This is a genomic window from Kitasatospora sp. NPDC001095, from assembly GCF_053598615.1.
The window spans coordinates 56,538-110,726 of the sequence record NZ_JBSFKQ010000022.1 but is presented as its reverse complement, the minus strand read 5'-3'; the positions used below and the strand labels follow the sequence as shown (position 1 = coordinate 110,726).

General features: G+C 75.0%; 30 protein-coding genes. 22 read left to right on the top strand and 8 right to left on the bottom strand.

Translation table 11 applies throughout. The annotated features are described in order from the left end of the window. The 19 genes from ACWDBB_RS20015 to ACWDBB_RS19925 all read left to right on the top strand — a co-directional run. Nucleotides 1-4,215, top strand: a 4,215-nt coding sequence (locus tag ACWDBB_RS20015; RefSeq protein ID WP_449790873.1) for an SDR family NAD(P)-dependent oxidoreductase, incomplete at its 5' end; no start/stop codon positions are given. A 73-nt stretch (nucleotides 4,216-4,288) separates the two neighbouring features. After that, complete coding sequence (locus ACWDBB_RS20010; RefSeq protein WP_449790872.1) at nucleotides 4,289-13,930, top strand: SDR family NAD(P)-dependent oxidoreductase; 9,642 nt, start codon at nucleotides 4,289-4,291, stop codon at nucleotides 13,928-13,930. Continuing rightward, nucleotides 13,930-25,251, top strand: coding sequence for an SDR family NAD(P)-dependent oxidoreductase (locus ACWDBB_RS20005; RefSeq protein ID WP_449790871.1), 11,322 nt, complete (start codon nucleotides 13,930-13,932; stop codon nucleotides 25,249-25,251). Before ACWDBB_RS20010 ends, ACWDBB_RS20005 begins: the two co-directional genes overlap by 1 nt. Then, nucleotides 25,248-25,703, top strand: coding sequence for a nuclear transport factor 2 family protein (locus ACWDBB_RS20000; RefSeq protein ID WP_392882948.1), 456 nt, complete (start codon nucleotides 25,248-25,250; stop codon nucleotides 25,701-25,703). Before ACWDBB_RS20005 ends, ACWDBB_RS20000 begins: the two co-directional genes overlap by 4 nt. Nucleotides 25,704-26,621: 918 nt before the next feature. Next, nucleotides 26,622-27,977: a helix-turn-helix transcriptional regulator gene (locus ACWDBB_RS19995; RefSeq protein WP_449790870.1), complete on the top strand. Its 1,356-nt coding sequence runs from the start codon at nucleotides 26,622-26,624 to the stop codon at nucleotides 27,975-27,977. Between the two features lie 343 nt (nucleotides 27,978-28,320). Beyond that, complete coding sequence (locus tag ACWDBB_RS19990) at nucleotides 28,321-28,746, top strand: MarR family winged helix-turn-helix transcriptional regulator (RefSeq protein ID WP_449790869.1); 426 nt, start codon at nucleotides 28,321-28,323, stop codon at nucleotides 28,744-28,746. Nucleotides 28,747-28,808: 62 nt separating this feature from the next. Beyond that, nucleotides 28,809-30,284 (top strand): FAD-dependent monooxygenase, encoded by a 1,476-nt coding sequence (locus tag ACWDBB_RS19985; protein ID WP_449790868.1) that lies wholly within the window; start codon nucleotides 28,809-28,811, stop codon nucleotides 30,282-30,284. 8 nt (nucleotides 30,285-30,292) lie between these two features. After that, entirely contained in the window at nucleotides 30,293-30,616 is a 324-nt protein-coding gene (locus tag ACWDBB_RS19980; protein WP_449790867.1) for a TcmI family type II polyketide cyclase, read from the top strand. Continuing rightward, nucleotides 30,616-31,899 (top strand): beta-ketoacyl-[acyl-carrier-protein] synthase family protein, encoded by a 1,284-nt coding sequence (locus tag ACWDBB_RS19975; protein WP_449790866.1) that lies wholly within the window; start codon nucleotides 30,616-30,618, stop codon nucleotides 31,897-31,899. Before ACWDBB_RS19980 ends, ACWDBB_RS19975 begins: the two co-directional genes overlap by 1 nt. Then, nucleotides 31,896-33,116, top strand: coding sequence for a ketosynthase chain-length factor (locus ACWDBB_RS19970; protein ID WP_449790865.1), 1,221 nt, complete (start codon nucleotides 31,896-31,898; stop codon nucleotides 33,114-33,116). The genes ACWDBB_RS19975 and ACWDBB_RS19970 overlap by 4 nt, the downstream gene beginning before the upstream one ends. 17 nt (nucleotides 33,117-33,133) lie before the next feature. Further along, nucleotides 33,134-33,403 carry an acyl carrier protein gene (locus tag ACWDBB_RS19965; protein ID WP_392882932.1) on the top strand — a complete coding sequence of 90 codons (270 nt, stop codon included), beginning with the start codon at nucleotides 33,134-33,136 and terminating at the stop codon, nucleotides 33,401-33,403. Nucleotides 33,404-33,416: 13 nt separating this feature from the next. Next, a complete protein-coding gene (fabG, locus tag ACWDBB_RS19960; protein WP_449790864.1) occupies nucleotides 33,417-34,205 on the top strand; it encodes a 3-oxoacyl-ACP reductase FabG in 789 nt (262 codons plus the stop codon). Nucleotides 34,206-34,236: 31 nt separating this feature from the next. Then, nucleotides 34,237-35,175, top strand: coding sequence for an aromatase/cyclase (locus ACWDBB_RS19955; protein ID WP_449790863.1), 939 nt, complete (start codon nucleotides 34,237-34,239; stop codon nucleotides 35,173-35,175). A 3-nt stretch (nucleotides 35,176-35,178) separates the two neighbouring features. Beyond that, nucleotides 35,179-37,185: an SDR family oxidoreductase gene (locus ACWDBB_RS19950; RefSeq protein ID WP_449790862.1), complete on the top strand. Its 2,007-nt coding sequence runs from the start codon at nucleotides 35,179-35,181 to the stop codon at nucleotides 37,183-37,185. 20 nt (nucleotides 37,186-37,205) lie between these two features. Continuing rightward, the gene (locus tag ACWDBB_RS19945) at nucleotides 37,206-38,780 is read left to right on the top strand and encodes an acyl-CoA carboxylase subunit beta (protein WP_449790861.1); all 1,575 of its coding nucleotides are present in this window, start codon (nucleotides 37,206-37,208) and stop codon (nucleotides 38,778-38,780) included. Beyond that, the gene (locus ACWDBB_RS19940; RefSeq protein WP_449790860.1) at nucleotides 38,777-39,001 is read left to right on the top strand and encodes an acyl-CoA carboxylase subunit epsilon; all 225 of its coding nucleotides are present in this window, start codon (nucleotides 38,777-38,779) and stop codon (nucleotides 38,999-39,001) included. The genes ACWDBB_RS19945 and ACWDBB_RS19940 overlap by 4 nt, the downstream gene beginning before the upstream one ends. Before the next feature lie 32 nt (nucleotides 39,002-39,033). Beyond that, the gene (locus ACWDBB_RS19935) at nucleotides 39,034-40,077 is read left to right on the top strand and encodes an LLM class flavin-dependent oxidoreductase (protein WP_449790859.1); all 1,044 of its coding nucleotides are present in this window, start codon (nucleotides 39,034-39,036) and stop codon (nucleotides 40,075-40,077) included. Next, a complete protein-coding gene (locus tag ACWDBB_RS19930; protein WP_449790858.1) occupies nucleotides 40,070-41,344 on the top strand; it encodes an MFS transporter in 1,275 nt (424 codons plus the stop codon). The genes ACWDBB_RS19935 and ACWDBB_RS19930 overlap by 8 nt, the downstream gene beginning before the upstream one ends. Beyond that, nucleotides 41,341-41,565, top strand: coding sequence for a ferredoxin (locus ACWDBB_RS19925; RefSeq protein ID WP_449790857.1), 225 nt, complete (start codon nucleotides 41,341-41,343; stop codon nucleotides 41,563-41,565). The genes ACWDBB_RS19930 and ACWDBB_RS19925 overlap by 4 nt, the downstream gene beginning before the upstream one ends. Before the next feature lie 109 nt (nucleotides 41,566-41,674). On the opposite strand, the gene ACWDBB_RS19920 is transcribed toward ACWDBB_RS19925, so the two are convergent. From ACWDBB_RS19920 to ACWDBB_RS19890, 7 genes are all read right to left on the bottom strand, one after another. Beyond that, nucleotides 41,675-42,871, bottom strand: coding sequence for a cytochrome P450 (locus tag ACWDBB_RS19920; RefSeq protein WP_449790856.1), 1,197 nt, complete (start codon nucleotides 42,869-42,871; stop codon nucleotides 41,675-41,677). 70 nt (nucleotides 42,872-42,941) lie between these two features. Further along, the gene (locus ACWDBB_RS19915; protein ID WP_449790855.1) at nucleotides 42,942-43,781 is read right to left on the bottom strand and encodes an SDR family NAD(P)-dependent oxidoreductase; all 840 of its coding nucleotides are present in this window, start codon (nucleotides 43,779-43,781) and stop codon (nucleotides 42,942-42,944) included. Nucleotides 43,782-43,927: 146 nt separating this feature from the next. Continuing rightward, nucleotides 43,928-44,506, bottom strand: coding sequence for a TetR/AcrR family transcriptional regulator (locus ACWDBB_RS19910; RefSeq protein ID WP_449790854.1), 579 nt, complete (start codon nucleotides 44,504-44,506; stop codon nucleotides 43,928-43,930). A gap of 140 nt (nucleotides 44,507-44,646) precedes the next feature. Further along, on the bottom strand, nucleotides 44,647-45,390 hold the full coding sequence (locus tag ACWDBB_RS19905; protein WP_449790853.1) for a class I SAM-dependent methyltransferase: 744 nt from the start codon (nucleotides 45,388-45,390) through the stop codon (nucleotides 44,647-44,649). An 80-nt stretch (nucleotides 45,391-45,470) separates the two neighbouring features. Beyond that, nucleotides 45,471-46,961, bottom strand: a complete 1,491-nt coding sequence (locus tag ACWDBB_RS19900; RefSeq protein WP_449790852.1) for an MFS transporter — start codon at nucleotides 46,959-46,961, stop codon at nucleotides 45,471-45,473. A 126-nt stretch (nucleotides 46,962-47,087) separates the two neighbouring features. Then, a complete protein-coding gene (locus ACWDBB_RS19895) occupies nucleotides 47,088-47,534 on the bottom strand; it encodes an RrF2 family transcriptional regulator (protein WP_449790851.1) in 447 nt (148 codons plus the stop codon). Nucleotides 47,535-47,631: 97 nt separating this feature from the next. Next, nucleotides 47,632-48,138: a nuclear transport factor 2 family protein gene (locus tag ACWDBB_RS19890; protein ID WP_449790850.1), complete on the bottom strand. Its 507-nt coding sequence runs from the start codon at nucleotides 48,136-48,138 to the stop codon at nucleotides 47,632-47,634. Between the two features lie 187 nt (nucleotides 48,139-48,325). Between ACWDBB_RS19890 and ACWDBB_RS19885 the strand changes: the two genes are divergently transcribed. Beyond that, a complete protein-coding gene (locus ACWDBB_RS19885; protein ID WP_449790849.1) occupies nucleotides 48,326-49,111 on the top strand; it encodes an SDR family oxidoreductase in 786 nt (261 codons plus the stop codon). Nucleotides 49,112-49,202: 91 nt separating this feature from the next. On the opposite strand, the gene ACWDBB_RS19880 is transcribed toward ACWDBB_RS19885, so the two are convergent. After that, nucleotides 49,203-49,991 (bottom strand): SDR family oxidoreductase, encoded by a 789-nt coding sequence (locus ACWDBB_RS19880; protein ID WP_449790848.1) that lies wholly within the window; start codon nucleotides 49,989-49,991, stop codon nucleotides 49,203-49,205. Between the two features lie 623 nt (nucleotides 49,992-50,614). Between ACWDBB_RS19880 and ACWDBB_RS19875 the strand changes: the two genes are divergently transcribed. After that, nucleotides 50,615-51,847, top strand: coding sequence for a helix-turn-helix transcriptional regulator (locus ACWDBB_RS19875; protein WP_449790847.1), 1,233 nt, complete (start codon nucleotides 50,615-50,617; stop codon nucleotides 51,845-51,847). A gap of 310 nt (nucleotides 51,848-52,157) precedes the next feature. Continuing rightward, on the top strand, nucleotides 52,158-53,753 hold the full coding sequence (locus ACWDBB_RS19870; RefSeq protein WP_449790846.1) for an alpha/beta hydrolase: 1,596 nt from the start codon (nucleotides 52,158-52,160) through the stop codon (nucleotides 53,751-53,753). The last annotated feature ends 436 nt before the right edge of the window (nucleotides 53,754-54,189 follow it).

Sequence of the window (54,189 nt, the reverse complement as noted above, 5' to 3'; positions counted from 1 at the left end):
CTCACCGAGAACACCCCCTGGCCCGCCACCGGCCGCCCCCGCCGAGCCGGCGTCTCCTCCTTCGGCATCAGCGGCACCAACGCCCACGTCATCCTGGAACAGGCCCCGGTGGAGCGCGTGGCGGCCCGGGCCGCCACGCCGCCGCGCCGCACCGACGACTCGGCCGTCCCGTGGCTGCTGTCCGCCCGCAGCGCCGACGGGCTGCGCGCCCAGGCCGTCCGGCTGCGCGAACGCCTCGACGAACGCCCGGACCTGCGCCCGCTCGACCTCGGCTACTCGCTGGCCACCGGACGGACGGCCTTCGAGCACCGGGCCGCGCTGGTGTCCACGACCCGCGCGGACTTCCTGGAGCGGCTGGACGAGCTGATCGCCGACCCGGCGCCGCCCGGGCGGCGCACCGGCGGGCGGCTGGCCTTCCTGTTCGCCGGCCAGGGCAGCCAGCGGCTCGGCATGGGCCGCGGCCTCCACACGCGTTACCCGGTGTTCGCCGCGGCCTTCGACGAGGTCTGCGCCGAGCTGGACCGGCACCTGCCGCGCCCGCTGCGGGAGGTGCTCGACGCCGCACCGGACTCCGAGGCGGCCGGGCTGCTGGACCGCACCGAGTACACCCAACCCGCCCTGTTCGCGGTCGAGGTGGCGCTGTTCCGGCTGCTGGAGTCCTGGGGCGTACGGCCGGACGTGCTGGCCGGCCACTCCGTGGGGGAACTCGCCGCCGTGCACGTCGCCGGGGTTCTGGACCTGGCCGACGCGGCCGTGCTGGTGACCGCCCGGGCGCGGCTGATGCAGGCCCTTCCGCCGGGCGGGGCGATGGTGGCGGTGGCCGCCGCCGAGGCCGAGGTGTCGCCGCTGCTGACCGAGGGCGCGGCCCTCGCCGCCGTCAACGGGCCGTCCGCCGTGGTCCTCTCCGGCCGGACGGACGCGGTGCTGGCGATCGCCGAGCAGCTGGCCGGGCGCGGCCGGCGGACCACGAGGCTGCGGGTCAGCCATGCCTTCCACTCCCCCGCCATGGACCCGATGCTGGAGGAACTCCGCGCGTTCGCAGCCTCGCTGACGTACCATCAGTTTCGGATCCCGGTCGTCTCCACGGTGACCGGACGCCCGGCGACGGCGGAGGAGCTCGGCTCGCCGGACTACTGGGCGGAGCAGGTCCGCCGGCCCGTCCGGTTCCACGACGCGGTACGGCAGCTGGCCGAGGACGGCGTGACCACCCTGCTGGACGTCGGCCCGGACGGCTCGCTCGCCCCCCTCGCCGCCGGCGAGGAGGCCGGCCGGGCGGTCGCCGCACTGCGCCGCGACCGGCCCGAACCGGACGCGCTGGCCGACGCGTTGGGCCGGCTGCACGTGCGCGGCACGGCCGTCGACTGGGCGGCGTACTTCGCCGGCTCCGGCGCGCGGCGGGTCGACCTGCCGACCTACGCCTTCCAGCCGGAGCACTACTGGCTGCCCGCCTCGCCCGACCCGGACCCGGACGGCCCCGGCCCGGCGAGCGCCGGCCTCGACGCCTCCGGCCACCCGCTGCTCGGCGCGTTCGTCGAACTGCCCGACAGCGACGAGCTGGTGTGCACCGGACGGCTCTCGCTCGCCACCCACCCCTGGCTGGCCGACCACGCCGTGCGCGGCGAGGTCCTGCTGCCCGGCGCCGCCTTCGTGGAACTCGCGCTGGAGGCGGGCGCCCGCCTGGGCTGCGACCGACTGGCCGAACTCACCCTGCGCAGCCCGCTGGTGCTGCCCGAGCGGGAGCAGGACGGCGTCCGACTGCGCATCCGGGTCGCCGAGCCCACCGCCGACGGGCGCCGCCCGCTGTCGGTGTACGCCCGCCCCGACCGGGCCGCCCCGGGCGCGCTCTGGACGCTGCACGCCACCGGTGTCCTCGCCGAGGGGACACCCCCCGGAGCGGAGCTGGCCGAGTGGCCGCCGCCCGGCGCCGTCCCCGTCGAGGTCGACGGCCTGTACGAGCGGACGGCGGCCACCGGGGTGGGGTACGGCCCGGCCTTCCGGGGCCTGGGCGCGGCCTGGATCCACGACGGCCGGGTCCTCGCCGAGGTGGCGCTGCCCGAGCAGGCCGCCGCCGGGGCCGGCCGGTACGGGCTGCACCCCGCCCTGCTCGACGCCGCCCTGCACGCCGCCGTGCTGCTCGGTCCGGACGCGGACGCGGACGCGCCCGCCGCCGTACCGCGGCTGCCGTTCACCTGGTCCGAGGTGGCGCTGCACGCCACCGGCGCGGACCGGCTGCGGGTGCGGACCACCGTCGACGGCGACACCCTGGCGCTCGACGTCGCGGACGCCACCGGGGCGCCCGTCGCGACCGTCGGCTCGCTGCTGCTGCGCCCCGCCGGCCCCGGCACCGCCGACCGCCCGCTGTACGAGCTGCGCTGGCGCCCCGCGCCCGCCGACCCGGCGCCCGCCGAGGAGAGCTGGGCCGCGATCGGCCCGGACGCCCCGGCCGGACCGCCCGGCACCAGGACCGTCCGGTACGCCGACGTCGACGCGCTGTTCGCCGCCGTCGAGCACGGCACCCCGGCGCCGGACGCGGTGTCCGTCCGGGCCGCCGCCGGTACCGGCGGCAGCGTTCCTGAGCGCACCCGGACGGCGGTCAACCACACCACCGCGCTGCTCCGCTGCTGGACGTCCGACCAGCGCCTGGACGCCACCCGGCTGGTCCTGGCGACCCGCGACGCGGTGGCCGCCACGCCCGAGGACCCGGTGGTCGATCCGGCCGCGGCCGCGGTGTGGGGCCTGGTGCGGTCCGTCCAGAGCGAGCACCCCGGCCGGGTCGTGCTGGTCGACACCCGCCTCGGCGCCGACGCGGCCCTGCCCGCGGCCGTCGGCTCCGGTGAGCCCCAGTTCGCCGTGCGGGCCGGCGCCGCCCTGGTGCCCCGGCTCACCGCGGCGCCCGGCCCGTCCGGCCCGCCCGCCGCACCGGTGTTCGGGCCCGAGGGCACCGTGCTGGTCACCGGCGGCACCGGCGGCCTGGGCGCGCTGCTCGCCCGGCACCTGGTCACCGGGCACGGCGTCCGCTCCCTGCTGCTGGTCGGCCGACGCGGCCCGGACACGCCCGGCGCCGACCGGCTGGCCGCCGAACTCGGCGAACTGGGCGCCCGGGTGCGGATCGCCGCCTGCGACGTGTCCGACCGCACCGCCCTCGCGCGGCTCCTCGACACCCTGCCCACCGACCGGCCGCTCGCCGCCGTGGTGCACTGCGCCGGGGCGCTCGACGACGGTGTGCTCGAGTCGCTCACGCCCGGAAGCCTCGACCGGGTGCTGCGCCCCAAGGCCGACGCGGCCTGGCACCTGCACGAACTGACCACGGAGCTGAAGCCCGCCGCGTTCGTGCTGTACTCCTCCGTCGCCGGCATGCTCGGCTCCGCCGGGCAGGGCAACTACGCGGCCGCCAACGCCTTCCTGGACGGCCTCGCCGCGCACCGCCGCGCCCTCGGACTGCCCGCCACCGCGCTCGGCTGGGGCTGGTGGGGCGGCGGGGCGGGCATGGCCGGCGCCTTCGACGAGGCCGACCGGGCCCGGCTGGCCCGGGCCGGCATCGCCGCCCTGGAACCGCCGGAGGCACTGGCCCTGTTCGACGCCGCACTCGGCCTGGAGGCGGCGGCGCTCGCACCGGTCCGGCTCGACCCCGCCGTGCTGCGGGCCCGCGCCGACCAGGGCGTGCTCTCGCCGGTCCTGAAGGAACTGGCCACCGGCGGCGCCCGCCCGCTCCACCGCCGCGCCGCCGCCGCCCGCCCGGCTCCCGCCCCCGCGTGGCGGGAGCGGCTGCGGGACACCGCGGCGGGGCAGCGCGAGCACCTGCTGGTCGACCTGGTGCGCCGCGAGGTGGCCAAGGTCCTCGGCCGGCCCTCGCACGCCGCCGTGGCGGCCCACGACCGGCTGCTCGACCTGGGCTTCGACTCCCTCACGGCGGTGGAACTGCGCAACCGGATCGGCGAGTCGTGCGGCCTCCAGCTGCCGACCACGCTGGTCTTCGACCATCCCACCCCCGCGCGCCTGGCCGCCCACCTGCTGGAGCGGCTCGACGACGGCCCGGCCGGGACCGCGGCCACCGCCGCCACGGGGCCCGCACCCGCCGCCCCACCCGCCGCCCCCGCAGCCGAAGAGGCACCCGACCACCCGGCGGCCGGCCCCGCCCTCGCCGACCCCGCCCTCGCCGGTCTCGGCCGGGACGAACTGCTCGCCTTCATCGACGAGAACCTCAGAAGGCCCTGACCACCACCCACGACCACCCCCGGGCCGGCACGCCCGACCCGTTCCCCGCGACATGACGACGAGTGAGGTTCCGATGGCCGACGACGAGAAGGACGAGAAGCTCGTCGACTACCTCCGATGGATGGCCGGCGACCTGCAGCAGACCCGCCGGCGCCTGGACGAGATCGAGGAGGCGGCCCACGAGCCGATCGCCGTCGTGGCGATGAGCTGCAGACTGCCGGGCGGCGTCCACTCGCCCGAGGAGCTGTGGCGACTGGTGGCCGACGGCACCGACGCCGTCTCCGGCTTCCCCACCGACCGGGGCTGGGACCTCGACGCGCTCTACCACCCGGATCCGGACCACGCCGGCACCTCCACCACCCGGCACGGCGGATTCGTCGACGGCTACGCCGACTTCGACCCCGCCTTCTTCGGGATCAGCCCGCGCGAGGCCCTGGCCATGGACCCCCAGCAGCGCCTGCTGCTGGAGGTCGCCTGGGAGGCCTTCGAGCGGGCCGGGCTGCCCGCCGAGCGGCTGAGCGGCAGCCGGACCGGCGTCTTCGCCGGGGTGATGTACAACGACTACGGCAGCCGCGTCCGCCGGCCGGACGAGGACACCGAGGGGTACCTCGGCACCGGCAGCGCGGGCAGCGTCGCCTCCGGCCGGGTCGCGTACACCTTCGGCTTGGAGGGCCCGGCCGTCACCGTCGACACCGCCTGCTCCTCCTCCCTGGTCGCCCTGCACCTGGCCACCCAGGCGCTGCGCCAGGGCGACTGCGACCTCGCCCTGGCCGGCGGGGTGTCGCTGATGGCGACGCCGGCCACCTTCGTCGGCTTCAGCCGCCAGCGCGGCCTGGCACCGGACGGCCGCTGCAAGGCCTTCGGCGCGGACGCGGACGGCACCGGCTGGTCGGAGGGCGCCGCGCTGCTGCTGCTCGAACGGCTGTCCGTCGCCCGTGCCAACGGCCACCCCGTGCTCGCCCTGGTCCGCGGCAGCGCCGTCAACCAGGACGGCGCCAGCGGCGCGCTGACCGCGCCCAACGGGCCCGCCCAGCAGCGCGTCATCCGCCAGGCGCTGGACAACGCCCGGCTGCTGCCCGCCCAGATCGACGCCGTCGAGGCGCACGGCACCGGCACCACCCTCGGCGACCCGATCGAGGCCCAGGCGCTGCAGGCGGTGTTCCGGGAGGGCCGGGCCGCCGACCGGCCGCTCTGGCTGGGCTCGCTCAAGTCCAACCTGGGCCACACCCAGGCCGCGGCGGGCGTCGCCGGGGTGATCAAGACGGTGATGGCGATGCGCCACGGCGTCCTGCCGCGCACCCTGCACGCCGACCGGCCGTCGCCGCACGTGGACTGGTCGGACGGCCCGCTCGAACTGCTCACCGAGGCCCGCCCCTGGCCCGACTCCGGTGAGCCGCGCCGGGCGGGCGTCTCCGCCTTCGGCATCAGCGGCACCAACGCGCACGTCCTGCTCGAACAGGCCCCGGACGCCCCCGCCGAGGAGGCCGCTCCCGAGCAGCCGCCCGTACCCGCCGCCGAACCCTCCGGCCTTCCGCCGCTGTGGCTGCTGTCCGCCCGCAGCGCCGAGGCCCTGCCCGCCCAGGCCGAGCGGCTGGCCGCCCACCTGCGCGCCGAACCGGAGCTGGACCCCGCCGGCGTCGGCTGGTCGCTGCTGCGCACCCGGACGGCCTTCCCCCACCGGGCCGCCGTGACCGGCCGGGACCGCGCCGAACTCCTCGCCGGACTGGACGCGTTGGCGACCGGCACGGCCCCGGGCACGACCACCGCCAGGGTCGCCCGGTCACTCGCCGGCTCCGGCCGGGCCGCCCTGGTCTTCCCCGGCGCCGGCAGCCAGTGGGCCGGCATGGCCGCCGAACTGCTCGACTCATCCCCCGCGTTCGCCCGCCGCCTGGCGGAGTGCGCCGAGGCGCTTCGCCCGCACGTGGACTGGTCGCTGACCGACGTCCTGCGCGGCGCACCGGGCGCGCCGCGGCCTGAGCGCACCGACGTCGCCCAACCCGCGCTCTGGGCGGTGACGGTGTCGCTGGCCGCGCTCTGGGAGTCCTGCGGCGTCGAGGTGTCCGGGGTGCTGGGCCACTCCCAGGGCGAGATCGCTGCCGCCGCCGTCAGCGGCGCGCTGTCGCTGCCGGACGCGGCCCGGGTGGTGGCGCTGCGCGCCCGGGCCCTGGTGTCGCTCGGCCGGCTCGACGGCGGGATGCTCGCGGTGTCCGCCACGCCCGCCCGGATCCGCGAGCAACTGGCCGAATGGCAGGGCGAGTTGACCGTCGCGGCGGTCAACGGCCCGCGCTCGGTGGTGGTCGCGGGCCCGAACCGGGCGGTGGAGGAGCTGCGGGCGCGCTGCGAGGCGGAGGGCGTCTGGGCCCGGCGGATCCCGCTGGACTACGCCTCACACACCCCGCAGGTGGAGTCGGTCCGGGACGAACTGACCACCCTGCTCGGGACGGTGACGGCACATCAGCCGCGGCTTCCGATGTACTCGCCGGCCACCGGCGGGCTGCTCGAACCGGGCGCTCAGGACGCCGGGTTCTGGTACCGAAGCCTGCGGCAGCCGGTGGAGTTCGAGCGGGCCACCCGCGCCATGCTGGCGGACGGCTTCGACCTGTTCATCGAGTGCGGTCCGCACCCCGTGCTCACCCAGGCCCTTCAGGAGACCGTCGAGGAGGCCGGCACCGAGGCCGTCGTCGTCGGCTCGCTGCACCGCGGCCACGGGACCGAGGACCGGTTCGCCGACGCGGTCGCCGAGGCGGTGGCGGGCGGCGCCCGGCTGGACGCCGACCGCTACTTCGGCCCGGCCCGGCGCGTCGGCCTGCCCACCTACGCCTTCCGGCGCAGCCGCTACTGGCTGGCCGCCGACGAGCCCACCCCGGCCGACGGACCCACCCCGGCCGACGAGTCGTCCGGTACCCGGGCGCCCGGCGGGCCCGGGGCGGCCTGGCGGCTCGCCGTCACCGAGCCCGGCGACCTCGCCACCCTCGCCCCGGTGCCGTCCGCCGAGGCGGACCGCCCGCTCGGACCTGGCGAGGTCAGGGTCGCCGTCCGCGCCGTCGGCCTGCACTTCGGGGACGTCCTGGTCGGCCTCGGCCTGGCCCTGCACGGCGACACCGGCGGCGGGCTGGGGCTGGAGGCGGCGGGCGTGGTCCTGGAGGTCGGCGCCGAGGTCGGCGGGCTGGCCCCGGGCGACCGGGTGATGGGCCTGTTCCCGGACGGAGCGGCCGGCCCGGTCGCGGTCACCGACCACCGGCTGTCCTGCGCCCTCCCGGCCGGCTGGACCTTCGAGCAGGGCGCCGCCGCGCCGCTCGCCCACCTGACCGCGCACCACGCCCTGATCGGTCTCGCCGGGCTCCGGCCCGGCGAGACCGTCCTGGTGCACGCCGCGAGCGGCGGCGCCGGACTGGCCGCCGTCCACCTGGCCCGCCACCTGGGGGCGAACGTCCTCGCCACCGACCTTCCCGAGCACCGGGAGGCACTGTTGGCGCTGGGCCTGCCCCGGGAGCACCTCGCCTCCTCGGCCGATCCCGGCTTCGCGCCGGAGCTGCTCGCCGCCACCGGCGGACGCGGCGCCGACGTCGTGCTGAACTGCCTCGCCGGGGAGTCCACCGACGCCTCGCTGCGGCTGCTGCCGCACGGCGGCCGCTTCGTGGAGACCGGACGCACCGACCGGCGCGACGCCGGGCGGGTCGCCGCCGACCACCCGGGCGTGCGGTACCTGGTCGCCGACCTCGCGGACGCCGGTCCGGACCGCCTGCGGGCCGTCCTCGGCGAGCTGGCCGCCCTGTTCGCGGACGGCACGCTGCCCCCGCCGGCCGTCCCCGACTGGGACGTCGAGCGGGCCGCCGAAGCGTTCGAGCACCTGGGCCGGGCGCGGCACGCGGGCCAGGCGGTGCTCACGCTGCGGTCCTCCTCGCGGCCCGACCGTCCCGTCCCCGCCCCGGCCCCCGGGACCGCGCTCGGGGCCCTGGAGCCCGCCGCCCGCCGGGAGTTCCTGCTCGACCTCGTCCGCACCGAGATCGCCGCCGTGCTCGGCCACGCCGACGCCCGGTCGATCGGCACCGACCAGCGCTTCCAGGAGCTCGGGCTCGACTCGCTCACCGCCGTCCAGCTGCGCAACCGGCTCGGCGCGGCGACCGGCCTGCGGCTCACCGCGACCCTGGTGTTCGACCACCCCACCCCCCGGGCCGTCGTCGACCACGTCCTCGCGCTCACCGGCGCACGGGACGACGAGGACGCCGACACCCCGCCGAGGCCCGCCGACGACCCCGCCGAACCGCTCGCGATCGTCGCGATGGCCTGCCGCTTCCCCGGCGACGTCCGCTCCCCGGAACAGCTCTGGGAGGTCCTGGACACCGGCGCGGACGTCATCGGCGACTTCCCCACCGACCGCGGCTGGGACTTCGCCGGCCTCTACCACCCCGACCCCGACCGGCCCGGCACCACCTACGCCCGCCAGGGCGGCTTCATCGACACCGTCGCCGACTTCGACGCGGCCTTCTTCGGGATCTCCCCGCGCGAGGCCCTCGCCATGGACCCGCAGCAGCGCCTGCTGCTGGAGACCTCCTGGGAGGCGTTCGAACGCGGCGGCATCGACCCGGTGGCGACGGCCGCCGAAGGGCCGGTCGGCGTCTTCGTCGGCACCAACGGCCAGGACTACCCCCGGGTGCTGGCCACCGGCAAGGACGACCTGGAGGGGTACATCGGGACGGGCAACACCGCCAGCGTGCTGTCCGGCCGGCTGGCGTACGCCTTCGGGTTCGGCGGACCGGCGGTCACCGTCGACACCGCCTGCTCCTCCTCCCTGGTGGCACTGCACTGGGCCGGCCAGGCCCTGCGGCGCGGCGACTGCGACCTGGCGCTGGTGGGCGGCGTCACCCTGATGACCAGTCCGCTGCTGTTCACCGAGTTCAACCGGCAGCGGGTGCTCTCCCCGAGCGGCCGCTGCCGCTCCTTCTCCGCCGACGCGGACGGCACCAGCTGGAGCGAGGGCGTGGCCGTCCTGGTGGTGGAGCGGCTGTCCGACGCCCGGCGCAAGGGCCACCGGGTGCTCGCGGTGGTGCGCGGCTCCGCCATCAACTCCGACGGCGCCAGCAACGGCCTGACCGCGCCCAACGGCCCGGCCCAGGAGCGGGTGATCCGCCGTGCCCTCGCCGACGCCGGGCTGACCCCCGACGACGTGGACGCGGTGGAGGCGCACGGCACCGGCACCAAGCTCGGCGACCCGATCGAGGCCCAGGCGCTGCTCGCCACCTACGGCGCGCGGCGGGCCGCCGACCGGCCGCTGCTGCTGGGCTCGCTGAAGTCCAACCTCGGCCACACCCAGGCCGCTTCGGGCCTCGCGGGCATCATCAAGCTGGTCGAGGCGCTGCGCCACGAGCGGCTGCCGAAGACCCTGCACCTGACCGAGCCGACCCCGCACGTCGACTGGTCGAGCGGGGCGGTGCGGCTGCTCGACGAGGCCCGGGCGTGGCCGCGCACCGGCCGCCCCCGGCGCGGCGGGGTGTCGTCCTTCGGGATCAGCGGCACCAACGCGCACGTCGTCATCGAGGAGCCGCCGGCCGTCGAGCCGCAGACCCCGCCCGCCGCCCCGGACGACCGGGTGGTGCCCTGGACGCTGTCCGCCCGGAGCCCCGAGGCGCTGCGCGGCCAGGCGCTGCGGCTGGCCGAGCACCTGGCGGCCCGCCCGGACGCCCGCCCGCTGGACGTGGCCTGGTCGCTCGCCACCACCCGCGCCGCCCTGCGGCACCGCGCCGTCGTCCTGGCCGAGGACGGTCCGCGGGCGCTGGCCGCGCTCACCGCGCTGCACGAGGGCCGGGACGCCGCCGGGGTGGTGCTCGGGCAGGCCGGGGAGGGGCGCCGGACGGCGTTCCTGTTCTCCGGGCAGGGCAGCCAGGCCGCCGGCATGGGGCGCGAACTGCACCGCGGGTACCCGGTCTTCGCCGACGCCTTCGACGCCGCGTGCGCCGCCCTCGAACCGCACCTGGAGGCCCGGGCCGAGCGCCCGCTGCGCGAGCTCGTCCTGGCCGAGCCGGGGAACGCGCGGGCCGAGGAGCTGATCGACCGGACGGAGTACGCCCAGCCCGCGCTGTTCGCCTTCGAGGTGGCGCTGTTCCGGCTGCTGGAGTCCTGGGGCGTCGTCCCGGACCTGCTGGCCGGGCACTCGGTCGGGGAGCTCGCGGCCGCGCACGTGGCGGGCGTCCTCTCGCTCGCCGACGCGGCCGAACTGGTCGCCGCGCGGGGCCGGTTGATGCAGGCGCTGCCGGACGGCGGCGCGATGGCCGCGGTCGAGGCGGCGCCGGCCGAGCTCGCCGACCTGCTCGCCGGCCGGGCGGGCGTGGTCGCGGTCGCGGCGGTCAACGGCCCCCGGGCGAGCGTCCTGTCCGGCGAGCGCACGGCGGTCGCCGAGGTGGTCGACGAGCTGCGCGGACGCGGGCGCCGGGTGTCCTGGCTGCGGGTCAGCCACGCCTTCCACTCCCCGATGATGGACCCGATGCTCGCCGAGTTCGAGCGGGTCGCGCGGAAGCTGACGTACCACGCCCCGCGCGTCGCGCTGGTCTCCGCCCTCACCGGGCGGCCGGTGACCGCCGAGGAACCGGCCGCCGCCGAGCACTGGGTCCGCCACGTGCGGGACGCGGTGCTCTTCCACGACGCCGTGCGCGGCCTGGCCGGGGCGGGCGCCGAACTGTTCGTCGAGGTGGGGCCGCAGGGCGCGCTCAGCTCGATGGCCGCCGACAGCCTGGCCGGGCAGGGCGTCGTCGTCGCGGCGCAGCGCCGCAACCGGCCGCCGGAGGCCGCGCTGCTGCTCGCCGCCGCCGAACTGCACGTCCAGGGCGTCCCGGTGGACTGGCGGGCGGTGTTCGCCGGGCGCGGGGCGCGCGCGGTGGAGCTGCCCACCTACGCCTTCCAGCGCAGCCGCTACTGGCCGCAGCGCGGCTTCACCTCCCGGCGCGGTCCGGGCGGCGGCGGGCACCCGGTGCTCGACGCCCTGGTGCCGCTGGGCGACAGCGACCGCCTGGTGGGCACCGGCCGGCTCTCCCCCGAGACCGCGCCCTGGCTCGCCGAGCACCGGCTGTTCGACGCCACCGTCGTGCCCGGCACCCTGTACGTCGAGCTGGCCGCGCAGGCCGCCGAGGCCGCGGGCCGCACCCGGGTACGGGAGCTGACCCTGCACGCGCCGCTCGTCCTCGGGCCGGAGGAGGAGGCCGAACTCCAGCTGCTGGTCGAGGAGTCCGACCCCTCCGACAGCGCCGGAAGCCGCGCCCTGCGGCTCTACGCACGCCCGCGGGACACCACCGGCGCGGCGCCGTGGACCCTGCACGCGAGTGGCGTCCTGGCCGACGACGAGCCGGCCCCGGCGGGCCACGACCTGCGCGCCTGGCCGCCCGCCGGAGCCGAGCCCGTCCCCGTGGACGGCCTCTACGAGGCCTTCGCCGCCCAGGGGGTGGCGTACGGCCCGCTGTTCCGGGGCGTCCGCGCCGCCTGGCGCGACGGCGACACCCTGTTCGCCGAGGCGGCGCTGCCGGACGGCGCCGACCCGCAGTCCTTCGCCCTGCACCCCGCGCTGTGGGACGCCGCCCAGCACCCGGCCGCGATGGACGGCCTGGGCTCCGCCTCGGGGGCGGCGGTGCCGTTCTCCTGGTCGGGCGTGCGGGTGCACTCCACGGGCTCCAGCCGGCTGCGGGTGCGGATCGCGCCGGCCGGTCCTGGGGCCGTCACCATGGCGATCGCCGACGACCGGGGCGAGCCGGTGGTGGACGTCGAACGGCTGGCCGCCCGGCGGGCGGAGGCGCGGGACCTCGACGCCCGGCAGGCCGAGGCGGCGGGGGCGCTGTACCGGATCGACTGGGTGCCGGGCGCTTCCGTCGCGGCGGAGCCGGTCGCGCTCCGCTGGCTCGGCGACGGCCCCGCGCCGGCGCCGCTCGCCGCGCTCCCCGCCGGCGGGGACGCCGAGGTCGCCCTCGTCCCGGTCACGGTCGACGCGGCCGCCGGCCCGGCCGCCACGCTGGCGGCGGTGGAGCGGGCGCTCGCCGTGGTCCGCTCCTGGCTGGCCGACGGCGGTTCCGCCCGGGGCCGGCTGGCCCTGCTCACCCGCAACGCCGCCGACTGCGCCCCGGCCGGGGCGCCGGCCGCACCGCCGCGGCCCGTCGATCCGGCGCAGTCCGCCGTCTGGGGTCTGGCCCGCGCCGCCCAGGCGGAGTACCCGGGCCGGATCGTGCTGGCGGACCTCGACGACGAGGACGCCTCCTGGCACGCCCTGCCCGCCGCCCTCGCCGGCGGCGAGCCCCAACTGGCCCTGCGGGACGGCGCCTTGCTGCTCCCCCGGCTCGCCAGGACGGACGCCCACAGCGAGCCCGCCGGGCTGGATCCGCAGGGCACCGTCCTGATCACCGGCGGCACCGGCTCACTCGGCGCCCTGCTCGCCCGCCACCTGGTCACCACCCACGGCGTCCGCCACCTCCTGCTCACCAGCCGCAGCGGCCCCACCGCCCCCGGCACCGAACAACTCGCCGACGACCTGCGCGCCACCGGCGCCCACGTCACCATCACCGCCTGCGACACCGCCGACCGCGAAACCCTCACCACCCTCCTCCACACCATCCCCACCGACCACCCCCTGACCGCCGTCATCCACGCCGCCGGCGTCCTCGACGACGCCACCCTCACCACCCTCACCCCCGAACACCTCCACCACACCCTCCGCCCCAAGGCCGACGGCGCCTGGCACCTCCACGAACTCACCCGGCACCACGACCTCACCGCCTTCGTCCTGTTCTCCTCCGCGTCGGGGGTCCTCGGCTCCGCCGGCCAGGGCGCCTACGCCGCCGCCAACGGCTTCCTGGACGGCCTCGCCCAGCACCGGGCCGCCGCCGGGCTGCCCGCCGTGTCCCTCGCCTGGGGCCTGTGGGACCAGACCGACGACGGCATGGCGGGCGGCCTGACCGAGGCCGAACGCGGCCGCATCGTCCGCTCCGGGTTCGGGGCGATCGCCTCCGCCACCGGCCTGGCGCTGTTCGACGCCGCCCTCGGCCGGCCCGAACCCCTGCTCGTCCCGGCCCGGTTCGACCTGCCGCTGCTCCAGACCCGCGGCGGTGACCCGGCCTTCCCGCCGGTCCTGCGCGGCCTGGTGCGCCCCGCCCGCGCCCGTACCGCCCCCTCCGGCGCCCCCGCCCGGCAGGACGCCGCCTCGCTCGCCGAGCGACTGCTCCCGCTGGACGACGCCGAGCGCGAGAGCCTGCTGCTCGACCTCGTGCTCACCCAGACCGCGACGGTGCTCGGCCACAGCTCGCCCCGCGCCGTCGCCCCGGACCGGCCGTTCACCGAATCCGGGCTGGACTCGCTCGCCGCCGTGGAGATCCGCGGCCGGCTCGACGCCGCCACCGGCGTGCGCCTGCCCGCCACCGCGGTCTTCGACCACCCGACGCCCGCCGGGCTCGCCGCGCACCTCAGGGACGTCCTCGTCCCCGCCGCACCGAGCCCCGCCGACGCCGCCCTCGCGGACCTCGACCGGCTGCGCGAGTCCGTCCCGGACCTCGCCGGGGACCCGGAGAACGCCGAGCAGGTCCGGCTGCGGCTCAAGGCCCTGCTCACCGCCCTGGAGCAGGCCACCGCCGACCGGGCCACCACCGGACCCGGCGGGGACCCCGACGGCGACGGGGACGACCTCGACGCCGCCGGCATCGACGAACTGCTCGCCATCATCGACGACGAACTGGGGGACGCCTGATGACGGGCACCGACGAGAAGGTCCTGGACTCGCTCAAGCGGCTCACCGCCGAGCTGCGGCAGACCCGCAGGCGGCTGCGCGAGAACGAGGAGGCGGCCCACGAGCCGATCGCGATCGTCGGCATGGCCTGCCGCTACCCGGGCGGCGTCCGCACGCCCGAGGAGCTCTGGCAGCTCGTCGCCGGGGGCCGGGACGTCGTCTCCGCCTTCCCGACCGACCGCGACTGGGACCTCGACGCCCTGCGCGGACCGGACGACGCGGCCGGCACCAGCACCGCGCACGCGGGCGGATTCCTCTATGACGTCGCCGACTTCGACCCCGCCCCGTTCGGCATCAGCCCGCGCGAGGCGACCGCGATGGACCCGCAGCAGCGGCTGTTGCTGGAGACCTCCTGGGAGGCCTTCGAGCACGCGGGCATCGACCCGGCCACCCTGCGCGGCAGCCGCACCGGCGTCTACGCCGGGATCATGTACCACGACTACGCGGCCCGGCTCCGCGAGCTGCCCGAGGACGTCATGGGCTACCTCGGCACCGGCACCTCGGGCAGCATCGCCTCCGGCCGGATCGCGTACACCTTCGGCCTGGAGGGCCCGGCCGTCACCATCGACACCGCCTGCTCCTCCTCCCTGGTCGCCCTCCACCTGGCCGCCCAGGCCCTGCGCGGCGGCGAGTGCACGCTCGCGCTGGCCGGCGGCGCCACCGTGATGGCCTCGCCCCTGCCGTTCGTCGACTTCAGCCGCCAGGAGGGCCTGTCCTCGGACGGCCGCTGCAAGTCCTTCGCCGCCGCGGCCGACGGCACCGGCTGGGCCGAGGGCGTCGGCATGCTCCTGCTGGAGAAGCTGTCGGACGCCCGCCGCAACGGGCACCCCGTGCTCGCCGTGGTGCGTGGCACCGCCGTCAACCAGGACGGCGCCAGCAACGGCCTCACCGCCCCCAACGGCCCGTCCCAGCAGCGCGTGATCCGCCAGGCGCTCGCCGACGCCGGCCTCGCCCCCTCCGACGTCGACGCGGTCGAGGCGCACGGCACCGGCACCCGGCTCGGCGACCCGATCGAGGCTCAGGCCCTGCTCGCCGTCTACGGCCAGGGCCGCCCCGCCGACCGCCCGCTGCGGCTCGGCTCGCTCAAGTCCAACCTCGGCCACACCCAGGCCGCGGCCGGCGTCGGCGGGATCATGAAGATGGTCCTCGCCCTGCACCACGGCGAACTCCCCCGCACCCTGCACGTCGACGAACCCACCCCGCACGTCGACTGGTCCGCGGGCGCCGTGGAACTGCTCACCGAGCCGCAGCCGTGGCCCCGCCGGGAGACCCCGCGCCGCGCCGGGGTCTCCTCCTTCGGGTTCAGCGGCACCAACGCGCACGCCGTCATCGAGGAACCGCCCGCGCCCGCAGCCGACCTCCCCGCGGACGGTCGCCCCGCCCCCGACGGCACCGCCGCCGGGGCGAGCGCCGCGCCCGCCGCGCTGTGGACGCTGAGCGCCGCCACCGAACCCGCGCTGCGCGCCCAGGCCGGCCGACTCGCCGCCCACCTGCGCCGCGGTCCCGCGCCGGACCCGGCCGACGTCGGCCACGCCCTGCTCACCACCCGCACCGCGCTGGAGCACCGCGCCGTCCTGGTCGGCCGCGATCGGGAATCCCTGCTGCCCGAGCTGGACGCCTTCGCCGCCGGGCGTCCCACCGCCGGTGTGCTGCACGAACGCGCCGGCACCGGCGGCCTGGCCGTCATGTTCACCGGCGGTGGGAGCCAACGCCCCGGCATGGGGCGGGAGTTGTACGCCGCCTTCCCGGCCTTCGCGGACGCCTTCGACGCCGTCTGCGCCGAGCTGGACCGGCACCTGCCGTCCCCCCTGCGCCCCGCCGTCTTCGGCTCTTCGACCGGCGGCTCTTCGACCGGCGGCACCCCGCCGCTCACCGGCCAGGCGTACGCCCAACCCGCGCTGTTCGCCGTCGAGGTGGCGCTGTTCCGGCTGTTCGCCTCCTGGGGCGTACGACCCGACCACGTCCTCGGCCACTCGGGCGGCGAACTCGCGGCCGCCCACGTCGCGGGCGTCCTCGACCTGCCGGACGCGGCCGCCCTGGTCGCCGCCCGCGGCCGGCTCACCCAGGCGCTGGCCCCGGGCGGGGCGATGGTCGCGGTCGCCGCCGCCGAGGCGGAGGTCCGCCCGCTGCTGACCGCCGGCGCCGAGATCGCCGCGATCAACAGCCCGGACGCGGTGGTCCTCTCCGGCGACGAACAGCCCGTCCTGGCGCTCGCCGCGCACTTCGCCGCCCTCGGCCGCAAGACCCGCCGACTGAACGTCAGTTACGCCTCCCACTCGGCCCGGGTGGACCCGATGCTGGCCGAGTTCCGGCAGATCGCCGCAGGCCTGGAGCTGCGGCCGCCCCGGATCGGCTTCGTCTCCACCGTCACGGGCGAACCCGCCGGGGACGAACTGCGGACCGCCGAGTACTGGGTGCGCAACGCGCGCCAGGCCGTCCGGTTCGCCGACGCCGTCCGGCACCTGGAGGCCCAGGGCACCCGTACCTTCCTGGAACTCGGCCCGGAGGCCGCCCTCACGCCCATGGCCGAGGCCTGCTTCACCGAGGCCGGCTCCGCCGCCGTCGCCGCCCAGCGCGCGGACCGCGACCAGGCCGCCGAGGCCGCCACCGCCCTCGGCCGCCTGCACGCGCGCGGCACCGCCATCGACCGGGCGGCCTACCACGGGAGCAGCGGCGGCCGCCGGGTCGAGCTGCCGACCTACGCCTTCCAGCGGCAGCGGCACTGGCTGGAGGCCCCGGCCGGGAGCCGGCTCGACGTCACCCCGGCCGGGCTCGGCTTCCCCGACCACCCGCTGCTCGGCGCCAGCATCGTCGTCGCCGACTCCGAGGAGTTCCTGTTCACCGGACGGCTGGACCTGCGGGCCCAGCCGTGGCTGGCCGACCACCGCGTCGGTGACGCCGTGCTGCTGCCCGGCACCGCCTTCGTCGAACTCGCCCTGCGGGCCGGCGAACAGGCGGACTGCGACCACCTCGACGAACTCACCCTCACCGCACCGCTGGTCGTCCCGGCGCGGGGCGCGGTGACCCTGCAGATCCGCCTCGGCGCGCCCGACGGCGCCGGCCACCGCGCGGTCGAGGTGTACGCCCGCGAGGAGGACGCCCCGCCCGGGCGGCCCTGGACCAGGCACGCCTCCGGGTCGCTGTCGGCCGGTTCCCCGTCCACCCGCCCCCCGCTCACCGCCTGGCCCCCGGCCGGCGCCGAAGCCCTCGACCCGGACGGCCTGTACGAGCGCCTCGCCGCCGAGGGCCTGCACTACGGACCGGCCTTCCAGGGGCTGCGGTCCGCCTGGCGGGGCGAGGGGGAGCTGTTCGCCGAGGTCGCCCTGGACCCCGAACAGGACGGCGCGGCCGGCGCGTTCGGGCTGCACCCCGCCCTCCTGGACGCCGCGCTGCACGCCCTGGGCCTCGGCGCGCTCCCCGGCGCCCCCGAGAGCGCGAGCCTGCCCTTCGACTGGCACGGCGTCGCCCTGCACGGCGTCGGCGCCACCGCCCTGCGGGTCCGGCTCGCCCCCGCCGGGCCGGGTGCGGTCGCCCTGGAGGCCACCGACACCTCCGGCCGCCCCGTCCTCACCGTGGAATCGCTGCTGCTGCGGCCCGCCGGCCGGCTCGCCACCACCGGCAGCACCGCCCGCGAGCCGCTGCTCCACCTGATCTGGACCGATCCGCGGGCACCGCACGCCCTCGCGGCGCCGGGCCGCACCGGACTGCTCACCGACGCCCTCGGCTCCGCCGCGGCGCCGCCCGACACCCTGGTGCTCCCGCTCCTCGACGCCCCGACCGCGCCGCGCCCCGACCGCGCGGCCGCCGAGTCCACCGCGCGGACCCTCGGCCTCGTCCAGGCCTGGCTCGCCGACGACCGGTTCGCCGCCACCCGCCTCGCCGTCGTCACCAGCGGCGCCGTGGCCGTCGGTCCCGACGAGGACGTCCGCGACCTGCCGCGCGCCGCCGACCGGGGCCTGCTGCGCTCCGCCCAGTCGGAGCACCCAGGCCGGATCGTCCTCGTGGACACCGACGCACCGGACGACTGGCCCGCGGAGCTCCCCCGGGCGCTCGGTCCGGAGGAGCCGAGCGTCGCCCTGCGCCGGGGCCGCCTGCTGATCCCCCGGCTGGTCCCCGCCCCCGCCGCCGACCGACCCGCCACCGGGCTGGATCCGCAGGGCACCGTCCTGATCACCGGCGGCACCGGCTCACTCGGCGCCCTGCTCGCCCGCCACCTGGTCACCACCCACGGCGTCCGCCACCTCCTGCTCACCAGCCGCAGCGGCCCCACCGCCCCCGGCGCCGAACAACTCGCCGACGACCTGCGCGCCACCGGCGCCCACGTCACCATCACCGCCTGCGACACCGCCGACCGCGAAGCCCTCACCACCCTCCTCCACACCATCCCCACCGACCACCCCCTCACCGCCGTCATCCACGCCGCCGGCGTCCTCGACGACGCCACCCTCACCACCCTCACCCCCGAACACCTCCACCACACCCTCCGCCCCAAGGCCGACGGCGCCTGGCACCTCCACGACCTCACCCGGCACCACGACCTCACCGCCTTCGTCCTGTTCTCCTCCGCCGCCGGCCTCCTCGGCGCCCCCGGACAGGCCAACTACGCCGCCGCCAACGGCTTCCTGGACGCCCTCGCCCAGCACCGGGCCGCCACCGGGCTGCCCGCCCTGTCCCTCGCCTGGGGCCTGTGGGAGGGCGACTCCGGCATGGCCACGGGCGTCGACGACGCCTCCCGGCGCCGGCTCGCCGCCCTCGGCATGCGGCCCATCCCCACCGCCGAGGGCCTGGCCCTGTTCGACGCCGCCCTCGCCGGCACCGAGCCGCTGGCCGCACCGCTCCACCTGGACCCGCAAGGCCTCGACGCCGACACGGCGCCCGCCCTGCTGCGCGCCCTGGCCCGGCCCCGGCGCCGGGCGGCCGCCGCGGCGCGCCCCGTCCGCACCGGCCTCGCCCAGCGGCTCGCCGCCCTGCCCGCGGCCGAGCGGCTGCGCGAACTGACCGAGCTGGTCCGCGCCGAGACCGCCGCCGTCCTCGGCTACCGGAACCCGCAGGACGTCCCCGGCGACCGCGCGTTCTCCGAGCTCGGCTTCGACTCGCTCGCCGCCGTCGACCTGCGCAACCGCCTGGGCGCCGCCACCGACCTCCGGCTGCCGGCCACCACCGTGTTCGACCACCCCACCCCCGGCGCCCTCGCCGTACGGCTGCGGGACCTGCTCCTCGGCGCCGCCGACCGGGCCGCCCCCGAGCCCGCCGCGAACGCCGCCCGGCACGACGACGAGCCGATCGCGATCGTCGGCATGGCCTGCCGCTACCCCGGCGGGGTGGCCTCCCCCGAGGAGCTGTGGGAACTCGTCCTGGCCGGCCGGGACGCCACCGGTGACATGCCCCGCGACCGCGGCTGGGACATCGACGGGCTCTACCACCCCGAGCCCGGCCGCCGCGGCTCCTTCTACACCCGCCGCGGCGGCTTCCTGGCCGACGCCGCCGGGTTCGACGCCGGGTTCTTCGGCATCAGCCCGCGCGAGGCCCTCGCCATGGACCCGCAGCAGCGGCTGCTGCTGGAGGTCTCCTGGGAGGTGTTCGAGCGCGCCGGCCTGGACCCGCTGGCGATGCGCGGCAGCGACACCGGGGTCTTCACCGGCGTGATGTACCACGACTACGGCTCCTGGGCGCGGCGCACCCCCGAGGACGTCGAGGGCTACCTCGGCGCCGGGACGGCCGGCAGCGTCGCCTCCGGCCGGGTCGCCTACACGCTGGGCCTCGAAGGACCCGCGGTGACCGTGGACACCGCCTGCTCCTCCTCCCTGGTCGCCCTGCACCTGGCCGCCCAGGCGCTGCGGGCCGGCGAGTGCTCGCTCGCGCTGGCCGGCGGCGCCACCGTGATGGCGACTCCCGGCCCGTTCGTCGAGTTCAGCCGCCAGCGCGGGCTCGCCCCGGACGGGCGGTGCAAGTCCTTCGCCGCCGGCGCCGACGGCACCGGCTGGGCCGAGGGCGTCGCCGTGCTGCTGGTCGAGCGGCTCACCGACGCCCGCCGCAACGGCCACCCCGTGCTCGCCGTGGTGCGCGGCACCGCCGTCAACCAGGACGGCGCCAGCAACGGCCTCACCGCCCCCAGCGGCCCCGCCCAGCAGCGGGTGATCCGCCGGGCCCTCGCCGTCGCCGGACTGACGGCGGGCCAGGTCGACGCGGTCGAGGCGCACGGCACCGGCACCGTCCTGGGCGACCCGATCGAGGCCCAGGCGCTGCTCGACACCTACGGCCGCGAGCACACCGAGGAGCGGCCGCTGTGGCTCGGCTCGCTCAAGTCCAACCTCGGCCACACCCAGGCCGCGGCCGGGGTCGGCGGCGTGATCAAGATGGTCCAGGCGATGCGGCACGGCGTCCTGCCCCGCACCCTGCACGTCGACGAACCCACCCCGCACGTCGACTGGTCCGCCGGCGGGATGCGGCTGCTGACCGAGCCGACCGCCTGGCCCGCCACCGGAGAGCCCCGCCGGGCCGGGGTCTCCTCCTTCGGCATCAGCGGCACCAACGCCCACGCCGTGCTGGAGCAGGCCCCGGACGACGCCCAGGACGCCGCCCGGAACGCCGCCCCGGACGCCGCGCCGGCCGTCACCCCCGTGTCCGCGCCGTGGCTGCTGTCCGGCCGCACCCCACAGGCCCTGCGCGGCCAGGCCGGGCGCCTGCTGGAGCACCTCCGTACGCGCCCCGACACCCCCGACGCCGACCTCGCCCTCAGCCTGGCCACCACCCGGGCCGCCCTGCCGCACCGCGCGGCCGTCCTCGGCGCCGACCGGGACACCCGCCTGGCGGCCCTGGCGCGGCTCGCCGACGACGGCGCCGCGACCGGCACCCCGACCGGGCGCGCCGACGGCGGCCGGGTGGCCTTCCTGTTCAGCGGCCAGGGCAGCCAGCGCCCCGCCATGGGCCGTGAACTCGCCGCCGCCGACGCCGAGTTCGCCGGCATCCTGGACGAGGTCTGCGCGGTCTTCGGCCCGCTGCTCGACCGGCCGCTGCGCGAGGTCCTCGCCGCCGAGCCCGGCAGTGCGGCCGCCGACCTCCTGGACCGGACGCAGTACACCCAGCCCGCCCTGTTCGCCGTCCAGGTGGCCCTGCTGCGCCGCCTCGCCGCCTGGGGCGTACGGCCGGACGTGCTGGCCGGCCACTCCGTCGGCGAACTCGCGGCCGCCCACGCGGCGGGCGTCCTCGACCTGCCCGACGCTGCCGCCCTGGTCGCCGCCCGCGGCCGGCTGATGCAGGCACTGCCGGACGGCGGGGCCATGGCCGCGGTCGACGCCCCGGAGGAGGAGGTCCTGCCGCTGCTCACCGACCGGATCGCCCTCGCCGCCGTCAACGGCCCGTCCTCGGTGGTGCTGTCCGGCGACGCCGACGCCTTGGAGGAACTGCTCGCCCGGCTGGCCGCCGCCGGCCGCCGCACCCGGCGGCTGCGGGTGAGCCACGCGTTCCACTCCCCGCGGATGGACGGCATGCTCGACGAGTTCCGGCGGGTCGCCGAGGGCCTCACCTTCCGGGAGCCCGCGCTGCCCGTCGTCTCCACCGTGACCGGCCGGAGCGCCACCGCCGCCGAGCTGTGCTCGCCCGAGTACTGGGTGCGCCAACTCCGGCAGCCGGTCCGGTTCCGGGACGCCGTCCACCGCCTGGAGACCGACGGTGTGACCACCTTCGTCGAGCTCGGCCCCGGCGCCACGCTCACCGCCCTGGTCCGGGACTGCCTGACCGACCGGGAGCGCGCCTCCGTCCCGCTGCTGCGCCCCGGCACGCCGGAGCCGCGGGCGCTCACCACGGCCGTCGCCGAACTGCACGTGCGGGGCGTCGCCGTCGACTGGGCGGCCGTCCACGCCGGTTCGGGCGCCCGCCCGGTGCCGCTGCCGACGTACGCCTTCCAGCGCCTCCGGTACTGGCTGCCGGCCGGCCCGGCGCAGGGCGACGACCGGCACCACCCGCTGCTCTCCGCCGCCATCGCCGCACCCGGCCTCGACGGCACGGTGTTCACCGGCACGCTGGACGCCCACGACCTGCCGTGGCTGGCCGAGCACCGGATCGGCGGCACGGCGGTCCTGCCCGGCGCCGCCTTCGTCGAGCTGGCCCTGCACGCGGGCGGCGAACTCGGCTGCCCCGCCGTCGAGGAGCTGGTGGTCCAGGCGCCGCTTCCGGTGCCGGACCGCGCCGCGGTGCCGCTGCGGCTGTCCGTCCGGCCGCCGGACGAGACCGGCCGACGCGCCTTCGGCCTCTTCGCCCGCACCGCCGACGACGCCGACAACGCCGACAACGCCGGCGACGGGGCCGCCGAGGACCGGTGGACCCGGCACGCCACCGGCACCCTGGCCCCCGCCGGCCCGCCGGCCCCGGCCGACCGGGACGCGCCCTGGCCGCCCGCCGGGGCGGAGCCCGTCGACCCCGCCGACCTCGCCGACCTGTACCGGCGCCCCGCCGAGGCCGGCCTGTCGTACGGTCCGAGCTTCCAGGGCCTGCGCACCGCCTGGCGCCGCGGCGAGGAGCTCTACGCCGAGGTCGCGCTGCCCGACGACGGCTCCGGCCCGTACGCCCTCCACCCGGCCCTGCACGACGCGGCCCTGCACGCCCTCGGCCTGCCCCGGGACGGCGCGGCCGCACCGGCCGTCCTGCCCTTCTCCTGGCGCGGCGTCCGGCTGCACCGCACCGGCGCACGGGCGCTGCGGGTCCGGCTGACCCCGGACGGCGACACGGTGGCCGTGGAACTGAGCGACCCGACCGGCGCCCCGGTCGCCTCGGTCGAGGCCCTGACCCTCCGTCCGGTCTCCGTCCCCCGCGCCGTCCCCGACAGCGCCCTGCGGCGCCTCGTCTGGGAGCCGCTCACCGCCGTCCCCGGCGCCCCGGCGCCGGACACCTGGACGGTCCTCGGCTCGGGCGCCACCCCGCCCGGGGCCTACCGGCGCGCCCACGCCCTGGACTCCGTGCCCGACGACGCCGAGGGCGTCGTGCTGGTCCCGTTCCTCGACGCGCACCGGCCTGACGACCCGGCCCCGGTCTCCCGGGCGCTGGACCTGGTCCGGGCCTGGCTGTCCGGCTCCCGGTGGAAGAACTCCCGGCTGGTCGTGCTCACCCGACGCGCCGTCGCCGCCTCACCCGCCGAGGACGTCCCCGACCTCACCCACGCCCCGCTCTGGGGACTGCTGCGCTCGGCCGCCTCCGAACACCCGGGCCGCTTCGCCCTGGTGGACGTGGACGGCACCGAGGCGTCCTGGCAGGCGCTGCCGACGGCCGTCGCGGCCGAGGCCGCCCAGGTGGCGATCCGGGACGGCGCACCACGCGCCCCCCGGCTCACGCCCCTCGACCCGCCCGCCGCCGTCGACGGTCCCGCCGACACCGGCACCCCGGGGTTCGCCCCCGACGGCACCGTGCTGATCACCGGCGCGGCCGGCGCCCTCGGCGGACTGGTCGCCCGGCACCTGGCCTCCGCCCACGGCGTACGGCACCTGCTGCTCCTCGGCCGCCGCGCGGACGACGCCCGGCTGACCGCCCTCACCGCGGAGCTGGAGCGGACCGGCGCCACCGTCACCGCCACCGGCTGCGACGCCGGCGACCGCGCCGACCTGGCGCGCGCACTCGCCACCGTCCCGGCCGGGCACCCGCTCACCGCGGTCGTCCACTGCGCGGGCGTCCTGGACGACGGCGTGGTCGCCTCCCTCACCCCGGACCGGCTCGTCCGCACCCTGCACGCCAAGGCCCGGTCGGCCTGGCACCTGCACGACCTGACGCTGCGCGACGACCTCGCCGCCTTCGTCCTGTTCTCCTCCGCCGCCGGCGTGCTCGGCGCCCCCGGACAGGCCAACTACGCCGCCGCCAACACCTTCCTGGACGCCCTCGCCCACCACCGGCGCCACCTCGGGCTGCCCGCCCACTCCCTCGCCTGGGGCCCCTGGGACCAGGACGGCGGCGGCATGGCGGGCGCCGGGGAGCTGGAGCGCCTCAGCCGGGGTGGCGTCGAGGCCTTCACCCCCGCCCAGGGCCTCGCCCTGTTCGACACCGCCCTCACCGGCGCGAGCGCGGACCCGCTCCTCGTCCCGCTGCGCACCGACCCCGCGCACCGCCGCCCCGACACCGGCCCCGGACGCCCGCGGCAGCCCCGCGGCGTCCCGGCCCCGGCGACGGCGGCGGACCTGCCGGCCGTGGTGCGCACCGAGGTCGCGACCGTCCTGGGCTTCCCGTCCCCCGAGGTCGTCGACGAGCACAGCACGCTGCCCGAACTCGGCCTCGACTCGCTCACCGCCGTCGAACTGCGCAACCGCCTCGACGCGGCCACCGGGCTGCACCTGGCCGCCACCGTGGCCTTCGACCACCCCACCCTCCCGGCCCTGGTCGAGCACCTGCGCAGCCGACTGGCCACCCGTACCGCCGACGCCCCCGCCGACGCCCCCGCCCCGGCTGCCACCGACGCCACCGACGCGACCGCCGCCCTCGCGGCCCTCTTCCACCAGGCCCGCGGCGCCGGCCACACCCTGGAGGGGATCGGCCTCCTGCGCACGGCCTCCCGCTTCCTGCCCGCCTTCCGCACCCCCGCCGAGTTGCCCGCCCCGCCCCGGCCCGTCCGGCTGGCGGCCGGCCCGGCCGAGCCCGTGCTGGTCTGCCTGCCCGCCGTCGTCGCCCACTCGGGGCCGCACCAGTTCGCCCGGTTCGCCGGGGCCCTGCGCGGCCTGCGCGAGGTGGTGGCGCTGCCGCAGCCCGGATTCCTGCCCGGCGAACCGCTGCCGGCGGACCTCGACGCGGTCGTCGCCGCCCAGGCCGAGGCCGTCCTGCGGTACGCCGACGGCGCCCCGGTCGCGCTGCTCGGCTACTCCTCCGGCGGCTGGGTCGCCCACGCGGTGGCGGCCCGGCTCGAAGCGTCCGGCCATGGGCCGCGGGCCCTCGTCCTGCTCGACACCTATCTGCAGGGCGACACCGACGACGCCCTCGCGACCGCCTTCACCGACGGCCTGTTCGCCCGCCGCGGGGAGGCCGACGCGACCGCCGACCCGCACTCCCTCACCGCCATGGGCGCCTACTTCCGGGTGTTCGAGAACTGGATCCCCGGCGACGTCGCCGCCCCCGCCCTCTTCCTGCGCGCCACCGACGCCCTGCCCGGCACCACGCCCCCGGCGACGTCCTGGGCCGGCGCCGCCACCGTGCGGGAGACCCCCGGCGACCACTTCTCGCTCCTCGAGGAGCAGGCCGCCCCCACCGCCCGTGCCGTACACAGCTGGCTCACCCGCCCGCTGACCGACGAACAGGAGCCGACCCCATGACCGACGTGACCCCCGAGCTGGTCGAGAAGGCCTACCTCGCGCTGATCTCCTGCGACCGCGCCGAGGCCGCCCAGTACTGGTCGGAGGACGTCCGCTTCTCCGTCCCCGGCCGCCACCTCCAGGCCGGCTGGCACGTCGGCCTGGACGCCCTCCTCTCCTTCCGCCGCGCCCTCACCGCGGCCGCCGGCGGCAACTTCGAGGTGGAGCTGGTCACTTCGATGATCAGCGGCAACGAGAACATGGACGTCGTCCAGGTCCACGCCGTCCGCCCCGGGGCCCCGGAGGGCAGCACCTCGCCCTACGACGTCCTCGACGCCCGCGGCGTCCAGGTCTTCCGCTGGGAGGACGGCCTGATCGTCGAGGGCCACGCCGGCTTCTTCGGCGACGGCGCCACCAACTACGACCAGTGGTGGTCCCCCCTCGACGGCACCGGCGAGCGCCGGTACGTCTGACCCGCCCTTCCGGCGTCCCACCGGCGACGGGCCCGGCCGCGACTCCCCCACGAGTGCGACCGGGCCCCGGCCGGCCATCGGGCCCGGGCGCGACTCCCCCCACGGAGCAGCGGCCGGGCCCTCGTTCCGCTCAACCAGCGACACGCAGCGTACATGCCATCTCTACCCAACGCTACATCGCCGACGGCCTTCCTCCCGGGCCGACGGTCCTCGCGGCCGATCGGCGAAGCCTTGGCGCCCACCCGGGCGGCGCCGACAGCCGAGCCCCGTCCCAAGGAATGAGATGGGCGGAGTTTCGTCCCCGCGGCGCCGAATTCTTCACCGAAGCACCACGACGGCCCCATGAACGGTGACTCGGCGTGCACGGCCCCCGAGGGAACGACGCCGCATCCGCGAATGCCGAACCCCCGGGATCTCCCGAACGGGCACCGCCGCCACCGCCACCGTCCGCGTTTCGCACCGTTATCCGCGACTCAAGCCCCCGGCACTCACGGTGAGGCAAATGGAGTCGCTTCTTCCCGTTTCTCGGCGGAACGCCACACATTTCCGCCGGTGGCGCCTGTCGGCACACCGGTCGACGGATTGTGGCAACGGTCACGTTTCGTCATCTCGCCCGCGTCAGGAAGCCGTAAGGAGCGCGCTGGACAACGCGCCCGAGCTCACCCGGAAATCACCAGGTCAGCACGCCGGGACAGCGCAGCGGACGTCGCCCCGGCATTCGGCCGGCACCAACCGGTCGACCCGTTATGGAGCGGCCGAGATCGTTGATGCGTGTGCAATGGACGCCCTGTAGCGTGGCCCCGAATGAGGCGTCCACGAAGCGGAATACAGCCGGGGACAGCCCGCACCCGCACCCGCACCCGCGCCGCCCGGCGGCAGATCGATGCCGGCGACCGGATGAACAGCAAGGGGGAAAAGATGATCGATCACGACCTCAGGAACATGCCCCGGCCGAGACACCTCGCCGCGGCTCGGGCGGCCACCGCAACCGGGACGAGGGCCGGGGTCCTGCGGGAAGGCCGCGACGTCTACGTACCGGGACGCTTCGACTCCGTCGAGAACGAACACATATCACCTCCCGAGCGGGGCCTCTCCTTACGCACCGTCGAACTGGCCAACCTGGGGATCAGGCGCGCCCTCGTCCACCAGCAGGTCGAGGCGGCCCTCGCGGCGGAGGAGGACCGCGGCGACCCGTACGGCATGTGGCGGGCGATCATGACGCTCCTCCACACCGGCGACATCGTCACCGCGCACGCCGAGTGCCGCCGACTGGCCGACGACGCCCGCTGGTCCGGCTCACCGCGGCACCAGGAGGTACTGACACTGCTGCGCGCGCGGATCAGCCTGCTCGAGGGGCACGGTGTCGAGGCGTCCGGCCTGCTCACCGCACAACTGACCCGCGGGCTCTCGCCGCACCTCGGCGGGCTCGCCGTCGCCTGGCTCATCGAGGCGCACGTCCTGTCCGGCGAACTGGGGCACGCGCACCAGGTGCTGCGGGCGCACGGCCTGGCCGGACCGCTCGACACCAGCCGCCCGGACCTCGTCCACACCCTGGCCGCGCGCGGCGCGCTGCAGCAGGCGGCCGGCCAGTTCCAGCACAGCCTGAAGGACTTCATGGCGTGCGGACGGCTGCTCGCCGAGCACCAGGTCGCCAACCCCGCCGTCATTCCCTGGCGTTCACGGGCCTCGTCGGCCGCGCTCGCGACCCAGCAGGGCGACCTCGCGCTCGCGCTGGCCGAGGAGGAGCTGGCCGCGGCCCGCACCTGGGGCTCGCCCCGCTGTATCGGCCTGGCACTGCACGCCGTCGCCGTCGCCCGTCGGGACGACACCTCGGTGGCGCTCCTGGAAGAGGCCGTGGTGCTGCTCCATCTCGCTTACGCCTGGGGCGAGTTGATCCAGGTCCTGGACGACCTCGGGACCCTGCAGATCGACCGCGAGAACCAGTCCGCGGGCCGCCGCCACCTGGAGGCCGCCCTCATGGTGGCCCGGGAGAGCGGCAACCGGCGCCGGCAACACAGCCTGCGGTCCGCCCTGGAACGCCTGGACGCCCCCAGCCTCACCAGCCAGGAGCTGCACATCGGCCAGCTGGCGAGCGCCGGTTACAGCAACCGGCAGATCGCCGAGACCCTCTTCCTGGCGATCCGCACCGTCGAGTTCCACCTGTCGAGCGTCTACCGCAAACTCGCCATCTCCGGCCGGAGCGAGCTGCACTCCGCACTCCACACCCAGCGGCTCTCCTCATTCCGGGCCGACCACTTCTCCTCCGCCGTGTAACCCTTACGTTCACGCGCCGCTCACCCGTGGTCCGGGTGGGCGGCGCTTCGCATTTCCCGGCTCTTCACGCCGACCACGGTTCGCTTCGCGGAACCCGACGCCGCGCCCGCCGACCCGTGTGGACACACCCACCGACGCGCCGGAAGAGCCGCATCTCAGGGGTTCCTACAAAGGGCCCTACGGGCGACCCGCAAGGGACCCTGCGGGTCGCCCGTAGGCTTGCCCGTGGAGCCTTGTAGCGCGGCAGCCGATCATGCGAATGTCGAGTGGTCGGACATTCAACCCGCGAGTTGGAACAGGCGGGTCGAGAATCCCTCCCCGCCGCCGAGGAAGTAGGCGCTTCATGCTTCAGCAGAACACCACCAAGCGCATCGGATACTGGCTTCTGCATTTGCACCGGCTCTTCGACGAGGCCACCGCGAAGGCCCTCGCCGGAGAGAATCTGAACCGGCGACAGTGGCAGGTCCTGCACGCCATCAGTATCGGCGTGCGGACCGTCGCGGACATCGACGCGGCATTCTCCCCGTTCCTGGCCGTGGACCGGTCCGACTCCTACCGGTCGGTGGTCGACGGATTCGTGGACCGCGGCTGGGTGCTCCGCCAGGGCGACACGGTGACGCTCACCGAATCCGGCGTCGCGGCGCACCAGCGGGCCGAGGTCCTGGTGAACGACCACGCGGCCCGCTCGCTCAACGGAATCTCCGAAGCCGAATTCCTCGCCGCCAATGACGTACTGGCTCGCATAGCGGCCAACATCGAGAACAAGTAGGGATTTTCCGACACCCACACCCCCCCCCCGGGATCGGCTCCCCGGACGCTCTGGAGATTCACATGGACGCTTCAGTCATTGTCGTCGGCGCCGGGCCGGCCGGGCTCATGCTGGCCGGAGAACTGCGTCTGGCGGGCGTCGACACGATCGTGCTCGACCGACTGCCGGAACGGACCGGCGAGTCGCGCGGGATCGGCTTCACCATCCGCACGATGGAGGTGTTCGACCAGCGCGGCCTGCTGCCCCGGTTCGGCGGGATCCAGACGAGCGAGGAGGGGCACTTCGGCGGCCTCCCGCTCGACCTGGCGGCCCTGAACGCCGCCCACGCGTCGGCGCGCACCGTCCCCCAGTCCGCCACCGAGGCCGTACTGGAGTCCTGGGCACGGGAGTTGGGCGCCGACATCCGGCGCGGCACGGAGGTCACCGGCCTCGCCGAGGACGGCGAGGGCGTGACCGTGATGCTCCGGGACTCGGCCCGGGCGCTGCGGGCCCGCTACGTGGTGGGCTGCGACGGCGGTCGCAGCACCGTCCGCAAGCTCGCCGGATTCGACTTCCCCGGCACGCCCGCGACCACCGAACTGTTCCTCGCCGACCTCAAGGGCGTGGACCTGGAGCCCCGGATGACCGGGCAGCCCACCGACGGCGGCCTGGTGATGGTGGCCAAACTGCCCGGCGGCATCCACCGGATCATCGTCGGAGAGCGCGGCACCCCTCCGCAACGCCGTTCGGGGCCGCCGGAGTTCGGCGAGGTCGCCGACGTGTGGAAGCGGCTCACGGGCATCGAGCTCACCGGTGCCGAGCCGGTCTGGGTGAGCTCGTTCAGCGACGCCGCCCGGCAGGCCACCGAGTACCGGCGCGGCCGGGTGCTGCTCGCCGGGGACGCCGCGCACGTCCACCTCCCCGCGGGCGGCCAGGGCATGAACACCTCCGTCCAGGACTCGGTCAACCTGGGCTGGAAACTCGCCGCGGTGGTGCGGGGCACGGCGCACGAGGCGCTGCTCGACAGCTACCACGAGGAGCGGCACGAGGTCGGCCGCCGGCTGCTGGCCAACACCCGGGCGCAGAGCCTGCTGATCCTCGGCGGCGAGGAGGTCTCCCCCGTACGGGAGATGCTCGGCGAACTCCTCGTCCACCCCGAGGTGGTCCGCCATCTCGCGGCGCGGGTCAGCGGCCTCGACATCCGCTACGACGTCGGCAGCGGGCCCAGTCCGCTGCTCGGTGCGCGTCTGCCGCACCTCGACCTGACCCGGGAGCAGGGGCGCACCACGAGCACCGCGCTCCTGCGCACCGGGCGCGGCCTGCTGCTCGACCTCGACGACAACGCGACGCTGCGCGGGCGGGCCGACGCCTGGCGGGACCGGATCGACATCGTGACGGCGACCCCCGTCGGCGTCCCCGACGGCAGCGACCTGAAGGGCACTTCGGCGGTGCTCGTGCGCCCGGACGGACACGTCGCCTGGGCCGCTCCCGGCAGCCACCACGACCTACCGATGGCCCTGGACCGCTGGTTCGGGCCCGCTCGACAAGCAAGGGAGTAGGGAAAACCATGCACAGCACTCTGATCGTGGCCAGGATGGCCCCCTCCTCGGCCCAGGACGTCGCCCAGCTCTTCGGCGCCTTCGACCGCACCGACATGCCCGGCCGGATGGGCACCCGCCGCCGTCAGCTCTTCTCCTACCGGGGCCTGTACTTCCACCTCCAGGACTTCGACGACGACAACGGCGCGAGCCGCATCGAGGAGGCCAAGACCGATCCGCTGTTCACCACGATCAGCGAGGACCTCAAGCCGTACATCGAGGCGTACGACCCGGCGACCTGGCGTTCCCCCGCGGACGCCATGGCCCGCCGCTTCTACGAATGGAGCGCGTGATGGGCGACGCCCACGGCCGGCGGGTCGTGATCACCGGTGTCGGGGTGACCGCGCCGGGCGGTCAGGGCACCAAGGGCTTCTGGAAGCTGCTCACCGACGGCCGCACGGCGACGCGCCGCATCTCGTTCTTCGACCCGTCACCGTTCCGCTCGCAGGTGGCCGCCGAGGTCGACTTCGACGCTGAGCTGTCCGGACTCACCCCCCAGGAGATCCGGCGCATGGACCGGGCCGCGCAGTTCGCGGTGGTCACGGCGCGCGAGGCGGTCGCCGACAGCGGCCTGGAGTTCGAGACGCTCGCCCCGCACCGCACCGGAGTGACGATCGGCAGCGCGGTCGGCGCCACGATGGGCCTCGACCAGGAGTACCGGACCGTCAGCGACGGCGGCCGCCTCGAACTGGTCGACCAGGCCTACGCCGTACCGCACCTCTACAACTACATGGTGCCCAGTTCCTTCGCGACGGAGGTCGCCTGGGCGGTGGGCGCCGAGGGCCCGAGCACGGTCGTCTCCACCGGCTGCACCTCCGGTCTCGACGCGGTGGGATACGCCGCCGACGTCATCCGGGAGGGCTCCGCGGACGTGATGATCGCGGGCGCCGCCGACGCGCCCATCTCGCCCATCACGGTGGCCTGCTTCGACGCGATCAAGGCGACCACGCCGCGCAACGACGATCCGCGGCACGCCTCGCGCCCCTTCGACAACAGCCGCAACGGCTTCGTCCTGGGCGAGGGCTCGGCGGTCTTCGTCCTGGAGGAGCTGGAGAGCGCCCGCAGGCGCGGCGCGCGGATCTACGCCGAGGTCGCCGGCTTCGCGACCCGGTCGAACGCCTTCCACATGACGGGGCTGCGGCCCGACGGCAAGGAGATGGCCGAGGCGATCCGGGTCGCCCTCGACGAGGCGAGGCTCGCCCCGCAGGACATCGACTACCTCAACGCGCACGGCTCCGGCACCAAGCAGAACGACCGGCACGAGACGGCCGCGTTCAAGCGCAGCCTCGGCGACCACGCCTACCGCACGCCGGTCAGCTCCATCAAGTCGATGGTGGGGCACTCGCTCGGCGCGATCGGCTCGATCGAGGTGGCCGCCTCGGTCCTCGCCATGGCCCACGACGTGGTGCCCCCGACCGCGAACCTCCACAACCCGGACCCGGAGTGCGACTTGGACTACGTACCGCTGACGGCCCGGGAGTGGAAGACCGACGCGGTGCTCTCCGTGGGCAGTGGGTTCGGCGGCTTCCAGAGCGCGATCGTGCTCGCCGCCCCCGACCGGGCGGGCGCCCGATGAGCTCGCGCACGGTGGTCACGGGACTCGGCGTCGTCGCGCCCACCGGCCTCGGGCTGGCGGACTACTGGGCGGCGACGCTCGCCGGACGGGGCGCGATCGGCCGGGTCACCCGGTTCGACCCGACCCCGTACGACTCCCGGCTCGCGGGCGAGATCCACGGCTTCGACGCCAAGGAGCACCTTCCCGGCAGGCTGCTCCCGCAGACGGACCGGATGACCCGCCTCGCCCTGGTCGGCGCCGACTGGGCGTTCGCCGACGCGGGCGTCGTCCCGTCCGAACTGCCCGACTACGACGTCGGCGTCATCACGGCGAGCCACTCCGGCGGCTTCGAGTTCGGGCAGAACGAGCTGCGCGCGCTGTGGAGCAAGGGCGGCCAGTACGTCAGCGCCTACCAGTCGTTCGCCTGGTTCTACGCGGTCAACAGCGGCCAGATCTCCATCCGCGGCGGACTGCGCGGCCCGAGCAGCGTGGTGGTCAGCGACCAGGCCGGCGGCCTCGACGCGGTGGCGCAGGCCCGCCGGCAGATCCGCAAGGGCACCCGCATGGTGATCTCCGGGGCGGTCGACGCCTCCATCTGCCCGTGGGGCTGGGTGGCCCAGCTGACCAGCGGGCGCCTGACCACCAGCGACGACCCGGAGCGCGCCTACCTGCCCTTCGACGACCGGGCCTCGGGCCACGTGCCGGGCGAGGGCGGCGCCCTGCTCGTCCTGGAGAACGCCGAGCACGCCCTGGAACGCGGCGCCCCGCAGGTGTACGGGGAGATCGCCGGGCACGCCTCCACGGTCGACCCGCGGCCCGGCAGCGACCGCGCGCCGACCCTGCAGCGCGCCATGGAACTGGCCCTGGCCGACGCCGGCCTGGCGCCGGACGACATCGACGTGGTGTTCGCCGACGCGGCGGCCGTGCCCGACCTGGACCGGGCCGAGGCGGAGGCGATCACCAAGGTGTTCGGGGTGCGCGCCGTGCCGGTGACCGCGCCGAAGACGATGACGGGCCGCCTGTACTCGGGCGCGGCACCGCTGGACCTGGCGGCCGCGTTCCTGTCGATGCGCGACGGCGTGATCCCGCCGACCACCGGCTCCACCCTGTCCCCGGACTACGACATCGACCTGGTCACCGGCGCCCCTCGCCCCCACGCGGTGCGCGCCGCCCTCGTACTCGCCCGCGGCCAGGGCGGATTCAACTCCGCGATGGTCGTCCGGGCCGCCCACCACTGACGGAAGGAAGGAACCCCGTGTCCACCACCGACTTCACCCTCACCGAGCTCAAGCGGATCCTCCTGGAGGCCGCCGGCGCCGACGCGGAGGCCGACCTGGACGGGGACATCCTCGACACCGAGTTCGCCGACCTCGGCTACGAGTCGCTCGCCCTCCTGGAGACCGCCGGGCGCATCGAGCGCGAGTACGGGATCAGCCTCGACGAGGACGCCTTCGGCGAGGCCCGCACCCCGCGCGCCCTGATCGACCTCGTCACCGCCCACCTGCCCGCCGCCCACGCCGCCTGACCGGGAGCCGAACATGACCGACACCACCACACCCAGGGTCGCCCTGGTCACCGGCGCGACCAGCGGGATCGGCCTGGCCTCGGCCCGGCTGCTCGCCGAGCAGGGGCACCGGGTGTTCCTGTGCGCCCGCGACGAGCAGGCCGTCGCCGAGACCGTCAAGGCCCTGCAGGACGAGGGCCTCGACGTGGATGGCACCACCGGCGACGTGCGCTCCAAGGAGCAGGTGGCCGACGTGGTGCGGGCCGCGGTCGCCCGCTTCGGGCCGATCGACGTCCTGGTGAACAACGCGGGCCGCTCGGGCGGCGGGGTGACCGCCGACCTGGCCGACGAGCTGTGGGAGGACGTCATCGCGACCAACCTCACCAGCGTGTTCCTGGTGACCCGCGAGGTCCTCAACGCGGGCGGGATGCGCGCCAAGTCGCGCGGCCGCATCATCAACATCGCCTCCACCGCCGGCAAGCAGGGCGTGGTGCTCGGCGCCCCCTACTCGGCGTCCAAGCACGGCGTGGTCGGCTTCACCAAGGCCCTCGGCAACGAGCTCGCGCCGACCGGCGTCACGGTGAACGCGGTGTGCCCCGGCTACGTGGAGACCCCCATGGCGCAGCGGGTCCGCCAGGGCTACGCGGACGCGTACGGCACCACCGAGGACGCGATCCTGGAGAAGTTCCAGTCGAAGATCCCGCTCGGCCGGTACTCGACGCCCGAGGAGGTCGCGGGCCTGGTCGGCTACCTCGCCTCCGACCTGGCGGGTTCCATCACCGCCCAGGCGCTGAACGTGTGCGGCGGCCTCGGCAACTTCTGATCCCGCCCGACCCGACTGAGGAGCACCCATCATGACGACCCGTGAGGTCGAGCACGAGATCACCGTCGCGGCGACGGCGAAGGAGGTCTACCGGCTGCTCGCCGAGGTGGAGAACTGGCCGCGCCTGTTCCCGCCGAACGTGTACGTCGAGACCCTGGAGCGGGAGGGCGACCGGGAGCGGATCCGGATCTGGGCCACCGCCAACGGCGAGGCCAAGAACTGGACCTCGCGCCGCGACCTCGACCCGGAGGGGCTGCGCATCACCTTCCGGCAGGAGGTGTCGTCCCCGCCGATCGCCGAGATGAGCGGCACCTGGATCATCGAGCCGCTGGGCCCGGAGGAGACCCGGCTGCGGCTGCTGCACTCCTACCGGGCCGTCGACGACGACCCCGGGTCGCTCGCCTGGATCGACGAGGCGGTCGACAGCAACAGCCGCGCCGAGCTGCCCTCGCTCAAGGCCGGGCTCGAAGAGGCCGCGCGGACCGCGGAGTTGACGCTGTCGTTCACGGACTCGATGCGGGTCGAGGGGTCCGCGAAGGACCTGTACGACTTCGTCAACGAGGCCGACCGGTGGGTCGAGCGCCTGCCGCACGTCGGTACCGTCAAGCTCACCGAGGACACCCCCGGCCTGCAGGTCCTGCGGATGGACACCGTCGCCAGGGACGGCTCCACCCACACCACCGAATCGGTGCGGGTGTGCTTCCCGCACCGGCGGATCGCGTACAAGCAGACCACGCTGCCCGCGCTCATGACGCTGCACACCGGGACCTGGCAGTTCGAGGAGGGCGAGGACGGGGTCGTCACGGCCTCCTCGCAGCACACCGTCGTCATCAACGCGGAGAACATCGCCGGGATCCTGGGCCCGGACGCGGACGTCGAGCGGGCCAGGACGTTCCTGCGCGACGCCCTCGGCACCAACAGCCGGGCCACCCTGGAGCACGCCAAGCGGTACGCGGAAGCGCGGCGCTGACCCATGCCGTCCACCTCGACTCCCCCGACGGACACCGACGTGGTGATCGTCGGCGCGGGGCCCGTCGGGCTGCTGCTCGCCGGGGACCTGCGCGCGCGCGGCGTGCGCACCACCGTCCTGGAACGGCTCGGCGCGCCGATGACCGAGTCCCGGGCGTCCACGCTGCACGCCCGCACCATGACGCTGTTCGAGGAGCGCGGCATCCTCGATCGGCTCGGTGAGCTGCCGGACGGCGGCCCCGGCCACTTCGGGGGCATGCGGCTCGACCTGACCGCCGCCGACCCCGGCCACCGGTACGCCGGCCAGTGGAAGTGCCCGCAGACCCGCATCGAGTCGGTCCTCCAGGAGCGGGCCGTGGAGCTCGGGGCGCGGCTGCGGCGCGGGCTGCGCGTGGTGTCCCTGACCGACCGGGACGGGCACGTCCTGGTCGAGGCCGTCGGGGAGGACGGTGAACGCGTCCGCGTCACCGCCGCGTTCGTGGTGGGGTGCGACGGAGGCGACAGCACCGTACGGCGGCTCGCCGGCTTCGAGTTCGCGGGCCACGCCGCGACCCGCGAGATGCTGCGGGCCGACGTGGCGGGCATCGACGTGCCGGCCCGACGCTTCGAGCGGCACCCCAACGGCCTCGCCGTGGCGCACCGCTGGCCGGACGGCAGCACCCGCGTGATGGTCCACGTCTTCGGCACGGACCCGAAGGAGCGCACCGGGCCGCCCACGTTCGACGAGGTCGTCACCGCGTGGGCGGAGGTCACCGGTGAGGACATCGGCCACGGCACGCCCCGGTGGCTGAACGCCTTCGACAACACGAGCCGGCAGGCGACCCGGTACCGCAGGGGCCGGGTCCTGCTCGCGGGCGACGCCGCCCACGTGCAGATGCCGGTCGGCGGGCAGGCGCTCAACCTGGGCCTGCAGGACGCCGCCGAACTCGGCGGGCGCCTCGCGGAGCGGGTCGGGTCCGAGGACCGCGACGACCTGCTCGACGGCTACGACCTCGTGCGCAGGCCCATCGGCGCGCACACCCTCGACAACATCCGGGCGCAGTCGCTGCTGCTCCTCGGCGGGCCCGAAGTGGAGCACCTGCGGGACGTGTTCGGCGAACTCCTCGGCCTGGCCCGGGTCCGCCGCCACCTGGCCCGCATGATCAGCGGCCTCGGCCGCCCCCAAGCCCCCACGGCACCGCACACCCCTCCCCTCGCGGGCGCCCCACCCGCCCCGACCGCATCGACCGACAGGAGTTCCACGATGGGCAGGCTCACCGACAAGACGGCGCTGGTCACCGGTTCCAGCCGGGGCATCGGCCGCGCCACCGCACAGCGCCTCGCCCGGGAGGGCGCCCTCGTCATCGTGCACTACGCCTCCGACCGGGCCTCCGCCGACGAGACCGTGGAGCTGATCGAGCGGGACGGCGGCCGCGCCTTCCCGGTCCGCGCGCCGCTCGGCGTCCCCGGCGACGTGCACGAGCTGTTCCTCGGCGTGGAGCGGGGCCTGAAGGAGCGGACCGGGGAGACCAGGCTCGACATCCTGGTCAACAACGCGGGCGCCACCACTCCGGCCGGGCTCGCCCCCGAGGACGTCACCGCCGAGGAGTTCGACCGGCTCTTCGCCGTGAACGCGAAGGCCCCGTTCTTCATCGTGCAGCGGGCGCTCCCGCTGCTCGCCGACGGCGGCCGCATCATCAACATCTCGTCGGGGCTCACCCGTTTCGCCAGTCCCGACCAGGTGGCGTACGCCATGACGAAGGGCGCCATCGAGCAGCTCTCGCTGCACTTCGCCCGGCACCTCGCCCCGCGCGGCATCACCGTGAACAGCGTGGCGCCCGGCATCACCGACAACGGCAGCGCGGTCTTCGACATCCCCGAGGCCGTGGAGCAGATGGCCCAGCTGTCCGCGTTCAAGCGGGTCGGCCAGGCGGGGGACGTCGCGGACGTCGTGACCTTCCTGGCCACCGACGAGGCCCGCTGGATCACCGGGTCCTTCGTCGACGCCAGCGGCGGCACCCTGCTCGGCTGACCCGACCACCAGGAGCGACGATGACCACCGCGCAGGCACCCGTGACCACCGCCGGCGACCGGCTCGGCGAACTCAGGGAACTCAAGGAACTGGCGCGGCTCGGAGCCGACCCGAAGGCCACCGAGCGCCAACACGCCAAGGGCAAGCTCACCGCGTACGAACGCATCGACCTGCTGCTCGACCCGGGCTCCTTCACCGAGGTGGAGCAGCTGCGGCGGCACCGGGCGACCGGCTTCGGCCTGGAGGCGAAGCGCCCCCACACCGACGGCGTGGTCACGGGCTGGGGCACCGTCGGGGGCCGGACGGTCTTCGTGTACGCGCACGACTTCCGCATCTTCGGCGGCGCGCTCGGCGAGGCGCACGCCCAGAAGATCCAGAAGATCATGGACATGGCCATCGCGGCCGGCGCCCCGCTGGTCTCGCTGAACGACGGAGCGGGCGCCCGCATCCAGGAGGGCGTCTCGGCGCTCGCCGGGTACGGCGGCATCTTCCAGCGCAACACCCGCGCCTCCGGGGTCATCCCGCAGATCAGCGTGATGCTCGGGCCCTGCGCCGGCGGCGCGGCCTACTCGCCCGCGCTCACCGACTTCGTGTTCGCGGTCCGCGGCATCTCGCAGATGTTCATCACGGGCCCGGACGTGGTGCGTTCGGTGACGGGTGAGCAGGTCACCCAGGACGGACTCGGCGGCGCCGACGTGCACGGCGGCGTGTCGGGCGTCGCGCACTTCGTGCACGACGACGAGGAGAGCTGCCTCGCGGACGTGCGCCTGCTGCTGTCGATGCTGCCGTCCAACAACCGGGAGCTGCCGCCCGCGGCCCCGAACGGCGACCCGGCCGACCGGCGCGTGGACCGCCTGCTCGACCTGGTGCCCGCCGACGGCAACCGGTCGTACGACATCCGCGACGTGATCACCGAGATCGTCGACGACGACGAGGTGCTGGAGGTGCACGCCCAGTGGGGCGCCAACCTCGTGTGCGCCCTGGCCCGGCTCGACGGCCAGGTGACCGGCGTCGTCGCGAGCCAGCCGTCCTCACTGGCCGGCGTCCTGGACATCAAGGCCAGCGAGAAGGGCGCGCGGTTCGTGCAGTTCTGCGACGCCTTCAACATCCCGCTGCTCACCCTCGTCGACGTGCCGGGCTTCCTGCCCGGTGTCGACCAGGAGCACGAGGGCATCATCCGGCGCGGCGCGAAGCTCCTCTACGCCTACTGCAACGCGACCGTGCCCCGGGTCTCGGTGATCCTGCGCAAGGCCTACGGCGGCGCCTACATCGTGATGGACTCCCGCTCCATCGGCGCCGACCTGTCCTACGCCTGGCCCACCAACGAGATCGCGGTGATGGGCGCGGAGGCCGCGGCCGACGTCGTCTTCCGCCGTGAGATCGCCGCGGCCCAGGACCCGGCCGCCACCCGCGAGCAGAAGATCAAGGAGTACCGGCGGGAGCTCGTCCATCCCTACTACGCGGCCGAACGCGGCCTGGTCGACGACGTCATCCACCCCGGCGACACCCGCTCCGTCCTGATCCGCGCGTTCGCGATGCTGCGCCGCAAGGACGTCGACCTGCCGCAGCGCAAGCACGGCAACCCCCCGCAGTGAGCGGCCGGCCGGCCGGCTCCGACGGCTCCTCGTTCCTGCGCGTGGAGCGGGGCAGCCCGGACCCGACCGAGCTGGGCGCCCTCATCACCGTCCTGTACGCCCGGCTGGCCGCCGCCCGGCAGGAGCCGCAGGAGTCCGGGCACCCGTCGGCGCGCTGGCGCCGCCTCGAGCGCGCGCCCGGCTTCCGGGGCCCGAGGACCTGGCGGCACGGCCCCAGTTGAGCACCGCACCCCCAAGACACGGAGACCAGAGCATGGATGTCGGACTTCTCTTCGACCTGCGCAACCCCGACCAGTGGCACCGGCCCTGGGCCGACCACTACGCCCGCTCCCTCGAGTTCTGCGAGGAGGCCGACCGGCGCGGCGCGAACGGCCTCTGGTTCACCGAGCACCACCTCTTCGAGGACGGCTACCTGCCCTCGCCCCTGACGTTCGCCGCGGCCGCCGCCGCACGCACCCGCAACGCCCGCATCGGCACCGCGGTCGTGCTCCCCAACCTCCACAAGCCCGCCCAGCTCGCCGAGGACGCCGCGGTCGTCGACCTGATCAGCGGCGGCCGGCTGGAGATCGGCTTCGGCGCCGGCTACCGGGTGCCCGAGTACGACCTCTTCGACGCCGACTTCAAGAGCCGCTTCACCCAGGTCGAACGCAACATCAGCGAGGTCAGGCGGCTCTGGGAGGAGGGCGGCATCACCCCGGGACCGCTCCAGTCGCCGGTCCCGCTGTGGGGCGGCTTCTACGGTCCGCGCGGCGCCCGCATCGCGGGCCGGCTCGGCATCGGCCTCCTGCACATCTCGCACGCGTCGTACGGGCACTACCGCGAGGGCCTGATCGAGGGCGGCCACGACCCCGAGCTCGCCCGGGTCTCCGACCTGCTCCCCGTGATGCTCGCCGACGACCCCGAAGCGGCCTGGCCCCGCGTCGCACCGCACCTCGCCCACCAGATGAACACCTACCGGCAGGGCTCGGTGGAGGGCACGGACCACCCCAGGCCGCCGCTGCTCGGCGCCGACGACTACCCGGAGGCCCCGAAGGCCGACGGCTCCTGGTCGACCCTGGAGATCCTCACGCCCGAGGACGCCGCGGCCCGCATCCACGAGCGGACCAAGGGCCTCCCGGTGAAGCACCTGATCTTCTGGGCGAGCATCGCCGGGATGCCGGACGACCTCGTCGCGCGCAACATCGAGTTGGTCAGCGAACGCCTGCCCGCGCTGCTCGCCGAGGCCGCCGGGTCCGACGCCGCCGGATCCGGGGCCGGCGCCGGATCCCGCCCGGGCGAGGTGCCCGCAGGTGACTGAGGCGCCCGCCGCGCAGCCCCTCTCCACGCCGGCCCGACAGGGCACCTGGCGGCTCCTGTTCATCCTGTCGGGCAACATGGTCCTCGACGCCATCGAGGTCTCGGTGGTCCTCGTCGCCCTGCCCTGGATCGGCGCCGACCGCGGCCTTTCCGTGTGGACGGTGCAGTGGCTGATGGGCGGCTTCGCCGCCGGATTCGCCGCGATGCTGCTCCTCGGCCCCCGTGCCACCGCCCGTTGGGGCCTGCGCCGCTGCTACCTGGTGGCGATGCTGGTGTTCGCCGCGGCCTCGGTGGCGGGCGGCCTGGCCGACTCGACCGCCCTCCTGATCGCCTCGCGCGTCCTCAAGGGCGGCTGCGCCGCGCTCACCGCGCCCGCCGGGCTGGCCCTGATCACCACCACGGTCCCCGACGGCCCGCCGCAGCGGCGGGCCGTGTCGGTGTACTCCCTGTTCGGCGCGGCCGGGTTCACCCTCGGCCTGCTGCTCTCCGGGGTGCTCACCGCGGCGAGCTGGCGCTGGACGTTCCTGTTCCCCGCGCCGCTCGCCCTCGTGCTCCTGGTGTGGGGCCTGCGGGTGATCCCGGACACCGGACGCCGGACGCCGCCGCGCCTGACGGCGGAACTCGCCCGCAACGGCTCGCTGATCCGCGCGACGCTCGGCGCGGCCACCCTCAACGGCACCTACGCGGCACTGCTCCTCCTGGTCACCTTCCAGGCGCACGACCGCTTCGGGTGGCGGCCCTGGCAGGTGGCGCTGGCGCTGCTCCCCGCGTGCGTGCCGCTCGCGGTGTCCGTGCCGTTCGCCGGCCGCCTGGTCGCCCGCTTCGGTACCCGGCGGCAGATCGCCGCCGGGGCGGCGGCCGCGTTCGCGGGCCAGCTGCTCCTGCTGCTGCGCCCCGAACCCGCCTCGTACGCCGGTGGTCTGCTGCCGACGCTCCTCCTCGTCGGCGCCGCCATGGCCCTGTCCTTCGCCGCCCTGAACATGCAGGCCACCCAGGACGTCGAACCGGGCCTGCGCGCGACGGCGGTGCCGCTGTTCCAGACGGGCGTGCAGCTCGGCGGTGTCCTGATGCTGCCGCTGACCGCCGCTCTGCTCACCCACTCCGGCGGCCGGCGACCGGCGCTCCTGGCCATCGCGCTCGCCGGGGCGACCGGGATCGGCGTCGCGGTCACCGGGACGCGCTCCGGCCGGCCGGGCGTCGCCCGCGTGGGCCCCGGGCCGCGCACAGAGCCGCGCACAGAGCCGCGCACAGAGAGGAACTCCCCATGACCGCTTCCCTGGAGATCACCGTCGAGGAGGACAGCTGCGTGGCCTCGGGGCAGTGCGTGATGACCGCGCCGGAGGTCTTCGACCAGCGTGACGAGGACGGTGTCGTCATCCTGCTCGACGCCCGACCGCCCGCCGCGGCCCACGACGGGGTGCGCGCGGCGGCGGCCCTCTGCCCGGCCGCCGCCATCCGCGTGGCGCACGGGCGGCGGCCGCGCGGCTGACCCCCGGCCGCGCCGCCGCGAGCAGCCCGGAGCCGCCCTCCGACCAGGAGGGCGGCTCACTCGTGCGTGGCCTTCCGCCCGGGGCGTCCCCGGGCGGAAGACCACCCGGTCACCACTCGACGGGAAGGCTCTTGACCCCGTACACCAGCGACTCCGTGCGGTACTCGATCTCCTCGAACGGGACGGCGAGCCGCAGGCCGGGGAAGCGGCGGAACAGCGCGGGCAGCGCGATGCCGAGTTCGAGGCGGGCGAGTTGCTGACCGACGCACTGGTGCCTGCCGTAGCCGAAGGCCAGGTGCGGCACCGGCTTGCGGCGCAGGTCGAGCACGTCCGCGGGCGAGGGCAGGTCGGCGCCGTGGTTGGCCATCACCGTCGAGACGACGACGTACTCGCCGGCGCGTACCTCCTGGCCGTTGACCGACAGGTCGGTACTCGCCCTCCTGACCAGCGGGGGCGCCACCGCGAGGAACCGCAGCAGTTCCTCGACGGCGCCACCGGACAGCTCGTCCTCGTCGCGCAGGACCGCCAGCTGCTCCGGGTGCGACAACAGGGCGAGGACGCTGAGCCCGATCATGCCGGAGAGGGTCCCGTGTCCGGCCACGAGGACGTCCAGGCCCATGCCGACGAGTTCGTCGTTGCCGAGCTCCGCACCGTGCTTGCGCACCAGGTCCCCGAGGATGTTGTCGCCCGGATCCCACCGGTGCGCGGCGACCAGTTGGGCCATGTAGTCGGTCATGGCCGCGAAGTTCTCCTGCTGGACCTCCAGCGTGGTGTCGACGCTGCTCGCGATCGAACTGCGCTCCAGGATGCCCGCCCGGTCCTCGAGCGGTGCCCCCAGCAACTCGCAGATCACCATCAGGGGCAGCGGTTCGGCGAAGGTCCTGATCAGGTCGGCGCCCGGACCGGCCGCCTCCACCGCGTCGAGGTGCTTCTCGACGATCTGCTCGATCACGCCGCTGAGCGCCCGGATCCGCTTCATCGTGAAGGCACCGGCCTGCATCCGGCGGTACCGGGTGTGCTCGTCCCCGTCGTAGTTGAGCAGGACGCCCGGCTGGTTCATCACCGAGCGCGGGCCGGTCCAGTGCGGATCGAAGGCGAACCCGACCTCGTGGCGGGCGTCGGACAGCACCGTACGGGCGTCGTCCTCCCGGGTGATGAGGACGGCCTCGACCTCGCCGAGCTGGGAGTTCGGCACCGGGACCCGGTGCAGCGACGGGTCCTGGTGCAGTTCCACCAGAGCGGGCCCGGGCCGGAACGGACACTCGGCCTGACGGTGGTTGTGCGGCATCGACACCGGTTCGGTCATGGCGTTCATTTCCTTCCTGACGGCACGAGGGCGATTCAGCGCGGAGCGGCCACCGGTCGCGGGCGGTTCGTCATGAGGCGCTCGCCTTCTCGCGCAGGAGTTCCCGGGTGATGCCGTCGAGCCGCGCCGCGGCGCCCTTGTCGAACGCCGGGCGCAGGAGGCTGAGGGGCGTGCCCTCCACGAAGGCGCTCAGCGGCTCCCGCGGCGGGGCGTCGATGATCTCGAGGATCGGCGGGACGGTGAACTCGACCGGCTGCGCGGCCCGCTTCATCTGGTCGATGTGCGCCGCGGTGGCGGCGTCGAACTCGCCCGCGAAGCCGGTGCGCGTCCCACCGGGGAACAGCAGCACGTACCGGGCGCGACGCGCGCTCCCGCCCTCGGCGAACGAGACGCCGAGGAGGTCGTTGAGCCGGCCGCCCTGGAACATCGCCGACCAGCCGTCGTAGCCCCGTTCGAAGCCGAGGTCGTTCCAGTTGACGCCCGGCGCCCCCACACCGGGACCGGCGATGTTCATCACGACCGGCGTCTCGGCCTTGTTCATCAGGTCCGCCAGGCCGTACCCGAGCAGGTACCGGCTGAGGTAGTACAGCGCGAAGTTGTGCTCGATCCCCTCCGAGGTCACCATCCGGTGGCTGCGGAAGTAGCGCGCGCACAGCACGAGGACGTCCACCGCCTCGAACCGGTCCTCGATCTCCGCGATGACGCGCCGGTTCTCGCTGACGAGGCTGAGGTCGGCCTCGATGAAGAAGGCGCGGTCGGCCGCGCCCAACTTCTGCGCCGTGTCGAGGTACTTCTTCCCCTTCACCGGGTCCGGAGCGATGACGACCACCTGGTCGCCCCGGCCGAGATAGGTGTTCGCGAGCGCCTGCCCGATACCGGAAGTGCCCCCCGTGACAACAATGGTCTTCACCGTGATCCTCCTCGGAACACTGGGTCGTGAGATTCTGCGCAGCAGAAGAGCTCCCGCCCGCGGGCAGACTTCACCCCGGGACGGATGGCGAAAAAGAGAGAAATCGGGAAAGAGAGAAATCGGGAAAAGGGGTCAGCGTCAGGAGATCAGCCGACCGCGGCGGCGATCTCCGCCCGGACCACGTCGCCGGCGAACTCGACGGCCGCTTCCGCGGCGCCGGTGGACCCCAGGGTCGACCCGTTCACGTAGACACCGTCGATGATCAGCATGATCCGGTCGCCGAGCCGCTCCGGGTTCGCGGCCGCGGTTCCGCGTGCGAGGTCCCGCAGTTGCTCGCGCACGCGCCGGAAGTGCTTCACGGAGACCTGGTGCGCCGGGTGGTCCGGGTCGGGGAACTCCGCCTGGGTGTTGCGCAGCGGGCAGCCCCTGGCGTTCGGCGCCATGGCCCGGACCGCCCGGACCAACTCGACGAGCCGCTCCTCCGGCGACTCCACCGCGGCGCACACACCGGTCACGAGCCGGTCCCAGTCCTCGGCGGACCGCTCGAGGTAGGCCACCACCAGCTGGTCCTTGCCGGAGAACTCCCGGTAGAGCAACTGCTTTCCGCAGCCGGCCTCGTCGATGATCTGCTGCATGCCGACCGCGTGCACGCCCCGCTGGTCGAAGAGGTGGGCAGCGGCGTCCAGGATGCGCTCGCGGGTACCGGCAGCAGGTTTCCGGGCCATGGGCCGAGGCTAGCAGACCATTCGGTCCCGTCCCGGCCGAACACCGGTCGTCACGACCGCGCTCGCGGCGCACCGCGGCCGCCGTGCGCGGGCCCTGGGCCCTGGGCCGCGCCACCCGCGCGGCCCAGGACGACGGAGCCTCACCTGCGCCGCGCACGCACATGGGACATCGGTGTCAGCACCCGCCCGCGCTCGTCCACCCGGATCGCGTCCGGGCCCGGCCTGGCCCCGGTGTCCGGGGCGTCCGCCGTGCCCAGCCTGGCCAGGATCTCGCGGGTGAAGGTCGTGGCGAAGACGGCTTCGGCGATGTCCTCGATCTCCCAGTGCGGGCCGAGGTTCGCGTGCAGGTTGGCCTCGCTGACCAGGGCCTCCGCCACGATCGGCGTCCCCGACGGCATGGACTCCGCGAAGCAGAACAGGTGCAGCGTGGCACCCGGCCGGCACACCCGGTGGAGCGCGGCGGCGTACGCCGAGCGCTGCTCGTCGTTCAGGCAGTGGTAGAGGCCGCTGTCGAGCGCGGTGTCGAAGTCGCTTCCGACACCGTCCAGTTCGGTGGCGTCCGAGGTCAGGAACCGCACCCGCGCGCCCTGGGCCGCGGCCCGCCGCACCGCCTCCTCGATCGCGCTGGGCGAACCGTCCACGCCGGTCACCTCGTACCCCTGGCCCGCCAGCAGGATGGCGTTCTCGCCCAGTCCGCAGCCCACGTCGAGCACCTTGCCGCTGAAGCCGCCCGCGCGCGCCAGGTCCACCACGGCCCGCTGGGGCTCGCCGATGTCCCAGGGGATCAGCACCTCACCGGGGGCGACGCCGTCGAAGGACGCGCGCCCCGCGTACAACGCCTCGTATTCCTTGTCCTCTTGAGAGAAAGTCCGCTGCGTGGCCATGCCGGTCCCCTTGTCGCTCGCAAGCTCGTCAACCAACACTCGGTGGATCTGGCGCGCCCCGGACGGGGCGGGTCGCGTCCCTACTGGACGTTGTTCACTTCCTGCGCCGACGCGGCCACCGGGGCCGTCTCGGCCTTCGCTCCGGCCTCGCCCTTCGTTCCGGCCTCGCCCTTCGCTCCCGCCTCGTCGTTCGCTCCGGCCGCGGCCGCCGCCGTGGGACGCATCCGGGACGCGACGACGAGCGTGAGGACGACGACCACGGCCATGGCCAGGAAGACGTCGGAGTAGGCCGAGCCGTGGTGGCCGGAGAAGAGGGGGTTGATGGCGTCGCTGCCGCTCTGCTGCCTCGCGGACACCAGCACACCGAACACGGCCGGGCCGGTACCGGCCCCGAGGAACTGGGCGCCCTGGAGGATCCCGAGGCCGACACCGACCTGCTCGGGCGGAAGTTCGCTCGCCGCGGCGCCGATGATGGTGGTCATCACGAACATGAAGCCGATGCTCAGCCCGAGGATCCCGATGCCGGCGAAGACCACCGAGGAGCCGCCGGTGAAGGACGAGAGGAACAGCGAGAACAGCCCGATGAGGCCGAGCCCGAAGAGCACCAGGACCCGCGCGTTGACGCGGCCGGCGAGGCGGCCGATCCACGGCGAGAGGAGCGCGGTCACGACGCCGGCCGGGATCATGACCAACGCGCCCTTGCCCGGGGTGAGTTCGTTGACCTCCACGAGCAGCAGCGGGACGAACACCAGACCGCCGAGGTTGACGACCATCGCCAGGAACGCGACGAGGATGCCGGTCCGGTAGACGCGGTTGGTGAACAGCGACGGCGGGACGAACGGCTGGTCGACCCGGACGGTGCGCAGCCCGAAGACCACGAGCGCCACGACGGCGACCAACAGGCTGCCCCAGGCCAGCGGGTCGGTGAAGCCGGAGACCTGCGCCCGGGTCATGCCGAACAGGACGAGGCCGGCTCCGAGGCCGAGCAGGAGGCCGCCGGGGAGGTCGAGCCGGCCCGAGCCCTGCGGAGTCTCGTCCGGCAGTACGCGCAGGGCCGGGACGAGCAGCAGCAGCGAGACCACGAGCATGATCCAGAACAGCGCGGGCCAGCCGAGCGCCTGCCCGATGCCGCCGCCCAGCGCCGGGCCGGCGGCGGTGCCGACGCCCGCACCGGCGGAGACGACGCCGATCCCGACACCGCGCCGCTCCGGCGGCAGCAGCGTCGTGACGGCGATGATCGAGAGCACGGGGATCGCGGCCGCGCCGATGCCCGTCACGATCCGCCCGGCCACGAGCACGGCCAGGTTCGGGGAGAGCGCGCAGATCAGGCTTCCGAGGGCGTAGGTGAGCAGCGCGAACGCGAAGAGCCGGCGCAGGCTCACCCGGTCCGAGATGCGGCCGTACAGGGGGATCCCGACGGAGAACATCAGCAGGAACCCGGTGACGACCCAGGCGAGTTCCGCCTCGGAGGCGCCGAACTCGGACCCGATCGTCGGGAGCATCAGGTTGACCATGTCGCTGGCCGTGACCGTGGCGAGGATCGCCGGCATCAGGACGGCGAGTAAGCCCATCCCCGAGCCGGTCCGCTCGGTCGTTGTCGACGTGGAAGTCATTCCAGGCCCTTCGGGTGACTTTCCGCCACCATGATAGTTACAGTTAGGGCAAAAGGGCGGCGGAGGCACTGCCTCCGCCATCGGTCAGCTGGTGACGCGTTGTGCGAGCTCCCGCTCACTGGCCAGCACTTGCCGGACGAGGTGGGCGATCGTCGTCCGCCCGAGCCGTTCCTTCATGGCCCGCTCCGCGTCCTGGAACTCCGCCTCGAGCAGCTTCTGCATATTCCGCCCCACCTCGCACTCCGCGCTCGGCGGATGCGGGTGCCGCGAAAGGATCGGCCCCGCCTCCACCGCGGTGTACGCGTCGTAGAGCGTGATCTCGCGGGCGGGCCTGGCGAGCGACCAGCCGCCGTTGCGCCCCTCGGTGGACAGGACCAGGTCGGCGTCCCGCAGGCTGCCGAGGATCCGCCGCACCAGAACCGGATTGCTGGCCAGGCTCTCCGCGATCTCCACGGAGGTCAGCGAGTGGTCCCAGCGCCCCAGCATGGTGAGTGCGTGGATCGCGACCGCGCTCCTGCTGCTGATGCTCACCGTGATGACCCCTTCGCGACGGTCGCCTCGCCGATCCAACTGCAACTACGCTAGTAGCGGTTTTATCCGGGTGTCAATCCGCCGCACGCGTGCGAGCTCACCAGGGCCAGCGCCACTCCTTGTTCTGCGGAACCACCCAGTAGTGCTCCAGTTCGACACGCTCGAACAGCCACCGGCCGTCCTCGAACACATAGGTGTCGGAGAACCGGCCGACGCTCTGGTGCACCAGGTCCGCCCGGTCGAACCGGACGTGCTCCACGAAGAAGCAGGCGCCGGACGCACGGTCGTCGCCCTCGACCTCCACCTGGTGGACCTGGTTGAAGTTCCTCAGGGCCACCTCGGAGGCCCCCTGGAGCTCGACCATCTTCGGCAGCAGCGCGCTGTAGTACTCCTGGATCGCCGCGCGCCCACGGGCGTCGCCGAAGCTTCCGTAGTCCAGATGCGCGTCCTTCGCGAACAGGGCGCCGAGGCCCTGCCAGTCCCGCGAGTTGAGGCAGTGGTGGAAGGCGTTGCGCAGCTTCGTGAGCTCACGGATCGCCTCCAGCTCCCGCACCCTGGCCGACAGTTCGTCGATCCGTGCCACCAGGTCAACCTCGTCCGCCATCGTGCATCCTCCCGAGCGCCTCGGATCCCGTTCCGCCTCTTGCCGGAACCGGACCGAGAGTCGCAGCCGCGGAACACGCGTCACAAGGCCCGCACGCCTTTCCTGTGGTCGGCCCGCAATCCTCCGACTCCCCCGCGCGACTAGGGTCGAGCCGCAGGAACGCCGGCGACACCCGACGGGAGACACCGTGAAGCAGTCGAAGCGCATAGCCCTGATCAGTGGTGCGGGCCGCAACATCGGCGCCGCGACGGCCAAGGAGCTGGCCGGCCGCGGCTACCACGTGATCGTGAACTACCGGAGCGACGCCGAGGCGGCGGCGGACGTGGTCACGGAGATCGAGTCGCGCGGCGGCACGGCCGAGGCGGCGCAGGCCGACGTCTGCGACGCCGACCAGGTCGGCGCCCTCGTCGAGCGGGTGCGGGCCGACCACGGGCGCATCGACCTGCTGATCTGCAACGCCAACACCGTGACACCGCCCTTCGCCTCCTTCGCCGAGCTGAGCTGGGACGCCTTCGCCGCGAAGGTCAACGGGGAGCTCGCCGGCTCCTTCTTCCTCACCCAGCACACGCTCGCCGTCATGCGCGAACAGCGGTCTGGCCGGATCATCTACATCTCCAGCACGGCCTCGGACACCATCGGCATGGCCCTGCCCCACTCCGTCGCCAAGGCGGCGCTGAACACCTTCAGCCGCCACATCGCCGGCATCGCCGCCGAGCACGGGGTGACCGTGAACACCGTCGCGCTCGGCGCCGTGCACACCGACGCCACGGCGGAGTTCAGCGAGGAGTTCTGGAAGTACACGACCGACCGCTCGGTGGCGGCACGCCGGGTGGAGCCGGCGGACGCCGCGCGCGCCGTGGCCCTCGTCGCCGACGACGGCTTCGCCTTCACCTCCGGCCAGGTGATCCGGGTCGACGGCGGCTTCGAGGTCCTCGACCAGCAGCTGCACCCCCTGGCGCACAGCTTCCGCTGACGGCGCTCCCGTGGGGCCGGACGCCGGCGGCCGACCCCACGGGACGCCCGGTGCACGGCGGGCACCCGGCGCGACGCGAGCGCCCACGGGTCTACTCGAAGTGCCGCACCATCGGGTTGAGTTGCCGGTCCAGGACCTCGAAGCCGCCGTCCACCCGCAGCACCTGGCCCACCGACCCGCTGAAGTCCTCGTCGGCGAGCATCGCGATGCTGCGGGCCGCCTCGTCGGCCTCCAGCAGCCGGCCGGACGCCGACCGGCTCTCCATGAACGTGCGGAGCTCGTCCGTCATGACACCCGCGGTGGCATCGGTCCGCACCGCGCCGAAGGCGACGGTGTTGACGACGACCCCGTACTGGGCGGCGACGCCCGCGACGTGCCGGCTGAAGGTGTTGAGCGCGGCCTTGGCCGTGGAGTGGGCCGCGACGGTGCCGATCGTGTCCGCCGCGGTGCTCGAGACGTAGACGATCCGGCCCCTGCGCTCCTTAACCATGGCGCCCAGCACGGCCTGGGTGAGGAAGTACGCTCCCGCCAACTCCCCGGTCACCTTCCCGATGAAGTGGTCCCAGGAGAGCGTGAGCAGGGGCTCGAACGGCGGGTTCACCGTGTTGGCGTTGCAGACCAGGGCGTCGAGGCGACCCCGGTCGGCGCGGATGCGGTCGAGCATCCCCGACACCTGCCCGGGGTCGCAGACATCGGCCCGCAGCGCCTGGGCCGATCCGCCCGCGGCCTCGATCGAACGCACCACCTCCGCTGCCGCGTCGGCGTTCTGACGGTAGTTCACGACCACGTGGTAGCCGCGCCTTCCCATCTGCCGCGCGGTAGCCGCTCCGATCCCGCGGCTCGCACCGCTGATCAGCACCACCCGCTGTGACTGCTCCACGTTTCCTCCCTGGTCCTGGGCGTCCGGGGTCTGCCCGTCAGGCGACCTTGGACCCGGACCGGCCGCGTCGTCTCTACGGGTCTCCACCAGATTCCCCGCCCCTCCCGCGGGGCTCCCCCATGACCCCGCGGGGCTCGACGCCTTACCGCTTGTTTGCCTTTTGACAGAAGCTTCGTATCGTGACATGATTCCCACACCGGGACGTGGACCGATCGGTCCAGCATCAATAGAGATTCACCGCGCGGAGCTTCTCAGAGCCAGGGGCCGCTCCCGGCAAGAGGGTTCACCCAAGGGCGGGGCGACGGCCTCGCGAAACTTTCCGACCGACATCACCGTCAAATCCCCTGCCGGCACCGGGGGCACGGCCCAGGTCGTGGCCTCCCCGTTTCGCCGAGCAGTTCCCAGCCCGACCTCCGCCGACGGCCATCAATGGCGATGCCGCAGATCCCGAGGTCAGCCGCGGGCGACCGGCCCGACGCGCCCCAGTCCGCGTCGTGTTGTGAAGTGGCACCATTCGTCAGCTATGGGGGTGGCAGAAAATGGCCGGAGACGATAGGAATTGCCAAACCACAAAGGCCGGTATCAGAACCGATGAGGCCCCCGCGTTCCCGACGGCCAGGAACGTGGCGAATACCTACGTACCGGGAATCCCCCTCACCGAGAACCGCGCACTCCTGCCACCCGACGAGTTGAGTCTCGCCCTGAGCACCATCGAGTTCGCGAATCGCGGAGTCGACCGCGTGATGGTCAACGAGCAGGCCAAATGGCTGCTCGACACGGCGGAACCGCACCGGAACCCGCACCGCACCTGGCTCGCGATCCTGGCCCTGCTCTACGCCGGAGACCTCGAATCCGCCGACGCGCAGTGCAGGAGGCTCCGGGACGACCCCGCGTGGACGGGCTCGGCCCCGCGCCGGGAGCTGCTCACCCTGCTGCGGGCACGGAGCAGCCTGCTCGCGGGGAGGGCCTGCCAGGCCGCGGACATGCTCCAGACCATGCTCGATCGCGGCACGTCCACGCAGTCGGCCTGCCTCGCGATCGCCTGGCTGATCGAGGCGCTGGTCCACCTCGGCGAACTCGACCGGGCGCACCAGGTGCTGCTCGACAGCAAGCTGGCCGGGCCGCTCGACCCCGACCTGCCGGACCGTGCCCACGTCCTGGCCGCCCGCGGGGCCCTCCACCTGGCCGGCGGGCAGTTCCGACACGCCATCGACGACTACATGGCGTGCGGCTGGGTCCTCGACAGCTGCTTCGTCGTCAACCCCGCGGTGATCCCTTGGCGTTCGAGGGCCGTGTTCGGGGCGCTGGGCATCCGCCGGTACGACCTGGCACTCGCCCTCGCCGAGGAGGAGCTCATCGCGGCGAGCAAGTGGGGATCTCCGCGCGGCATCGGCATCGCCCTGCACGCCGTGGGCGTGGCACGCCGGGACGGCACCTCCGTCGCCGCACTCGAGGAGGCCGTGGCACTGCTGGCCCAGGGCCACGCGCGCACCGAGTTCATGCAGGCCCTCTACGACCTCGGCATGATGCAGATCCGGCGCCAGGACGTGTCAGCGGGCCGCAGGCGGCTCGTCGAGGCGGCCATGGTCGCGTACGAGTGTCGCAACGCCTTCTGGCAGAAGCGCATCCGCTTCGCCCTGGAACGCCTCCAGGCCCCCGCCAACACCTCGAAGCTCACCCGCCAGGAGGAGAAGATCGCCTACCTGGCCCGTGCCGGACACAGCAACCGGCACATCGCCCAGATGACCTGCCTGACCGTCCGGACCGTCGAGTTCCACCTCTCCAGCGTGTACCGCAAGCTCTCCATCTCCGGCCGCCGGGAACTCGTCACCGCGCTGATCTCCGTCCCGTCCTGACACCCCACTCCACCGGGCGCCGCCCCCAAGACGGGCGAGCGGCGTGAAAGGAGAGCGCGAGGTCGACCACGGGGACGGAACTACGACGCAATACGAACTCCGCACCATCCAGGGCCGGTTCGGCGTCTAGGCTGAACTACTTGTACCGCAGGGCCGTCTCGATGACGGCCCCGGGGTCCAGGTGCTTCGCTTCGTCCCGGGTGCTCCACCACGACGAATCCGGCCCGGGGACGGAGAAGGAAAGGCTGATCACAGGGGCTCTCCTCCGCTGGTTCCGCGGGGAAGAGGCCCACGTCGCCGAGGAGGCCTCATGCCCGCCCCCCAGCGCAGCCGCTCCGCTCCCGCCGCCCGACGGTGCCGGATCCTCCGGCGCACCGTCGCGGCCGGCCTCGCCCTCACGGCCTGCCTGAGCGCGCCCGCCGCCGCGACGCCGCCCGCGCAAGCCACGGAAGGCCTCGCCCGGGGGCTCGACCGCTACTACGGGCAGCACCTCGACTGGCACGGCTGCGTCCTGGGCCCGGACGACCAGGACGGTGCCGCACTCGAACGGGCCGGCGCCCGCTGCACGGACGTCACCGTGCCGCTCGACTACGCGGACCCCGGCGGACGCACTGTCACGCTGGCGCTCTCCCGGATCAAGGCCACCGACACCCGCCACCGGATCGGCGCACTGCTGCTCAACGACGGCGGCCCCGGCAGCCCGACGCTCGGCGCACCACCCCGGGTGCACGCCGCCCTCAAGGAGACCGCCGACCGCTTCGACATCGTCGGGCTGGACCCGCGCTTCGCCGGCCGCAGCGCGCAGATCGACTGCGGCTGGCCCGTCGGCTTCAGCATCCAGTCCTCCGGGACCGGCCGGGCGGGCTTCGAGCGGCAGGTCACTCTCCAGCGGGACCTCGCGGCCAAGTGCCGCTCGGCGGCCGGCGATGTGCTGCCGTACGCGAGCACCCGCGACACGGCCCGGGACCTGGACGTGGTCCGGGGCGCGCTCGGCGAGCGGAGGATCTCCTACCTCGGCCTGTCCTACGGCACGTACCTCGGCACGGTGTACACCCAGATGTTCCCGGGCCGCGTCGACCGGATGGTCCTGGACAGCGCGCTGGACCCGGGCCGCGTCGGCCCCGCGCTGGTCCCGAGCCAGCTGCCCGGGCTCGAGCACGCGTTCGCCGACTGGGCGGACTGGGCGGCGGCCCGCCACGACACGTACGGGCTCGGCCGCACCCGCGAGGAGGTGACCGCCAGGATCCTGCGCACCGTGGAGACGGCCGCGAACCGCCCGCTCGTCGTCGGCACCGGCGCCGACGCCTTCGAACTCGACGACTCCCGGGTGCCGTTGCTGCTCTTCGCGGGGCTCCAGGGCGACTCCGCCCCGGAACGGGCCTCCCTCGCCGAGCAGATGGCGATGCTCGCCGAGGCTGCGGCGGGCCGGCCGGTCACCCCGACCGCGGACACCACCGCCCTGCTGCGATTCCTGTTCAGCCCGCAGGGGTCGCCGGCCGGCAGTGCCATGCAGGCCATCGCGTGCGCGGACGGAACCGCGTCCCGCGACCCCGAACACTACTGGCGCGAGATCGAGCGCAGTCGCGCCGAGAGCCCGCTGTTCGGCCCGCTGCTCGACAACATCACCCCCTGCGCCTTCTGGGACCGCCCGCGCGAGGCGCCCACCCAGGTGCTCCGCAACGCCCGGGCGCTGATCCTCTCCGCCACCGGCGACCCCCGCGCCCCCTACCGCGGCGGCGTCGCCCTGCACGACATGCTGCCCGGCTCGCGCCTGCTGACCCTCCAGGGCGCCGACCAGCACGGGCTGTACGGGATCTACGGCAACGCCTGCGTGGACGACACGGTCAACGCCTACCTGGCCGGCGGACGCCTGCCGGACACCGACCCGACCTGCACCCGCCAGTAGCCGGCCGCCGTCGGCGCGGGCCCGCGGACACTTCACGGGCCCGCAACGGCCGCCCGCAGCGGGTGCTCGCCCGTCCACCAGGTGCCGGGGCCGATCGGCACCGCCGGCCAGGAGTACGGTCCTGGCCGGGGCGGCTCCCGGAGTCTGCTCCCGGGCGCGGTTTCGTCCTGGGTGCGGACGAACTCCCCTCCCCCCGAGTGGTCCTCTTGATGAAGGCCGGGAATCACCGGCGCCATTCATCGGAGGGGTCCTTTCGTGTACGAGCACGCACCGCACAGCCGTTTCCCACTCTCCCGCCGGGGCGGCCGACACCGGGCGGTGGCGGTCGTGACCGCCGTGGCCGCCGGGGTCGTGGCGGCCTCGGCACTGGCACCGACCGCGGCGTTCGCGGGCGGCAGGCCGGACAGCGTCCAGTCGAGCCTGAACGCGCTGGTGA

What these genes read in the sequence shown, in the direction of transcription:
- ACWDBB_RS20010 (WP_449790872.1), top strand. Translation starts at nt 4,289, where the DNA reads ATGGCCGACGACGAGAAGGACGAGAAGCTCGTCGACTACCTCCGATGG.
- ACWDBB_RS20005 (WP_449790871.1), top strand. Translation starts at nt 13,930, where the DNA reads ATGACGGGCACCGACGAGAAGGTCCTGGACTCGCTCAAGCGGCTCACC.
- ACWDBB_RS20000 (WP_392882948.1), top strand. Translation starts at nt 25,248, where the DNA reads ATGACCGACGTGACCCCCGAGCTGGTCGAGAAGGCCTACCTCGCGCTG.
- ACWDBB_RS19995 (WP_449790870.1), top strand. Translation starts at nt 26,622, where the DNA reads ATGATCGATCACGACCTCAGGAACATGCCCCGGCCGAGACACCTCGCC.
- ACWDBB_RS19990 (WP_449790869.1), top strand. Translation starts at nt 28,321, where the DNA reads ATGCTTCAGCAGAACACCACCAAGCGCATCGGATACTGGCTTCTGCAT.
- ACWDBB_RS19985 (WP_449790868.1), top strand. Translation starts at nt 28,809, where the DNA reads ATGGACGCTTCAGTCATTGTCGTCGGCGCCGGGCCGGCCGGGCTCATG.
- ACWDBB_RS19980 (WP_449790867.1), top strand. Translation starts at nt 30,293, where the DNA reads ATGCACAGCACTCTGATCGTGGCCAGGATGGCCCCCTCCTCGGCCCAG.
- ACWDBB_RS19975 (WP_449790866.1), top strand. Translation starts at nt 30,616, where the DNA reads ATGGGCGACGCCCACGGCCGGCGGGTCGTGATCACCGGTGTCGGGGTG.
- ACWDBB_RS19970 (WP_449790865.1), top strand. Translation starts at nt 31,896, where the DNA reads ATGAGCTCGCGCACGGTGGTCACGGGACTCGGCGTCGTCGCGCCCACC.
- fabG (WP_449790864.1), top strand. Translation starts at nt 33,417, where the DNA reads ATGACCGACACCACCACACCCAGGGTCGCCCTGGTCACCGGCGCGACC.
- ACWDBB_RS19955 (WP_449790863.1), top strand. Translation starts at nt 34,237, where the DNA reads ATGACGACCCGTGAGGTCGAGCACGAGATCACCGTCGCGGCGACGGCG.
- ACWDBB_RS19950 (WP_449790862.1), top strand. Translation starts at nt 35,179, where the DNA reads ATGCCGTCCACCTCGACTCCCCCGACGGACACCGACGTGGTGATCGTC.
- ACWDBB_RS19945 (WP_449790861.1), top strand. Translation starts at nt 37,206, where the DNA reads ATGACCACCGCGCAGGCACCCGTGACCACCGCCGGCGACCGGCTCGGC.
- ACWDBB_RS19935 (WP_449790859.1), top strand. Translation starts at nt 39,034, where the DNA reads ATGGATGTCGGACTTCTCTTCGACCTGCGCAACCCCGACCAGTGGCAC.
- ACWDBB_RS19925 (WP_449790857.1), top strand. Translation starts at nt 41,341, where the DNA reads ATGACCGCTTCCCTGGAGATCACCGTCGAGGAGGACAGCTGCGTGGCC.
- ACWDBB_RS19920 (WP_449790856.1), bottom strand. Translation starts at nt 42,871, where the DNA reads ATGACCGAACCGGTGTCGATGCCGCACAACCACCGTCAGGCCGAGTGT.
- ACWDBB_RS19910 (WP_449790854.1), bottom strand. Translation starts at nt 44,506, where the DNA reads ATGGCCCGGAAACCTGCTGCCGGTACCCGCGAGCGCATCCTGGACGCC.
- ACWDBB_RS19905 (WP_449790853.1), bottom strand. Translation starts at nt 45,390, where the DNA reads ATGGCCACGCAGCGGACTTTCTCTCAAGAGGACAAGGAATACGAGGCG.
- ACWDBB_RS19900 (WP_449790852.1), bottom strand. Translation starts at nt 46,961, where the DNA reads ATGGGCTTACTCGCCGTCCTGATGCCGGCGATCCTCGCCACGGTCACG.
- ACWDBB_RS19890 (WP_449790850.1), bottom strand. Translation starts at nt 48,138, where the DNA reads ATGGCGGACGAGGTTGACCTGGTGGCACGGATCGACGAACTGTCGGCC.
- ACWDBB_RS19870 (WP_449790846.1), top strand. Translation starts at nt 52,158, where the DNA reads ATGCCCGCCCCCCAGCGCAGCCGCTCCGCTCCCGCCGCCCGACGGTGC.